Source organism: Rhodococcus sp. NPDC004095 (genome assembly GCF_053604015.1).
In genome coordinates this window covers 418,588-476,258 of record NZ_JBSGGS010000004.1, presented here as the reverse complement: position 1 = coordinate 476,258, position 57,671 = coordinate 418,588, and the positions used below count along the sequence as shown (strand labels likewise).

General features: G+C 69.6%; 31 protein-coding genes (2 of these 31 only partly in view). 15 read left to right on the top strand and 16 right to left on the bottom strand.

The genetic code is table 11. The annotated features are described in order from the left end of the window. Both ACWEPG_RS10445 and ACWEPG_RS10440 read right to left on the bottom strand, forming a co-directional pair. Window positions 1-156, bottom strand: the 5' portion of a protein-coding gene (locus tag ACWEPG_RS10445; RefSeq protein WP_450116625.1) for a response regulator. Its footprint begins 552 nt before the window's first position; only the first 156 of its 708 coding nucleotides appear in the window; its start codon is at window positions 154-156; its stop codon lies beyond the left edge, outside the window. After that, a complete protein-coding gene (locus ACWEPG_RS10440; protein ID WP_452594370.1) occupies window positions 153-1,748 on the bottom strand; it encodes a sensor histidine kinase in 1,596 nt (531 codons plus the stop codon). Before ACWEPG_RS10440 ends, ACWEPG_RS10445 begins: the two co-directional genes overlap by 4 nt. Before the next feature lie 238 nt (window positions 1,749-1,986). Between ACWEPG_RS10440 and ACWEPG_RS10435 the strand changes: the two genes are divergently transcribed. From ACWEPG_RS10435 to ACWEPG_RS10420, 4 genes are read left to right on the top strand one after another with little or no spacing between them, the layout of a single operon-like run. After that, complete coding sequence (locus tag ACWEPG_RS10435; protein WP_450116626.1) at window positions 1,987-3,423, top strand: cation:dicarboxylate symporter family transporter; 1,437 nt, start codon at window positions 1,987-1,989, stop codon at window positions 3,421-3,423. Window positions 3,424-3,481: 58 nt separating this feature from the next. Then, a complete protein-coding gene (locus ACWEPG_RS10430; RefSeq protein ID WP_450116627.1) occupies window positions 3,482-4,309 on the top strand; it encodes an alpha/beta fold hydrolase in 828 nt (275 codons plus the stop codon). A gap of 46 nt (window positions 4,310-4,355) precedes the next feature. Next, window positions 4,356-5,684, top strand: a complete 1,329-nt coding sequence (gene mshA, locus ACWEPG_RS10425) for a D-inositol-3-phosphate glycosyltransferase (protein WP_450116628.1) — start codon at window positions 4,356-4,358, stop codon at window positions 5,682-5,684. Further along, complete coding sequence (locus ACWEPG_RS10420; RefSeq protein ID WP_450116629.1) at window positions 5,681-6,196, top strand: YbjN domain-containing protein; 516 nt, start codon at window positions 5,681-5,683, stop codon at window positions 6,194-6,196. The genes mshA and ACWEPG_RS10420 overlap by 4 nt, the downstream gene beginning before the upstream one ends. 72 nt (window positions 6,197-6,268) lie before the next feature. Here ACWEPG_RS10420 and ACWEPG_RS10415 read toward each other — a convergent pair whose 3' ends face one another. Then, window positions 6,269-8,110, bottom strand: a complete 1,842-nt coding sequence (locus tag ACWEPG_RS10415) for an AMP-dependent synthetase/ligase (protein WP_450116630.1) — start codon at window positions 8,108-8,110, stop codon at window positions 6,269-6,271. A 234-nt stretch (window positions 8,111-8,344) separates the two neighbouring features. On the opposite strand from ACWEPG_RS10415, the gene ACWEPG_RS10410 reads away from it, so the two are divergent. The 5 genes from ACWEPG_RS10410 to ACWEPG_RS10390 all read left to right on the top strand — a co-directional run bounded on the left by ACWEPG_RS10410 (window position 8,345) and on the right by ACWEPG_RS10390 (window position 17,324). After that, window positions 8,345-11,632 carry a protein kinase domain-containing protein gene (locus ACWEPG_RS10410; RefSeq protein WP_452594348.1) on the top strand — a complete coding sequence of 1,096 codons (3,288 nt, stop codon included), beginning with the start codon at window positions 8,345-8,347 and terminating at the stop codon, window positions 11,630-11,632. 255 nt (window positions 11,633-11,887) lie between these two features. Further along, window positions 11,888-13,477 carry an AMP-binding protein gene (locus ACWEPG_RS10405; RefSeq protein WP_450116632.1) on the top strand — a complete coding sequence of 530 codons (1,590 nt, stop codon included), beginning with the start codon at window positions 11,888-11,890 and terminating at the stop codon, window positions 13,475-13,477. 187 nt (window positions 13,478-13,664) lie between these two features. Beyond that, the gene (locus ACWEPG_RS10400) at window positions 13,665-15,311 is read left to right on the top strand and encodes a DUF222 domain-containing protein (protein ID WP_452594347.1); all 1,647 of its coding nucleotides are present in this window, start codon (window positions 13,665-13,667) and stop codon (window positions 15,309-15,311) included. A gap of 517 nt (window positions 15,312-15,828) precedes the next feature. Next, window positions 15,829-16,467 carry a TetR/AcrR family transcriptional regulator gene (locus ACWEPG_RS10395; RefSeq protein ID WP_450117265.1) on the top strand — a complete coding sequence of 213 codons (639 nt, stop codon included), beginning with the start codon at window positions 15,829-15,831 and terminating at the stop codon, window positions 16,465-16,467. Further along, the gene (locus ACWEPG_RS10390) at window positions 16,467-17,324 is read left to right on the top strand and encodes a 3-hydroxyacyl-CoA dehydrogenase (RefSeq protein WP_452594346.1); all 858 of its coding nucleotides are present in this window, start codon (window positions 16,467-16,469) and stop codon (window positions 17,322-17,324) included. The genes ACWEPG_RS10395 and ACWEPG_RS10390 overlap by 1 nt, the downstream gene beginning before the upstream one ends. 108 nt (window positions 17,325-17,432) lie before the next feature. Here ACWEPG_RS10390 and ACWEPG_RS10385 read toward each other — a convergent pair whose 3' ends face one another. The 8 genes from ACWEPG_RS10385 to ACWEPG_RS10350 all read right to left on the bottom strand — a co-directional run bounded on the left by ACWEPG_RS10385 (window position 17,433) and on the right by ACWEPG_RS10350 (window position 27,482). Next, on the bottom strand, window positions 17,433-18,578 hold the full coding sequence (locus ACWEPG_RS10385; RefSeq protein WP_452594345.1) for an acyl-CoA dehydrogenase family protein: 1,146 nt from the start codon (window positions 18,576-18,578) through the stop codon (window positions 17,433-17,435). 52 nt (window positions 18,579-18,630) lie between these two features. Next, a complete protein-coding gene (locus ACWEPG_RS10380) occupies window positions 18,631-19,989 on the bottom strand; it encodes an MFS transporter (RefSeq protein ID WP_450117084.1) in 1,359 nt (452 codons plus the stop codon). An 86-nt stretch (window positions 19,990-20,075) separates the two neighbouring features. Beyond that, on the bottom strand, window positions 20,076-20,870 hold the full coding sequence (locus ACWEPG_RS10375; RefSeq protein ID WP_452594344.1) for a MaoC/PaaZ C-terminal domain-containing protein: 795 nt from the start codon (window positions 20,868-20,870) through the stop codon (window positions 20,076-20,078). Beyond that, a complete protein-coding gene (locus tag ACWEPG_RS10370; protein WP_450117082.1) occupies window positions 20,867-22,045 on the bottom strand; it encodes an acyl-CoA dehydrogenase family protein in 1,179 nt (392 codons plus the stop codon). Before ACWEPG_RS10370 ends, ACWEPG_RS10375 begins: the two co-directional genes overlap by 4 nt. A 9-nt stretch (window positions 22,046-22,054) precedes the next feature. Then, a complete protein-coding gene (locus ACWEPG_RS10365) occupies window positions 22,055-22,858 on the bottom strand; it encodes an enoyl-CoA hydratase/isomerase family protein (RefSeq protein WP_450117081.1) in 804 nt (267 codons plus the stop codon). Then, on the bottom strand, window positions 22,855-24,264 hold the full coding sequence (locus ACWEPG_RS10360; RefSeq protein WP_450117080.1) for an amidase: 1,410 nt from the start codon (window positions 24,262-24,264) through the stop codon (window positions 22,855-22,857). The genes ACWEPG_RS10365 and ACWEPG_RS10360 overlap by 4 nt, the downstream gene beginning before the upstream one ends. Then, on the bottom strand, window positions 24,257-25,015 hold the full coding sequence (locus tag ACWEPG_RS10355) for an SDR family NAD(P)-dependent oxidoreductase (RefSeq protein WP_450117079.1): 759 nt from the start codon (window positions 25,013-25,015) through the stop codon (window positions 24,257-24,259). Before ACWEPG_RS10355 ends, ACWEPG_RS10360 begins: the two co-directional genes overlap by 8 nt. Window positions 25,016-25,058: 43 nt before the next feature. Beyond that, complete coding sequence (locus tag ACWEPG_RS10350; RefSeq protein ID WP_452594343.1) at window positions 25,059-27,482, bottom strand: alpha/beta fold hydrolase; 2,424 nt, start codon at window positions 27,480-27,482, stop codon at window positions 25,059-25,061. A gap of 180 nt (window positions 27,483-27,662) precedes the next feature. On the opposite strand from ACWEPG_RS10350, the gene ACWEPG_RS10345 reads away from it, so the two are divergent. Next, on the top strand, window positions 27,663-28,304 hold the full coding sequence (locus tag ACWEPG_RS10345) for a TetR/AcrR family transcriptional regulator (RefSeq protein ID WP_450117077.1): 642 nt from the start codon (window positions 27,663-27,665) through the stop codon (window positions 28,302-28,304). A 71-nt stretch (window positions 28,305-28,375) separates the two neighbouring features. Here the strand turns inward: ACWEPG_RS10345 and ACWEPG_RS10340 are convergent, their stop codons facing one another. The 3 genes from ACWEPG_RS10340 to ACWEPG_RS10330 all read right to left on the bottom strand — a co-directional run bounded on the left by ACWEPG_RS10340 (window position 28,376) and on the right by ACWEPG_RS10330 (window position 30,276). Then, complete coding sequence (locus tag ACWEPG_RS10340) at window positions 28,376-28,528, bottom strand: hypothetical protein (RefSeq protein ID WP_450117076.1); 153 nt, start codon at window positions 28,526-28,528, stop codon at window positions 28,376-28,378. A 58-nt stretch (window positions 28,529-28,586) separates the two neighbouring features. Next, window positions 28,587-29,642: a DNA polymerase IV gene (locus ACWEPG_RS10335; RefSeq protein ID WP_452594342.1), complete on the bottom strand. Its 1,056-nt coding sequence runs from the start codon at window positions 29,640-29,642 to the stop codon at window positions 28,587-28,589. A 103-nt stretch (window positions 29,643-29,745) separates the two neighbouring features. After that, entirely contained in the window at window positions 29,746-30,276 is a 531-nt protein-coding gene (locus tag ACWEPG_RS10330; protein ID WP_450117075.1) for an MmpS family transport accessory protein, read from the bottom strand. Between the two features lie 531 nt (window positions 30,277-30,807). On the opposite strand from ACWEPG_RS10330, the gene ACWEPG_RS10325 reads away from it, so the two are divergent. The 4 genes from ACWEPG_RS10325 to ACWEPG_RS10310 all read left to right on the top strand — a co-directional run bounded on the left by ACWEPG_RS10325 (window position 30,808) and on the right by ACWEPG_RS10310 (window position 55,282). After that, window positions 30,808-31,554, top strand: coding sequence for a phosphoglyceromutase (locus ACWEPG_RS10325; RefSeq protein ID WP_450117074.1), 747 nt, complete (start codon window positions 30,808-30,810; stop codon window positions 31,552-31,554). A 159-nt stretch (window positions 31,555-31,713) separates the two neighbouring features. Then, window positions 31,714-32,979: a sensor histidine kinase gene (locus ACWEPG_RS10320; RefSeq protein WP_450117073.1), complete on the top strand. Its 1,266-nt coding sequence runs from the start codon at window positions 31,714-31,716 to the stop codon at window positions 32,977-32,979. Continuing rightward, window positions 32,976-33,665, top strand: a complete 690-nt coding sequence (locus ACWEPG_RS10315) for a winged helix-turn-helix domain-containing protein (protein WP_450117072.1) — start codon at window positions 32,976-32,978, stop codon at window positions 33,663-33,665. Before ACWEPG_RS10320 ends, ACWEPG_RS10315 begins: the two co-directional genes overlap by 4 nt. A gap of 308 nt (window positions 33,666-33,973) precedes the next feature. Beyond that, window positions 33,974-55,282, top strand: a complete 21,309-nt coding sequence (locus tag ACWEPG_RS10310) for a non-ribosomal peptide synthase/polyketide synthase (RefSeq protein ID WP_452594341.1) — start codon at window positions 33,974-33,976, stop codon at window positions 55,280-55,282. Between the two features lie 180 nt (window positions 55,283-55,462). Here ACWEPG_RS10310 and ACWEPG_RS10305 read toward each other — a convergent pair whose 3' ends face one another. Both ACWEPG_RS10305 and ACWEPG_RS10300 read right to left on the bottom strand, forming a co-directional pair. After that, window positions 55,463-55,804 carry a hypothetical protein gene (locus tag ACWEPG_RS10305; RefSeq protein WP_452594340.1) on the bottom strand — a complete coding sequence of 114 codons (342 nt, stop codon included), beginning with the start codon at window positions 55,802-55,804 and terminating at the stop codon, window positions 55,463-55,465. Between the two features lie 96 nt (window positions 55,805-55,900). Beyond that, entirely contained in the window at window positions 55,901-56,716 is an 816-nt protein-coding gene (locus ACWEPG_RS10300) for a hypothetical protein (RefSeq protein WP_450115481.1), read from the bottom strand. Window positions 56,717-56,782: 66 nt separating this feature from the next. Here ACWEPG_RS10300 and ACWEPG_RS10295 point away from each other — a divergent pair, with 66 nt between their 5' ends. Next, window positions 56,783-57,671, top strand: the 5' portion of a protein-coding gene (locus tag ACWEPG_RS10295; protein WP_450115471.1) for a Ppx/GppA phosphatase family protein. The gene runs 62 nt beyond the window's last position; the window shows 889 of its 951 coding nt (coding positions 1-889); the start codon lies at window positions 56,783-56,785; its stop codon lies beyond the right edge, outside the window.

The window sequence follows — 57,671 nt, the reverse complement described above, 5'->3', positions numbered from 1 at the left end:
CGGCTCGCCGCCGCGCACTGCCTCCTGCGCCACCCGGACCGCCGCATTGCCGGTGTGCACGACGTCCTGGACGGTGAATTCGGGTAGCCGGTCGAGGTATTCGCGGTGTGCCTGCGCGATCAGCGGCTCGTCCTCGACGATCAGGACCCGGATCATGTGGCGCCGCCGGGACGTTCGAGCGGGATCTCCGCGATGATCAGCGAACCCAGGGAAGGCTCCGTGCGCAGGGTGCCGCCGTACCGGGCGACGACCTGCGCGACCAGCGCCAGCCCCAGACCGTGATGTTCGGCCTTGGTCGACCAGCCGCGAGTCATCGCCCGCGCCAACGTCTCCGGTGCCATGCCGGGTCCGCTGTCGGCGACCTCGACGAAGATGGTCGAGTCCTCCTGACGCACCGTCACCTCCACCCACGGTTCGTCACCGCCGCGAGCGGTATGGGTGTCACCGCCGCGGCTCGCATCGATGGCGTTGTCGACGAGGTTGCCGACGAGCGTGACCAGGTCCCGGGACCGCAGCGGCGTCGCACCGAGGGCGGTGTCGTCGGTGACGGTCAGCTCGACCCCGCGTTCGGCGGCCGACGCGACCTTGCCGATCAGCAATGCTGACAGCGCCGGGTCGGTGACGGCGGCGGTGAGCCGGTCGACCAGGCCCTGTGACACTCGCAGTTCCTCGGTCGCGAACGCGACCGCCTCGTCATGGCGGCCGAGTTCGACCATCGTGACGATGGTGTGCAGCCGGTTCGCGGACTCGTGCGCCTGGGCGCGCAGCGATTCGGCGAGACCGCGCACCGAGTCCAGTTCGCCAAGCGCGGAACGCAGTTCGGTGCGATCACGCAGCGTCACCACCGTGCCGATGCGCCGCCCCTCCCAGTACAGCGGGTCTCGGCCGACGACCAGGACCCGGTCGGCGGTGACGTGCACCTCGTCCCGGGTGTCGCCGTCGCCCTCGTCGGTGGCGAGGGTGCGCAGCGTCTCGGGAAGGGTCTCGAAGGGCACCGGGCCGTGGGCGGGGAGCCCGAGCAGCCGGCGGGCCTCGTCGTTGACCACGTCCACGCGGGGCGGACCGGAACCGTCGGTGCCGAACACCAGCAGCCCCTCGCCGATCGCGTGCAGCACCGCGTCGTGGTGCTCGTACATCCGCCGCAGCTGGTCCGGCGCCAGCCCGAGCGTCTGCCTGCGCAGCCGCCTGGCGATCAGGTACACACCGGCCGTGGAGACCAGGAGTCCGAGCGCGACGATGCCGAGCAGTCCCGGCAGGCCGGTCCGGAACTGCTCCCAGATCTTCTGCCGGGTGACCCCGACCGAGACGAACCCGACGAGCGCACCGGCCGGGTCGTACACGGGCGCGACCGCCCGGATCGACGGGCCGAGGCTGCCGGTATAGGTCTCGCTGAACGTGTGTCCGGCCCGGGCCGGCGCGGTGTGGCCGGTGTAGGGCCTGCCGATCTGCTCGGGGAGTGGGTGGGTGAGCCGGATCTCGTCGAGGCCCATGATCACCACGAAATCGACACCGGTCGCGGTGCGGATGGCCTCGGCCCGTGGTTGCAGCGCCGCGGTCGGGTCCGGCCCGACGATGCCGGCCGCGACGCCCGGGTCGAGGGCGGTGGTCGCGGCGACATCGGTCACCGACCGGCGGGTCGCGGAGTCCGCGTCGCGCCGCTCGTCGACCGCGAACAGCACGCCCGCCACCAGCACGACCACCGCCAACGCCACCGTCTGCACGAGCAGCAGCTGCCGGGCCACGCTCATCGGTTCGCGACGTCGCCTCACCGGTCGATTGTCTCAGCCACAGCGCCGACCGCCGGCCCCGTCTTCTCGGGTGAGCGGGTTCACCGATGAACACAATTCACGCAACCTTCAGTGTGCGGTGACCGGGTACCACGATGTTCGAAGAGGTGAGGTGACCCCGGACACACGACGCGACGCCCGTGCGGCGCGCGGCCCGTGGGAGCCCACCGACCTTCCGCATCACAGTGAGGCAATCACCATGAGCAGCTCCATCGGCGCGCCGTCGAAACGTCGGGACCGCACCCACTGGCTGTACCTCGGCGTCGTGATCGCCGTCGTCGCCGGTGTCCTCGTCGGGTGGCTGGCGCCGGAGGTGGGCAAGTCCCTGGGCATCCTCGGCACCACGTTCGTGTCCCTGATCAAGATGATGATCGGGCCCGTCATCTTCTGCACCATCGTGCTCGGCATCGGCTCGGTCCGGGCCGCTGCAAGCGTCGGCCGGATCGGCGGCCTCGCTCTCGTCTACTTCCTGGGCATGTCCACGGTCGCCCTCGGCATCGGCCTGGTCGTCGGCAACGTCCTCGAACCCGGTTCCGGGCTCTCCGTCACCCCGGACATGGCGAGCAGCGGCGCCGCGCTCGCCGACAAGGCGCACGAGGCGGGCGGCACCGCCGAGTTCGTCGCGTCGATCATCCCGACGTCGCTGCTGTCCGCGTTGACCGACGGCAGCGTGCTGCAGGCTCTGTTCGTGGCGCTGCTGGTCGGCTTCGGCCTGCAGGGCATGGGCAAGGCGGGCGAACCGATCCTGCGCGGCATCGGGCACGTGCAGAAGCTGGTGTTCAAGGTCCTGTCGATGATCCTGTGGCTGGCGCCGATCGGTGCGTTCGGGGCGATCGCCAACGTCGTCGGGCAGACCGGGCTCGGCGCCGTCGTGCAGCTCGGCGCGCTGATGCTCGGCTTCTACCTGACCTGCCTGGTGTTCGTGTTCGGCGTGCTCGGCACACTGCTGCGCGCGGTGGCCGGGGTGTCGATCTTCAAGCTGGTGCGCTACCTGGCCCGCGAGTACCTGCTGATCTTCGCGACCTCCTCGTCCGAGTCCGCCCTGCCGCGTCTGATCGCGAAGATGGAACACCTCGGTGTGCAGCGCACCACCGTCGGTGTCGTCGTGCCAACCGGCTACTCCTTCAACCTCGACGGCACCGCGATCTACCTGACGATGGCCGCGATCTTCATCGCCGACGCGCTGGACCAGCCGCTCGCGCTGACCGAACAGCTCTCGCTGCTGGTGTTCATGATCGTCGCGTCGAAGGGTGCGGCCGGGGTCAGCGGCGCCGGCCTGGCCACCCTCGCGGGCGGCTTGCAGAGCCACCGCCCCGACCTCGTCGACGGGGTCGGACTGATCGTCGGCATCGACCGGTTCATGTCCGAGGCGCGGGCAGTGACGAACTTCTCCGGCAACGCCGTCGCGACACTGCTCATCGGCACCTGGACCAAGACGGTCGACGGCAAGCAGGTGCGCGAGGTGCTGGACGGCCGGAGCCCGTTCGACGAGGAGGCGTTCGCCGAGGGCGACGACCCCGCCCGGGAGCCGGTCGGCGCGGAGGTCGATCCGCTGCCCGCAGCGCCGAAGGCGCTCGACCGGTCCGCGCCGAAGGCGCTCGATCGGTCCGCGCCGAAGACCCTCGACCGGGTCTGATCGACCGGTGCGCGGACCCGGCGCCGACGGCGGTCCGGGTTCGCGCACAATGTGGCTCATGGCACTTCGCGAAGCACACGGCATCGACGGCACCTCCCTCGCCTATCGCGTCACCGGACCGGACGGGGCGCGCCCCCTGGTCCTGCTGCACGGGTGGGCGCAGTCGATGAACTGCTGGGGACCGCAGGTGCTGGACGCGCTGGCGCGGCGGTACCGGGTCATCGCCGTCGACCTGCGCGGACACGGCTACTCCGGAGTGCCCGACGCGGGCTACGACGATCCGAAGAACTGGGCCGGGGACGTCGCGGCCGTCCTCGCCGCCGAGGGGATCGAGAGCGATGCGGTTCTGCTCGGCTGGTCCTACGGCGGCCTGGTGATCGCCGACTACCTCGCGCAGCACGGCACCGACGCGGTCGCCGGCATCGTCCTGGTCGGCGCGATCACCAGCATCGGCCGGGGGCAGAAGGGCGGCCGGGTCGGCACCGCGATGCGCGAGGCGATGCCGGCGGCGCTGTCCGAGGACCCGCGCGAGGCGATCCGGGCGCTCGGCAGCTTCGGTACCGCCCTCACCGGGGCGGCCGAGGGGGTCGGCGCCGCGTCGCAGGCACTGTTCGGCACCAGCCTCTCCACTCCGCCGCGGGTACGGGCGGCGCTGTTCGGACGGGAGATCGGGCACGACGACCTGCTCGCCGCGCTCGACGTCCCCGCGTTCATCCTGCACGGCACCGCCGACTCCGTCGTGGACGTCTCCGCGGGCAGGCACGCCGCCGAACTGATCCCGAAGGCCACGGCCTCCTACTGGGAGGGCTGCGACCACGGCCCGTTCGTGGAGGATCCCGCGAGGTTCGTCACCGAGGTGCGCGACTTCGTCGACGGGCTGGCCTGATGCGCCTGTTTGGAGGGCGCCGGCGCGGGCAAGGCAAGATGGAGTCGTGACGCCTGCGCAGAATCACCGACTTCGACGGGTGGCCGTCCTGTCGGTTCACACCTCGCCCTTGGCTCAGCCGGGGACCGGTGACGCGGGCGGGATGAACGTCTACGTGCTGCAGAGTGCGCTGCAACTCGCCCGGCGCGGCATCGAGGTCGAGATCTTCACGCGCGCCACCGCCTCCGCGGACGCGCCGGTGGTCGAGGCGGCGCCCGGGGTGTTGGTGCGCAACGTGGTCGCGGGCCCGTTCGAGGGACTCGACAAGCACGACCTGCCGACCCAGCTGTGCGCCTTCACCGCGGGGGTGCTGCGCGAGGAGGCGCACCACGAGCCCGGGTACTACGACCTGATCCACTCGCACTACTGGCTGTCCGGGCAGGTGGGCTGGCTGGCCCGGGACCGATGGGGTGTCCCGCTGGTGCACACCGCGCACACCCTCGCCGCGGTCAAGAACGCCGCTCTCGCCGACGGGGACACCCCGGAACCCGCCGCCCGCCAGATCGGCGAACAACAGGTGGTCGCCGAGGCGGACCGTCTGATCACCAACACCGGCGACGAGTCCGCGCAGCTGGTCGACATCTACGGCGCCGATCCCGGTCGTATCGACGTCGTCGCTCCGGGCGCGGACCTGACGCGGTACCGGCCGGGGGACGGCGCCGCCGCCCGCACCGAACTCGGTCTCGACGCCGACGAGCTGATCGTCACGTTCGTCGGCCGTATCCAACCGCTGAAGGCGCCCGACGTGCTGCTGCGGGCCGCCGCCGCGCTGCACGAGCGCGAACCCGGGCTGCCGCTGCGCGTGCTGGTGGTGGGCGGGCCGTCCGGCACCGGCCTCGACCGCCCGGACTCGCTGATCGAACTGGCCGCGGATCTGGGCATCACAGCGCGGGTGACGTTCCTGCCGCCGCAGCCCCCGGACCGTCTGGTCCAGGTGTACCGGGCCTCCGACATCGTCGCGGTCCCCAGCTACTCCGAGTCGTTCGGTCTGGTCGCGCTCGAGGCGCAGGCCAGCGGCACCCCGGTCGTCGCGGCCGACGTCGGCGGCCTCGGCGTCGCGGTGCGGGACGGCCACAGCGGGCTGCTGGTCTCCGGGCACGACACCGACGACTGGGCGAACGCGCTGCGGACCGTCCTGGTCGATGCGGACCTGCGGGCGAAGATGACCAGGAACGCGCCCGTCCACGCGGCGAACTTCTCCTGGGAGCACACCGCGGACGGACTGCTCGACAGCTACCACCGGGCGGTCGCCGGATACCGGCGCAACCCCGACCTGGCCCCGCGGCGCGGCCGCGGCATGTGGAAACTGCGACGACTGGGAGGGGTTCGGGCATGACCGCCGTGACCGAGACGGCCACACTGATCGAGGCCGCGTTGACGGAACGTGAACTCGAATACACGCGGCCCGCCCCGCACCAGTTCGTCGTCGAACTGCCCGGTGAGCACAAGCTCAAGACCAGTTGCCTGCTCACCGTCGGCAACCACGGGGTGCGGGTCGAGGCGTTCGTGTGCCGCAAACCCGACGAGAACTTCGAGGGCGTCTACAAGTACCTGCTGCGCCGCAACCGCCGGCTGTACGGGGTGCACTACACGATCGACAAGATCGGGGACATCTATCTCGTCGGGCGGATCAGCTCGCACGCCGTCACCGGGGACGAACTCGACCGGGTGCTCGGTCAGGTCCTGGAGGCCGCCGACGGCGACTTCAACATCCTGCTCGAACTCGGCTTCGCGAGTTCCATTCGCCGGGAATGGGATTGGCGCGTCTCGCGGGGTGAGTCACTGAAGAACCTCGAACCGTTCCGGCACCTCGTCGAGGAGGACGGCGGACAGCCCGGCCTCCGCTGATCGTCCGTCGCGCGGCGGCCCCCGGCGGTGAGACGGATCGCCGCGCGGCCGAGGCGACCGCGGTGGAACTGCTCAGCCGTACAGTGCGGTGATCCGATCGGAGAAGTTGTCGACCACCTTCTTGCGCTTGAGCTTCATGCTGGGGGTGATCTCGCCGTTCTCGACGGTGAGTTCGCGCTCGAGGATCGTGAACCGTTTGATCTGCTCCCAGCGGTTGAGTCCGGCGTTGAGTTGGTCGACGTAGCCGCTCATCATCGCGATGGTCGTTCCGGAGGCGGCGATCTCGCGCAGCGGTGTGTCGCCCATCCCGTTCTGGACCGCCCATTCGGCGACGGCCTCGCCGTCGAGGCTGATGAGGGCCACACAGTACGACTTTCCCTCGCCGTGCACGATGATCTCGCCGACGTAGGGGCAGATGCCCTTGAACGTCGCGGCGATCGCGGACGGTGCGACGTACTTGCCGTTGGACGTCTTGAACATGTCCTTCTTGCGGTCGGTGATCCGCAGGTAGCCGTCGGCATCGATCGTGCCGATGTCGCCGGTGTGGAACCAGCCGTCGGCCTCGAGCGCCTCGGCGGTCGCGTCCGGGTTGTGGTGGTACCCGCTCATCACACCGGGGCTCTTGAGGAGGATCTCGCCGTCGTCGGCGATCCTCACATCGGTGCCCGGGATGGGCCACCCGACGGTCCCGAACCGGTACGCGGAAGGCCGGTTCACCAGCGACGCGGCGCTGGTCTCGGACAGGCCGTAGCCCTCGAGGACGATGATGCCGACCGCGTCGAACCATTGCGCCACATCGCGATCCAGCGGAGCGGAACCGGAGATGAAGAACTTCAGACGACCACCGAACCGGTCACGGATGGTCCTGAACACCAGTCGGTCGGCGATTGCATTCTGGGCTTTCTGCATGCGCGACAGCGGCTTTCCTGCCTGGCGTGCCTTCGACACGTCGAGTCCGACGCCGATCGCCCAGTCGAAGATCCTCTTCTTCACGCCGCCCTCGGCCTCCACCGTCCCGACGATGCGGGCGTATGCCTTCTCGAAGATGCGCGGCGCGGCACCCATGAACGTCGGCTTCACGATCGCGAGGTTGTCGACGATCCGGTCGACCCGGCCGTCGACGGCGGTCGCGAAACCGATCTGCAGCGGCAGCGTCAGCAACACCTTGCCGAACACGTGCGAGAGGGGGAGCCACAGGTACTGCAGGTCGTCGGCGTCGAGGATGCCGACAGCGTCGATCGAGGCGGCCTCGTACGTCCACGCGGAATGCGGTAGGCGCACCCCTTTGGGCCGGCCGGTGGTGCCGGAGGTGTAGATCAGGGTGGCGAGACTGTCCGGGGAGATACCGGCGATTCGCTCGTCGACGGCAGTGGGACGCTCGTCGAGCAGGACCTCCCCGATCCGTTCGAGCTGGTCGAATCCGATGACCCAGTCGTCGTCGGGCGCGGTGCCGTCGATGAGTACCACTCGGTGCACGTCGGGCAGTTCTGCGCGGTGCTCGCGGAGTTTCGCGAGCTGCGCCTCGTTCTCGGCGACGACGACACGGCTGCCCGAGTTGGAGACGATGAACGCGACATCCGACGCCGTCGTCGTGGGATACACCGTGGTGGTGGCGGCTCCTGCGCACATCACCGCGAGGTCCGCGAGCACCCATTCGTACCGGGTCGCGGAGGCGAGTGCCACCCGCTGCTCGGGTTCGACGCCGAGCGCGATCAGCCCCGCGGCGAGGGTCCGGACGCGTGTGCCGACCTCGGACCACGTCACGCTGGACCAGTCGTCGCCCGCGGGATATCGGAATGCTTCGGATGTCGGTGTCGCTGCCACCCGATCGACGAACAACTGGGCAACCGACGGCGCCCGCTCCTCGATCTTGGACCAGTCCACGACCTCGTCTGACGCGCGCGAAGCTGTCATGTTTTCGAGTCTAGGAACTCGGCCGAACCTCGACCGGGAATTCATGTCACGGTTTCGCGGCAGAACCAGTGGCACCGTGCTCCCGGCCGATGCCGGTGATGCCGCTCGCGTGACGGGGTGACGCCGGCCGAACCGCTGGCCAGGGTCGGTGCCACCCGCTCCGGCATATCCTGAATCCGGAGGTGACGCCCGATTGTCGCCGATCCCGGTGCGGCAGCCGGAGTGTGTTGTGTGATGACGGATCCGTTGCGAACCCGGCGCGACGAGGCATCCAGCGTTGTGGCGGAGCTGAGCGACGCGGGATTCGAGGATGCCCAGGTCATCGGGCGAGGCGGATTCGGCGTGGTGTACCGCTGCCGCCAGCCGTCCCTCGATCGCCTGGTTGCGGTGAAGGTCCTCGCAGGCGACCTGGACGAGGACAACACGGAGCGGTTCCTCCGCGAACAGCGGGCGATGGGGCAGCTGACCGGACATCCGAACATCGTGGCCGTCCTGCACGTCGGGGTCATCGCGGGCGGGCGGCCGTATCTCGTCATGAGGTATCACCCGCAGGGCTCCCTGGAGGACCGAATCCGGCGGCAAGGCCCGTTGTCCGTCGAGGACGTGTTGCGGCTCGGTGTGAGGATCGCAGGTGCGCTGGCGACCGCACACCGCGTCGGCATCATCCATCGTGATGTCAAGCCCGGGAACATCCTCGTCACCGACTACGGCGAGCCGGCGCTGTCGGATTTCGGCATCGCTCATCTCACCGGTGGATTCACCACCGTGACCGGAAGTGTCACCGGGTCCCCGGCCTTCACCGCGCCGGAGGTACTCGGTGGGCAACCGTCGACACCCGCATCGGATGTGTACAGCCTCGGTGCGACACTGTTCGCCGCCTTCACCGGCCATGCCGTGTTCGAGCGGCGCGAGGGCGAGGACGTGATTGCCCAGTTCATCAGGATCGCCACCGCGCCGGTTCCCGACCTACACGAGCTGGGTGTGGCGGGTGACGTCGCCGAGATCGTCGAACGTGCCATGGCGCGGAATCCGGATGAGCGCCCGTCCGCGATCGCACTCGGTGAGCAACTTCAGCGATTGCAGGAAGGGAGGGGCCTGCGCGTCGACGACCTGGCCATGCCGAGTACAGAACAGGAACCTTCGGGCGGCCATCCCGAACTGTCCGTGTCGGGTGCCGGCCGCACATCCGGCGCGGGATCCCGCTCCGGCGAGAAGTCGTCGGTCCGCAACGCGAACCTTCCCGCCGAGGTGTCCAGGTTCGTCGGGCGACGAGCAGAGGTGGCCGAGGCGCGGCGGCTGTTGGCGCGCTCGCGGCTGGTGACGTTGACCGGTCCGGGCGGTGTCGGCAAGACCCGGCTGGCACTGCGCGTCGCCCAGAAGAGCCGACGCGATTTCGCCGACGGGGTGTTCCTGGTCGAGCTGGACCAGCTGCAGGACGGCACGCTCTTGCCCGACGTGGTCGGAAACGTGCTCGGGGTCAGGTCCCAGACCGCGCGGCCACCGACCGAGGTGCTGGCCGAGTTCGTGGCGGCACGCGAGTTGCTCTTGGTCCTCGACAACTGCGAGCACCTCACGGATGCCGTGGCGGGTCTCCTGCAGGAGCTGCTTCGTGCGAGCCCGAAGACGAGAGTGCTCGCCACCAGTCGGGAAGCGCTCGGGATCGGGGGAGAAGCGTTGATGCGCGTGCCCCCGTTGAGCTTCCCTGGGTCGGACGAGCACGGTGGCATCGTCGCATCGGGTGACGCGGTCGATCTCTTCGTCGACCGGGCTCTCGCCGCTCTACCCGGCTTCGAGTTCGATCAGAGCTCTGCGTCGACCGTGGCCGAGATCTGCCGGCGCCTGGAGGGCGTCCCATTGGCGATCGAGCTTGCCGCGGCGCGGCTGCGAGTGATGTCGCTCGACCAGATCTTGCATCGACTGACCGATCGTTTCAGCTTGCTCGGTCACGGAAGTCGGGCCGTGCCGACCCGGCAGCAGACCCTGCGCGGATCCATCGACTGGAGCTACGACCTGTGCACCACCGAGGAGAGAGAGGCATGGGTGCGCCTGTCCGTGTTCGCGGGCAGTTTCGAACTCGACGCCGCCGAACAGGTCGGGAGATTCGGTGCGGAGGAGAACTCCGATGTACTCGACCTGCTGACCGCACTGATCGACAAGTCCATCCTGACGCGCGAGGACTGGGGCGGCGGCGTGCGCTACCGGATGCTGGAGTCACTTCGTGAATACGGCTGGGCGAAGGCCGATCTGGATGTCGGACATGTGGCGCTCGCGCGTCTCCACCGGAACTGGTACCGGCAGCTGGCAATGGACTCGGCAGAAGGGTGGATCGGTCCCGAACAGCTCGACTGGGTTGGCCGACTCGGCCGCGAAGAAGCCAATCTTCGGGAGGCGCTGGAGTGCGCACTGGGTGCGGACTCCGGCGATGTCCCCGCCGAGTTCGCGCTGGAGTTCGCAGTTGCGCTTCACCCGTTCTGGTTCTCGACCGGCCGGCTCGGCGAAGGGCGCTACTGGCTGGGGCGTGTCCTCGAGCCCGATGGCGAGGTGCCATCGGCCGTGCGCGTGAAAGCGTTGTGCAACAGCGCACTTCTGGCGGATCTTCAGGGCGATGGCGAGACGGCGAAGGTGTTGATTGCGAAGGCCCGGTCTCTCGGCGACCTGGTGTCGGATCCGATCGCGCGCGCCTACGTGGATCTCGCCGACGGGCACCATTCGGTGTTCGCAGGTGAGTTGTCTCGTGCGGACGAATTCTTGACGGCGGCCGTGGAGGCACTCACTGCGCGGGGAGATCTGCAGGCGCAGGTGATGGCGCTGATGACGATCGGCTGGGCGCGGGAGTCTCAGGGCGACGCCGAGGGGGCCGCGGATTGCTACGGCAGGGTTCTCGCCGTCACCGAACCCCGATCCGAGTCGGTGTGGAGGTCATACGCCCTGTGCGGCATCGCGATCTCGGCGTGGCGCATCGGAGACGTCGACCGGACGCGCGACGCAGCGCGACAGGCGCTGCAGATGGCCCGGTCGCGGAGGGACTTCCACCTGGTGTCGGTGTGCCTGGAAGTCCTCGCCTGGGTTTCCTTGGCGGACGGTGACACAGGGCGCACCGCCACGCTGCTGGGCGCGGCGCAGGCGCAGGGACACGCAGGGGGCTCGGTCGTGGTGGTCCCGAACATGCGTGCACATCACGACGACTGCGAGAACCGTGCGCGGTCCGCACTGGGCCAGAAGGTGTTCGAGGAAATGCACGACCAGGGCGCAGCGTTGAGCTTCCGCTCCGCGATCGAACTCGCTTTGGGCGAGCGGACCCGACCCGCCGCGACGAGCGCCGAATCGGCGAGGGTCCTGACCAGGCGCGAGCGTGAAGTGTCCGAGCTCGTGGCAGAGGGCCTGACGAACAAGGCGATCGCTGCTCGACTGGTGATCTCGCCTCGGACCGTGGACGGTCACGTCGAGCACGTCATGACCAAGCTGGGTTTCTCGTCTCGCGCACAGATAGCGGCGTGGGTCGTCGAGCAGAGGGACCGCTGATCCGGGTTCGCACCGGACCGACGGGTCGGCAGCGGACCGGCCCCGGCCGTAGACGGGTCGGCTGTACCCACGGGCGCACGCGGTCGTGTCGCCCCGGGAGGGCGGTGGCGGCTGCCAGGGTGTGCCCGATCGCTCGTGAGCCGCCGTGCGACCGGCGCGGACGAGCAACCCCGGCATCGACCGTGAGGACGTGTTGAAGTAGATTCGGGACACTGAGCGCGCGCTTAGTTCTGTACCCGGACGAGGAGTGGTCCCGTGAGCTTCAAGAGCCCCTACGCCGATGTCGAGATCCCGAACCTCGGTCTTTACGACTTCCTGTTCGGCTCGATCGCGGAGGCGGACCTGGACCGGGTCGCCCTGATCGACGGCCGAACCGGTGCGGAGACCGACTACCGCACGCTGATCGCGAAGATCAATGCCGTGGCCGGGGCGCTCGCGGCACGTGGGTTGCAGGTCGGGGACGTCGTCGGGCTGCACTCGCCGAACTCGCCCGAGTTCGCGATCGCCTTCCACGGCATCCTGCGCGGCGGCGGCACGGCGACCACGATCAACGCGCTCTACACCGCCGCCGACATCGCCAAGCAGCTCAAGGACTCCGGCGCGACCGCGCTGTTCACCGTCTCGCCGATGCTGGCCCAGGCGGTCTCCGCCGCCGAGCAGGTAGGCATCCCCGCCGAGCGCGTCTTCGTGCTCGACGGCGCCGAAGGGCACCTGTCGCTGGCGGACCTGATCGCCGAGAACGCCACCGCCCCCGCCGTCGACTTCGATCCGGCCACCCAGGTCGCGGTGCTGCCGTACTCGTCCGGCACCACCGGTAACCCCAAGGGCGTCAAGCTCTCTCACCGGAATCTGGTCGCGAACGTCTGCCAGATCCGGCCCCGACTCGGGGTCCACGCCGACGACCGCGTCCTCGCTCTGCTGCCGTTCTTCCACATCTACGGCCTGACCGTGCTTCTCAACGCCTCGCTGTACCAGCGCGCCAGCCTGGTCACGATGGCGAAGTTCGACCTCCCCGCGTTCCTGACGCTGGTGTCGGAAAAGAAGTGCACCTACGTCTTCGTCGCACCGCCGGTCGCGCTGGCCCTGGCCAAGCATCCGATGGTCGACGAGTACGACCTGTCCAGCGTGCACACCATCCTGTCCGGGGCGGCCTCGCTCGACGAGGAACTCGGCAAGGCCGTCGCGACCCGCCTCGGCCTGCGGGTGCTGCAGGGCTACGGCATGAGCGAGCTGAGCCCGGTCAGCCACAACCTCGCGTACGACGAGGAGGGTGTGCCGCTCAGTTCCGTCGGCAAGCCGGTCGCGAACTCCGAGAACAAGATCGTCGACCCCGGTACCGGCGAGGAGATCGCGGTGCCGGCGGAGGGTCGCAGCGAGCCCGGCGAGTTGTGGGTCAAGGGCCCGAACGTCATGCTCGGCTACCTGAACAACGACGCCGCGACCGCCGAGACCCTGGACGCGGACGGCTACCTGCACACCGGCGACATCGCCGTCGTCGATGCGGACCGCAACGTCTACATCGTCGACCGGCTCAAGGAACTCATCAAGTACAAGGGCTACCAGGTGCCGCCGGCGGAGCTCGAGGCCCTGCTGCTCACGCACCCGAAGATCGCCGACGCCGCGGTCATCGGCGTCCTCGACGACGAGGGCGAAGAGGTGCCGAAGGCGTTCGTCGTCCTGCAGCCCGGCGCGGAGCTGACCGAGGGAGAGGTCATCTCCTTTGTCGCCGGGCGGGTCTCGCCGCACAAGAAGGTGCGCCGGGTGCAGTTCATCGACACCGTTCCGAAGTCCACGGCGGGCAAGATCCTGCGCAAGGATCTGCGGGCCGCGGAGGCGCGGGGTTAGTTCTCGTCGGGTCTCGTCACAGGGCGCCGTTGTCTGATTCAACCGGACGACGGCGCCCTGGTCATTCACGGGTGGTCCGTCGCGATCGTGGGAGAGGAATGTGCCTCCCGAGCGGATTGAGGTCGGCTGACCGCGCGAAAGTACTGACATCGAGCCCATTCTTCGCTAGAATTCGAACATCAGTTCGATGACGCCGGGGGGTGGCGAGCAGATGGACGAACACCTGACAGTGCTCGCCGCCGCCGTCGACGACCTGCTCGCCGACCCGCTGACCGGGCTCACCGACGACGAGGTCATCGACGCGTTGCAGCGGATGGAAGTATCGCTGCGGAAGGCCTCCGCGGTCGGACACCGGCTGATCGTCGAAACGGTGGAGCGGTCGATCCCCGGAAATCTGCACTGCCGATCCGTGAGCGAATTCCTCACTCAGACCCTGCGGATCTCCGGCGCCGCCCGACGGGTCAAGGGCGCGAACAAGGTTGGGACCTGGCACACGATCGGCGGCGACCCGATGGATGCGGTTCTGCCGGTCACCGCGCACGCCGTGCGGGAGGGTGTCGTCGGCCCGGATCATGTCGCAGCGATCGCGAAAACCATGCGCAAGGTCCCCCACGGCACCGGCGCCGACGAGATCGCGGTGGCGGAGAAGATCCTGTCCGACGCCGCCCGCACCATGCCTCCCGAAGACGTCACAAAGGTCGGCGTGCATCTGCTCACGCACCTGAACCCGGACGGTGACGGCCCGGACGAGAAGGACCGCAGACGCCGCCGCGGCCTGCGCATCGGGAAGCAGGGAACTGACTTGATGACACCAATCTCGGGATTACTGAATCCGGAAACGAAGGCGTTGTTGGATCCGGTCCTCGCGAAACTCGCCCGCCCCGGGATGAACAATCCCGACGATCCCGAATCGCCCTGCGGCGACATCGAATCCGACACCCTCGACCGAACGGCGCTGGCGAAAGCCGCCGCCCGCGACACCCGCACCGCCGTGCAACGCAACCACGACGCACTGAAAGTCGCCCTACGGCACCTGCTCTCGTGCGGGGTGTTGGGTAGTCATCGGGGACTGCCCGTCACCGCGATCCTGACCATGTCCGTGCGGCAGGTCGAAGAAGCATCCGGGGTGGCCACCACCGCCACCGGCGGACTCGTCCCGATCCGTGATGCGCTCCGAATGGCCGAGAAGGCACATCCGGTGCTCGCGCTCTTCGATCACAACGGCCGGCCGCTGCACCTCGGTCGGTCGAAGCGTTTGGCATCGGCTGATCAGCGACTCGCACTCATCGCCGCCTCGCGTGGCTGCACGAGACCGGACTGCGACGCACCAGCCTCGATGACCGCCGTGCATCACCTGACCGAATGGAACAAGGGCGGACGCACCGACATCGACGCTCTCGATCTCGCGTGCGATCACTGCCACGCCCTCGTCCACGACGGCCCCGGCGGCTGGCAGACCCGCAACGCAGCGGCAACCCTCGACCGCACCGGCCGGGCCGGAGCAGCATGCACCTGCCGGACCGTGAAAGAAGCCACCGGCCACGCAGGCAGCTCTGGCCGTACCGAAGCAGAAACAACGGGCAATGCAGGCCGCACCAGCCGTACCGCGGCGACGACCCCCGACCGCAGCGGCGACGCCGGCCGCACCGAATGGATCCCACCGCCGCACATCGACCCCACCCGCACACCGCGGGTCAATCAACGCCACCACCTCGGCGACATCCTCGCCGCAGCGCTGGCGCACCACCGCGCCCGCCGCGACGCAGAACTGCGCGAGCATCGGCGGCTCTGGGAGCGCGACGTGGATGGGGCCGGCGACGGCGACGCACCGTAGCCACGGACGCACACGCCCCCCGCACACGCCCACGCCGGGTGAATCCAGGTCGAGACGCGGGGCGGCCACTCTGGCATCGGTCATGCCGTGGCCACCTCGAAGACATCCTCGCCGCAGCGCTGGCGCACCACCGTGCCCGCCGCGACGCAGAACTGCGCGAGCATCGGCGGCAGTGGGGGCGCGACCGGAAAGAGAAAGACGACGGTGACGCGCCCTGACGAAGCCGATGTATCCGCTGTCCCACATGCCCGGATGTCGACCCGCGAATCGGAGCGCGTACCCACACATGGCCGCAAGCGTGCGCCCGGATCATCGGAGTTGGCCGAGGTGCTCAGGCATTCGGTTCACCCGGACGACCTAGCCCTTCTGTGTCAGGGTGGTGGTATTGGTCGACGTGGCCCGGGTCGGCTTGGGGGTGCCGCGTGAAACCCACCACTACCTGGGGTCAGAAGCAGAAAACTGAGTAGACTCATTAATGAGTCAAATTCGATCAGGTGGCTGCGGGAGGTGAGATCCGATGCAACGAACCGCAGGGGGCCGCCGTGAACGCGGCAAGGCCGAGAAGCAGACCCGGATCTGCCGCGCCGCGCGGGACCTGTTCGCCGAGAACGGTTACGAGGCCGTGACGACCCAGCAGGTCGCCGACCGCGCGGACGTCGCGATCGGGACGCTGTTCCGATACGCGTCGTCGAAGGCCGAACTGCTTCTCATGGTCTACAACGAGGCTTTCGCCGCGGCGGTCGCCCAGGGCGAGGTCGAGTCGGCGGGAGTCGCCGACCCCGTGCAGCGGGTGCTCGCGCTGATCGGCCCGGTGATCCACTCGGGCCGCGATCACGACGAGAACCTCGTCGCCTACCAACGCGACCTGCTGTTCGGTCCGCCCGACGCCCCGTTCCGGGTGGCCGGACTGCAGATCGTCACCCGCCTCGAGGAGCTGATCGCCGCGTGCCTCACCGGCGGCGATCCCGCGGACGAGGACGCGACCGCCGCCGGGCGGGCGGTCTTCGCCGTCCTCCACCTGGAGATCGCAGGGCCAGTCGTCCGGGCGTCCGAGCCCGGCGTCGCCTCCGGCGCGCTGCGCCGTCAGGTCGAACTGATCGTGGCGGGCTACCAGGCCCGCCGTCCACAACAGCAGTCAACGAAGGGAAGAGCTTGATGACCGCCATCACCAAGATCACCGTGCTGGGGACGGGTGTCCTCGGCTCCCAGATCGCTTACCAGAGCGCCTATCACGGCGTCGACGTCGTCGCCTACGACATCAGCGACGAGATCCTCGAGAAGGCGAAGGCGCGGTTCGCGGGCCTCGCCGAGACCTACAAGGCCGAGGTTCCCGGCGCCAGTGACGAATTGGTGCAGAACGCGCTCGGCAAGATCTCGTACTCCGCGGATCTCGCAGATGCCGTCAAGGATGCCGACCTCGTGATCGAGGCCATCCCCGAGATCCTCGACCTCAAGCGCGACACCTACACCAGGCTCGGCGAGGTGGCGCCGGCGAAGACGATCTTCGCGACCAACTCCTCGACACTGCTGCCGAGCGACCTGAAGGAGTTCACCGGCCGCCCCGAGAAGTTCCTGGCCCTGCACTTCGCGAACCACGTCTGGCGGCAGAACACCGCCGAGGTGATGGGCACCGACAGCACCGATCCCGAGGTCTACCGCCGCGTCGTCGACTTCGCCACCGCGATCGGCATGGTTCCGATCGAGCTCAAGAAGGAGAAGGCAGGCTACGTCCTCAACTCGCTGCTCGTGCCGTTCCTCCGTGCGGGCGCCGAGCTGCTCGTCGACGGGATCGCCGACCCCGAGACCGTGGACAAGACGTGGCGGATCGGTACCGGAGCCCCGCTCGGACCGTTCCAGATCTACGACATCGTCGGTCTGACCACCGCCTACAACATCTCCGCCGCCGGCGACGAGCCGCAGCAGCGGTTCGCGAAGTACATCAAGGAGAACTACATCGACAAGGGCAAACTCGGGGTCGCGACGGGCGAGGGCTTCTACAAGTACACCTCCTAGGCGCGGCAGCCGCCGACGGAAAGTGGGCGTCGGGCACGGGAATCGCTTCCCGTGCCCGACGCCCACTTCTGTGACGGTCTCCGGCCACCCGGGGAGGCGGCGGGCGGCTCAGAGACCGTACGACTTTCCGATGATCTCCCGCTGGATCTCGTTGGTGCCGCCGTAGATGGTGGCACCGAGGGCGGTGCGGACGTGCTGCACCATGTCGAACTCGGTGGAGTAGCCGTAGCCGCCCATCATCTGCATGCCCTCGAGGGACATCGCCTTGGCGACCTCGGTGGCCTTGAGCTTGGCCATCGACGACGCCCGCGCGAGATTTCCGGTGCTCGCCGGGTCGTCGGCCTGTGCCGCAACGGAATACACCAGCAGCCGGGCGCACTCGATCTCCGTCGCCAGGTCCGCCAGCCGGTGCTTGACCGCCTGGAACGAGCCGACCCGCTGACCGAACTGGGTGCGGTCGGTGACGAAGGTCAGGCAGTCGTCGAAGGCCCGTTCGGCGGTGCCGAGCAGCTGCGCGGCCAGGATCAGCCGCTCGGTGGCCAGCCCGGCCATCAGCTGGGCCCAGCCCTGCCCGACCTCACCCACCACCGCGTCGGCGGGCAGCACGCAGTCGGTGAAGTAGAGGTCGTTGACCTCGGTGCCGTTCATCGTGTCGATGCCCTTGACCGCCATGCCCGGCGTGCCTGCAGGCACGTGGAACATGGTGAGCCCGTGGTGCTTGCGCTCGCCGCGCTCGGTGCGGGCCACCAGCAGGATGCTGTCGGCGAGGTGCGCATTGGTGCACCACGTCTTCTGGCCGTTGACCACCCAGCCGTCGTCGGTACGTTCGGCGCGGCAGGTCAGGGCCGCGACATCCGATCCGGCGCCCGGCTCCGACATCGAGATCGCCAGCGCTGCACCCTCGGCGAGCCGGCCGAGGACCTGTGTCTTGAGCTCCTCGGAGGCGAACTTGGAGTAGATGCCGCCGGTGATCAGCGTGGTGCCGTGCCAGGGCACCGGCGCCATCCCGCGGGCCAACTCTTCGAGCAGCACGCACAGGTCGACGTGGTTGCCACCGGCGCCGCCGTACTCCTCGGCGACGTTGATGGCGGCCCAACCGAATTCGGCGATCCGCCGGTTCAGTTCGAGGCTGTGTCCCTCGCGGCCGCAGTCGGTGAGCTTGTCGCGCTGCTCGCGGGTACCGACCTCGCGGCGGCAGAAGTCGCGGACTGCGGCAGCGAATTCGCGCTGCTCCTCGGTGAGCGTGACGGTCATGGTTACTCCTGGCTGGATGGGCGAGATGGGCCTACGGCCGCAGAGGGGTGGGTCACACCGGGTCTGCGACGGGAACCGGTCGGGCGACGGTGTCGCGTTCGCCGTCGGCGTCTTCGGTCTCGGTGACGAACGAGCGGCGGGTGCTGTACGCGGACACGAACGAGATGATCGCGCACAGGACCAGGCCCGCAGCCAGCGGCCACCAGTGCTTCGAGCCGTCGGTGGGTACCAGTGCGGCAGCGACCAGCGGGGTCGGGGCGGCCCAGGCGACACCCGCGAACGCGCTGCACAGCGCGACACCGCTGTAGCGGACCTCGGTCGGGAACAGCTGCGCGGTCATCGAGGAGACGACGGCGTAGGTGGTGGCGTGGCCGAGGACGAGGGCGCAGGTGAACGCGACCGTCATCAGCGCCATGTTGCCGGTGTTGAACAGGGCGAAAAGCGGGAAGGCGAAGGCGCCGGTGAACACCACGCCGCCGATGAAGACGGTCCACGCGGGCACCTTGTCGCAGAGGATGCCGACCCCGATCATCGCGAACAGGTCGACCGTCGCGGCGATCAGCAGGATCATCAGGGTGTCGCTCCGGGTGAAGCCGTGGATGTTCGTGGCCATCGTGAGCATGTAGGTGGTGATCAGGTAGAACAGCACGATCACGCTGGCCTGCAGACCGATTCCGGCGAGCACCTTGCCGGGCATGGTGCGGATGACCTCGAGGATCGGATGCTCGACGACCGCGGCGGTCTCCTTCACCTCGGTGAACTCGCTGGATTCCTCGACACCGAGGCGGATGATCATGCCGATCACGACGAGCACGAAGCCGGCCAGGAACGGGATCCGCCAACCCCAGGACATCAGCTGGTCCTCGGGCATCCGGGCGACGAAGTACATGACGATCGTGGCGAGCACGAGGGCGAGCGGGCTGGCGATCTGCGGCGCCGAGCCGTAGAAGCGCATCCGGGACTTCGGAGCGTTCTCGACGCTCATCAGCACCGCACCACCCCACTCGCCGCCGACCGCGACGCCCTGGAGGAACCGCAGGGCGGTCAGCATGATCGGCGCCCAGATGCCGACCTGATCCCAGGTGGGAAGCAGACCGATCAGACCGGTGGCGGCACCCATCACGGTGAGGGTGGTGATCAGGGTGGTGCGTCGGCCGAGCCGGTCACCGAGGTGACCGAAGATGAACGCGCCGACCGGGCGGGCGAGGAACGCGACGCCGAGGGTGGCGAAGGATGCCAGGGTGCCGACGTTGCCCCCCAACGCCGGGAAGAAGATCGTCTTGAAGACCAGGGTGGCCGCGGTGGCGTAGATGAAGAAGTCGAACCACTCGACGGTGGTGCCGACGAGGCTGGCGAGGAAGGCGCGCTTCTGCTGCTTGGTGCCGAAGCTGGAGGCTGCGGGTGTGGTCATGGGAGGTGCCCTTTCAGCGGGGACTTCTCGAGGTACTTGGGGGTCCTTCGGTAGAGCTGAAAATCCGGTTCGAACTGGGGGAGCGGTCAGAAGCGGGCGTGCCCGCCGGTGAGCACGCCGGTGGTGTCGATGCGGGCGTCGAAGTCCACGCCGCCATCGCCGGCCTGCGCGCGGATGGTGAGGGTGTTGTCGGGCAGGACCGGTGCGGCGAACCGGGCCCGCAGTTCGGTCAGTTCCCAGGGCTGGGCGCCGGCCGCCTCGGCGACGGTGCGGGCGGCGATGCCGAGGGTGGCCAGGCCGTGCAGGATCGGGCGGTCGAAGCCGTAGCCGGTGGAAACCTCGGGGTCGATGTGCACCGGGTGCAGGTCGCCGGTGAGCCGGTACAGCGCAGGCAGATTCGGCTCGACCCGGAACTGCCGCTCGAAGGCGGCGCCGTCGAGATCGACGCGTGGGCTCGACGGGGCGCGCTCGCCGCCCCAGCCGCCGGAGCCGGGCAGGTGGATGGCGTAGGTGGCGGTGAACTGCTCGCACTCGACGGCGATGTCGATGGTGGCGGCGTTGCCCTTGTCCCACACCTGCGCGACGGCGGCGCGCATCTCGAGCTTCCCGGCCTCCGGCAGCGGAGCGTGCACGACCAACTGCTGCGCCGCGTGCAGCGACTCGAGCCGGTCGTAGGCGCCGAGCCCGCCCGCGTCCTCGACGGCCCACAGGCCCAGGCCGAGCCCGAACGTGGGCAGCACGCGCAGGTCCCGCTCGTAGACCAGCGGCAGCTGGTCCGGCTTCGCTCCGACGCACAACGCGTAGAGGATCGCGTCGGTCTCGGTGTAGGAGACGACCCGGGTGCCGAGGTCGTGGCCCTCGAGGGCGGCGACGGCGCTCACCGGAAGGCTCCGATGTTGGTGACGGCCTGGCCGAGGACCAGGGTGTGCACCTCGTTGGTGCCCTCGTAGGTGTACACGGACTCGAGGTTGTTCATGTGCCGGATCACGGGGTACTCCAACGTGATTCCGCTGGCACCGAGCATGCCGCGAGCCTCGCGGGCGACGTGCAGGGCCTGGGCGACGTTGTCCTTCTTGCCGAAGCTGATCTGCGCCGGAGCCAGTTGGCCTGCGTCCTTGAGCTTGCCGAGGTGGATCGCCAGCAGGTGCGCCCGGTTGACCCGGATCAGCATGTCGGCGAGCTTGCCCTGGGTGAGCTGGAAGCCGGCGATCGGCTTGCCGAACTGGGTGCGCTGCAGTGTGTACTCGAGCGCGGTCTCGTAGCAGTCGCGGGCGGCGCCGACCGCGCCGAACAGGATGCCGAAGCGGGCCTCGTTCAGGCAGGACAGCGGGCCCTTCATCCCGACGACGTTCGGCAGCACCGCTGAGCCGGGCAGGCGCACGTTGTCGAGGACGATCTCGGCGGTCACCGACGCGCGCAGCGAGAGCTTCTTCTCGATCTTGCGGGCCTGGTAGCCGGGGGTCTTGGTGTCGACGACGAAGCCGCGGATGCCCTCCTCGGTCATCGCCCAGATCACCGCGACGTCGGCGAGGGAACCGTTGGTGATCCACATCTTGGTGCCGCCCAGGATCCAGTCGTCCCCGTCGCGCTTGGCGGTGGTGCGCATGCTCGACGGGTCTGATCCGGAGTCGGGTTCGGTCAGGCCGAAGCAGCCGATGGCCTCGCCGGCGGCCATCCGCGGCAGCCACTCCTGCTTCTGCTCCTCGGATCCGAACTTCCAGATCGGGAACATCGCCAGCGAGCCCTGCACCGAGACGAAGCTGCGGGCGCCGCTGTCGCCTGCCTCGAGCTCGAGGCAGGCCGTGCCGTAGGCGACGGCGCTCATGCCTGCGCAGCCGTAGCCGTCGAGGTGCATGCCGAGCATGCCGAGCTTCCCGAACTCGAGCGCCATCTCCTTCGGGAACTCGTGGTTCTCGAACCATTCGCCGACGTTCGGCTTGATCTGCTCGCCCACGAGCTGACGGACGGTGTGCGCGACCATCCGCTCCTCCTCGCTGAGCAGCTGCTCGAGCGCGAGGAAGTCGCGGGGATCGGGGGTGAGGGAGGTGTTCGTCATGGAATGTCCTCAGCGCTTGGGGGCGGCGGTGCCGCCGGTGGTGGGTTCGGGGACGGTGGTGACAGCGGCACTGCCGCCGTGTCTTTCGGAGGCGGCCGCGACGGCGGCGTGCCGGGCCGGGCTGTCGAGCAGGCCGATGCGGGTGGCATGCCATTCGGTGTCGTCGTAGCGGCCGTCGTCGAGACTGCGCAGCAGCGCGCGGGTCGCGGCGAGCGCGTCCGGCGGGATCGACGCGAGCCGGGTGGCCAGCGCCAGGGCCTGCTCGCGCGGCTCACCGTCGGCGCGGTGGGTCGCCAGGCCGCCGGCGACGGCGTCGTCCGCGTCGAAGCGGTCGGCGAGCACCAGCAGCCGGGTGACGGTGGCCCGCGGCAGGGTGGCGTGGATCCTGCGGATCGACTTCGGGTTGTACAACAGCCCGAGTTCGACGGCGGGGACCCGGAACCAGGCCCCGGCGCCGACGATGCGGGCGTCGCAGGAGGTGACCAGCTCGACCCCGGCGCCGACGCACGGTCCGTCGATCGCGGCGACCACCGGGACCGCGGCCCCGCGGATCGCGGCGGCTGCGGCGTCGAGGTCGACGTCGTAGTCCAGGTCAGCGGAGGTGCCGGTCAGGTCCGCGAAGTCGGCGCCGGCGCAGAACACCCGGCCGCTGCCGGTGAGCAGCACCGCCCGCACGTCCGCCGGCAGGCCGGTGAACGTCTCCCGCAGTTCCCGCAGCAGGCTGCGGGACAACGCGTTCCGGCGGTCCGCCCGGTCGAGGACGACCTCGAGGACGTCCCCGTTCCGACGCAGGGTGAGCTGGGCGCCGGTCACGACACCGGCTCCGGCTGTGGCATGACCTCGACGCCGTCGAGGCGCGGGACGGCCCACCGCTCACGCAGTGGGCTGTAGTCGAATGCCAGTGCGGATTCGAGGGATTCGGCCAGGTTCAGCAGGTCCGCGTCCCGGTCCTGCGCCGCGACGAGCTGGGCGCCGATCGGCAGTCCGTCGGACAGGCCGACGGGCAGCGTGATCGCGGGGGTGCCGGCCACGTTGAATGGGGAGGTGAACGGGAACGCTCCCCACAGCCAGTCCACCTCGACGCCGTCGATTGCCTCGGGCCGGTCGCCGTGCGGAAACGCCACCGTCGCAACGGTCGGGGTGAGCACCGCGTCGAAACGACCCAGGAACAGGTCGATTCGGCGGCGGAACTCCGGCAGCGCCTCCCTGGCCCGGGCGACGTCGGAACTGGCCAGCTTGTTCGCCGCCCGCAGACTGGCGTGCTCGTATGCGGTGAGCAGGTCCGGGTTTTCGAGCAGGTGCCCACGCTCGCGCAGTTCGTCGTCGAGGACGAGTGGACCGAAGATGTCGCTCCATCCGTCGATCGGGATGTCCCGCTGCACCACCTCGTGGCCGAGATCGGACAGCACGCCCGCGACCACGTCGAGCCGGGCGGCGATCGGCGGATCCACCGGACGGCCCTCGGGCCGTGGGCAATACGCGATCCGCAGCTTCGGCCCGGTGCGCCGCACCAGTGTGGTGTCGGCGAGGACCTCGACCATCAGCCGGGCGTCGTCGACGGTCCACGCCAGGGGGCCAGCGGTGACGAAGTCGGTCATCGCCCGGAACCCGCGCTCGTCGGGGCACATGCCGGTGGTCGGCTTGTACCCGACGAGGCCGCTGAACGCGGCGGGGATGCGGATGGAGCCGCCGCCGTCGGAGCCCAGTGCCAGGGAGGCCAGGCCGGCGCCGAGGGAGGCCGCGGCGCCACCGCTGGACCCGCCGGGGGTGCGGGTGACGTCCCAGGGGTTGCCGGTGTCGGGGCCGAGCCGGTTGTCGCTGGTGGCGGACTGGCAGAACTCGGGAACGTTCGTCTTGCCGGGCATGACGGCGCCGGCGGCACGCAGCCGGGCGACGACCCCGGAGTCGGAGCGGGCGACGCGGCCGCGCTGGGTGAGGGAGCCGAGGCCGGTTTCGGTGTCGGCGAGGTGGAAGGCGTCCTTGATGGACACCGGCACGCCGAGCAGCTGTCCGGTCTCGCCGGCCCGGTAGCGGGCGGCGGCGTCGGCGGCCTGCGCGCGGGCCAGCGCGGGGGTGAGCGTGACGTAGGCGTGGAGTCGGCCGTCGAGGCGCTCGATCCGGTCCAGGACCTCCTCGGTGACGTCGACCGGGTCCAGGTCGCCGCGGGCGTAGGCGCTGGTGAGTTCACGCACCGGCAGGTGCAGGGGAGACTCAGCCATGCGGATGCACCCCACCCGAGATGCCGTACACCTCGCCGGTGACGTAGCCGGCGTCGGGGCCGACGAGGAACGACACCAGGCCGGCGACGTCCTCGGGGCGGCCGACGCGGCCGACGAGGGACCGGTTCTCGGCGTAGCCGGAGAAGAACTCGTCGGGGTAGATCTTGCGGAGGAAGTCGTTGTAGATCAGGCCGGGGGTGACCGCGTTGACGCGGATGCCGAACTTGCCGTTCTCGGCGGCGGCGACGCGGGTGAGCGCGAGGACACCGGCCTTGGCGGCGGAGTAGGCGGCTCCGTGCTCGGTGCTGGTCTCGTAGGCGGAGATCGAGGAGATGTTGACGATTGCGCCGGAGTTGGCCTGCTGCATCAGGGGCAGGGCGTGGCGCATCGTGTGGAAGGTGCCGGTGAGGTCGACGTCCAGGCAGCGTTTCCAGGTCTCGGAGGACATCTCGGCGACCGGCTCGATCTTCGACCAGCCGGCGTTGTTGACCAGCACGTCGAGGCGGCCCTTGGTCTCGGCGATCTTCGCGACGACGGCCTCGACCTGCGCCTCGTCGGTGACGTCGAGCAGGTGGTGGGAGAACTCGCGGCCGTGCTCGGCGGACAGTTTGGCGGCCAGCTCGCCGCACCGGCGTTCGTGGATGTCGGTGACGATCACGTCGAAGCCGTCGGCGGCGAGGCGTGAGGCGATCGCGGCGCCGATGCCGGCGCCGGCGGCGGCGGTGACGAGGGCAGTGGGACGTTCTTGCATGGCAAGGCCTTTCGAGGGGGGAAGGGGTGCGCGGTGCGCGGGGTCAGCCGGCGAGGGTGCGGCGGAGGAGGGCGATCGTCTGCTGGGGCTGGTCGACCACCATCAGGTGCCCGGCTTCGGTGATCTCGGTGTAGCTCGCGTGCCCGATCGCGCCGAGGATGATGTCGGCGGCCTTCCTGGGACAGAAGCTGTCGTGGTCGGCGCCGATGATCGTGACCGGGGTGTCGGTGCCGATCTCGGCGAGGGCCGGGGTGAGCGGTGCGTCGACGAGCGCGGCCATCGCGGTGGAAGCGTTGAGGTAGCCCGCGGCGTCTCCAACGGCGGCCAGCCGCGCGGTGGTGACGGCGTCCACGTCGGAGGACGGATTGTGCAGGGCGGCAGCGGTGTCCGCGTGCAGGGCCTCGCGCTGTGCGGCCTCGTCGTTGCCGCGGAACAGTTCGATCCGGCCGGCGTAGAAGCCGGCGGCGCCGCGGCCGACGACGCTGGAGGTGCCGAGCGCGACGACCGCGGTGACCAGGTCGGGGCGCTGCGCGGCGGCGGACAGGACGACGGTGCCGCCGAGGGAGAAACCGATGCAGACGGCCGGTCCGGTGACCTGCTCGAGGAAGACGATCAGATCGTCGCGCAGTTGCGTGAGGGTGCCGTCGCCGGAGCCGGCGGTGCTCCGGCCGTGCCCGCGCAGGTCGTAGGCGTAGGTGGTGTACTCGCCGATTCCGGCCTGCTGCACCGTGCGCCAGCTCAGGCGGTCCTCGGCGAGGCCGTGGATCAGCACGACGGCGGGCCCGGAGCCGGCGCGGGTGTAGGTGACGTCGATGTCGCGCAGTGTGACGGTCTCGGTGACGAGATCGGTGGTGCCGCTGGTCATGTCTGCTCCTGTCGAGATCATGTCTCTGAGAACGTTCTTGCGGATCTTTCCGGCGGGGGTCTCGGGCATTTCGGTGACCACTTCGATGGACTCGGGCCACAGTCGGCGCGGGACGCCGCGCTCGGCGAGCCAGTCGACGAACTCGTCGAAGCCGGGGGCGGTGCCGAGCGGCTGGAGGACGGCGCAGATCCGTTCTCCGAGGCGGTCGTCGGGGCGTCCGATGACGGCGACGCGGGCCACCTGCGGGTGTCCGGCGACGGCATTCTCGATCTCCACCGGCGAGATGTTGACGCCGCCACGGATGATCAGGTCCTTGATCCGGCCGGTCAGCCTCAGGTAGCCGTCGGAGTCGACGATGCCGGTGTCGCCGGTGCGGAACCAGCCGTCGGAGGTGAACGAGGTGCGGTACAGCTCATCCTGGCCGATGTAGCCGAGAAACAATGAGGGCGTGCGCATCACGATCTCGCCGTCGGTCCCGCGCGGGGCGATGGCGCCGTCCTTCGTGATCGTTTCGAGTGCCACCCCGGGCATCACCTTCCCGCAGGTTCGCGCGACGAGTTCGGTGGTGTCGCCTGGGAGGCTGGAGGTGGCGCCGCCCTCGCTCATCGCCCAGATCGCGGCGATGCGGGTGCCGGGCATCTGGGTCTGGGCGAGCTCGATCAGGCTGGGTGCGACCGGCGCGCCGCCGCAGAGGAAGACGCGCAATCCGTTCAGTTTCGGTGTGTCCGAGTCCCATTCGGCGTCCACCACGTCCTTGAGGAACGGGGTGGCGGCGACCGTGATCTCGCATCCGTATCGGTCGACCAGATCGAGTGCCCGGCGCGGGTCCCAGGCGTCCTGCAGGATCAGCGTCGCTCCGGTCATCATCGACATCCGGGCGCCGTGCCAGAAGCCGGTGCTGTGGCCGAGTGGGGAGGGCATGAAGATCGGGTGCTCGCCGGTGACCTGATAGCGGTCGATGACCATCCGGTTGTAGGCACTGAGGCCGGCCTCGGAGTGCGCGATCGCCTTCGACTTGCCGGTGGTGGACGAGGAGAACAGGATGTGCGCGAGTCCGGCCGGGTACTCGGGGACGGCGGTGTCCGGTCCGTCGAAGGTGCGCCAGGTGCGGGTGCGGTGGTCGCCGTCGATCAGCAGGGCATGGACCAATCGGCCGAGTTCGGCTGCAAGAACATCGGATTCGGCAGTGAAGTCGCGTCCACGATGGGATCGCGGCAGGATCACGGCCTTCGCCCCGACCAGGTTCGCGGTGTAGGCGACGGATTTCGGGTCGGTGGTCACCGGGAGGGTGCCCGCGACCAGTCCGGCGCGGACGACGGCCAGGTAGGCGGCCATCCACTCGGTCCAGTTCGGCAGGCAGACCACGACGACGTCGCCGGCGACGAGGCCGCGTTCGATCAGTTCGGCCTCGATCTCCGAGGACAGGTCCCACAGTTCGCGGCGGGTCAGAACGTGGTCGCGGTCGTCGCGGACGGCGACGGCCTGCGGATCCCGCGCCAGGTGGCCGCGGAAGAGGGCCAGGGGAGTCTCGGTGGTGGGGGACTCGCCGGCCGGGCACCCGTCGAGGGCGATGGTGGCGAGAGTGGCTACGCGGGAATTCACAGCGACTCCGTTTCGGTGAAAAGCCGGGTGGGGGAAGCGCAACGCGGGGAGATCGCGGCGTCGATGGAATGATTCTGTGGGGTAACCCGACTCACAGTCAAGAGAGTGACGTCGCTTTTTTGTAAACTCTGATCATCAGTCTGTTAACCAGCTACGATTCGCGCAACGAAAAGGAGAGGTATGCCGCACGTACCGAACACCACCAAGGGGCGTCAGACTCGCACCCGCCTCCTCGACGCGGCCCGGGCCGTGTTCGCGCGTGATGGTTACGTCGGTACGACGATGAGCGGGGTGGCCACGGAGGCCGGCATGTCGCTCGGGGGGCTGTACCGGTACTTCAAGGACAAGGACGACCTGTTCTCGGCGCTGATCGCCGACACCCACGACGACCTGTTCCGGGCGAGCGGAAACCTGAAGCACCGGCTCGAGGACGAACCGTACGAAGCCCTGCTCGAATCGAACACCGGCTACCTGGCGCACTACTACGACAACCGCGACATCATGCGCACCCTGGTCGAGGCCGCCAGCGTGGATCCGCAGTTCCGGGAGTTCTGGTGGAAGATGCGCAACCGGCACATCGACCGGTTCACCACCGCGTTGAAGTCCAAGTGCGGCATCGTCGAGGTCGCCGGCCAGCCCTCCTCGGTGATGGTGGAGGCGATGGCCTGCATGGTCGAGCAGTCCGCGTACGTCTGGTACGCGCAGGATGCCCTCCAGGACCGGACGATGCCGGTGGAGCAGGCTGCGGAGGTCGTCACCAGGATCTGGTTCGCGACCTTCTTCGGCGGGCAAGCGGACGGTCACTCCAGCGCGGCCTCGTGACAGACCGATCGACGAGTCGGGGTGCTCGCCGGGCGCTCAGGTGCCGGATGGATCGTCAGGCCCATCGCTCCTCAGTCTGCGCGGCCGGCGGCTCGTCGTCCTCGTAGTCGAGCGGCGGCGAGGTCTCGTGCCGGTCGCGTGCCCGGGATGACGCGGCCGAACACGACGGCGGTCACCATCGACACCGCCAGCCACGCGCGCAGTGCCCACACGATCCACTGCATACCGCGAGGATGCGTCGGTCGTTCGGCTGACAGTGCCGAATGTCCGCCGGGCCCCGGGTCAGGTGCCCGGCGGGGTCATGTCCAGGCGCACGCCGAGCAGGCGCACCGCGCGCGACGGGTCGAGGCGGTCGGTCAACGCGACCGCGGCCTCGGCGATCACCGCTTCGTCGAGCGTCGGCTCGGGCAGGGCGCTGCCGGTGGTATGGGTCTCGAACGGGGCGTAGCGCACCTTGAGGGTGACGCGGACCGCCGGCCGGCCCTCCGCCCGCACATCCGCCGCGACCCGCCCGGCCAGGGTGCGCACCTCGTCGGTGATCGCGGTGCGGTCGGTGATGTTGTGCTGGAACGTGGTTTCGCGGCCGTGCCCGCGGGCCACATACGGTTCGGCGTCGACTTCGGTGCGGCCCCAACCGAGGGCGAGGCGCCGCAGCCAGGGCCCGGTGGTCGGGCCGAGGGTCGCCGCGAGCGTCGCCTCATCGGTGTCGGCCAGTTCGCGGACGGTGTGGACTCCCAGCGCGGCAAGCTTTTTCGCGGTCTTGGCGCCGATGCCCCAGAGGGCGGACGTGTCGCGGTCGCCCATCACGGCGAACCAGTTGTCGGCGGTCAGCCGGAATGTGCCCTGGGGCTTGCCGAATTCGGTGGCGATCTTCGCGCGGAGGGTGTTGTCACCGATGCCGACCGAGCAGTGCAGTCCTGTCGCGTCGAGGACGGCGGCCTGCACCGTGCGGGCGAAGGCGTCGGGATCGGTGGTCTGCACGCCGAGGAACGCCTCGTCCCAGCCGAGCACCTGGACGACGGCATCGAGCCCGCGGAGGGTGTCCATGACGACCTTCGAGGCGGCCGTGTAGACGTCGGCGTCGACGGGCAGGAACACCGCGTCGGACACGTCCCGCAGCTTGCGGGCCGCAACGCGCAGCGGCATCCCGGACCCGACGCCGAACTCGCGGGCCTCGTAGGAGGCGGTGGAGACGACACCCCGCTCGGTGGGGTCGCCCCGGCCGCCGACCACGACGGGGCGGCCCCGGAGCTCCGGCCGGCGCAGCACCTCGACCGCGGCGATGAACTGGTCGAGGTCGACGTGCAACATCCAGCGCTCACGCGGATCTCGGTCCATCACGTCAGTGTGCGCCCGCGGCGACGGCCCGGCCCGCCGGCCCGGCGCCGACCGAACCGGAGCGCGCCGAGCGCTTCGGACGCCACGCCGGTGTCGTCGAGTCCTACTCCGCGGTGCCGGAGCAGGACACGACAGCGAACTGACCAGTGGAGGTCTGTTCGCTGATCACCGCGCCGTTCTGCCGAATGGTGCAGGTGATCGTGGTGGCCGTGTCGTCGGCCTGCGCGGTCAGGGACACGATCTTCAGGCCGGAGACCGTCACGTCGCGGCTCCACGGGAGGGCGGCACCATTGTCCTGTGCGGTGTTCGCGGAATCGCCGCTCGTGTAGGTGATGTTGCTGGCGGTCGGACCGTCACTGGTCACTTCGTAGGTGACGTTGACGACTTCGTTGAGATTCTTGTCGATTTCGTTCGCGGCGCCGCCGAACAGTGCGGCGCAGCCCCCGAATACCAGGACGCACAGCAGCACGACGCCGCCGAGTATCCAGGGCCATTTCTTCCGCTTGGATGGCGGCTGCTGGTAGTAGCCGGGCTGTGGGTACTGCCCGGGCTGTGGGTACTGAGCGGGTTGGCCGACGTGCCCACCGGGCGGGTACTGGCCGGACTGTTGAGGATCTTGCGGGGGAACCGACATGGCAGCACTCCTCGAGTCTCAGGAAGCCCGGCTTCGGACACGCGCCGGTGCGGTCCGACAATCGTCACACGTACGAAATCGAACAGACCGAAGAGTTTGTATTCTGCTGCGCTGCTGAGCTCGAAGCGTTACCTCCGAATGCACTCACCCACCGGCGACACGAATCGGGATGCTTGTGGACGTCTTTCGGTGTGCAGCGGATGCGACAGCGTCCCTCCGGCCCGGCGTCAGAGTTGTGTCAGGTGTCGAACGGGCCCAGATCGGCGCCGTTCGCGATTTCCGGGGAAGGGGACGTGGTGGCGATTCCGGTCAGCACCGACCGCCTCGTCACGCCGTGGTTACCCTGATCGTGTTGTTTCTTTCCCGCATGTCAGGGTCCCGTTCGACCGTGCGCCACGGTGACAACGGTCGTTGTCGCCGTGACATGTATCTCACGCGGCGGGGTATCGAGGAGGGGGACTCGCAGAATGGCCTGGTCCGACGGGGTGGTGGCCCGCCCGGGGCGGAGCGGGCGCGTGCCAGGATGGGCGCATGACTATCGGAACCCTTGTGCTGCTCCGCCACGGCGAGAGCGAATGGAACGCGATGAACCTGTTCACCGGATGGGTGGACGTCCCGCTCACGGACAAGGGTGTCGCGGAGGGCAAGCGCGCCGGGCAGCTGCTCAAGGAGCACGACCTGCTGCCCGACGTGCTGTACACCTCGCTGCTGCGCCGCGCGATCAGCACCGCGAACATCGCGCTCGACGCCGCCGACCGGCACTGGATCCCGGTTGTCCGCGACTGGCGCCTGAACGAGCGGCACTACGGCGCGCTGCAGGGCAAGAACAAGGCGCAGACCAAGGCCGAGTACGGCGACGAGCAGTTCATGCTGTGGCGGCGTAGCTACGACACCCCGCCGCCGCCGATCGAGGCCGGCAGCGAGTACAGCCAGGACGCCGACCCGCGGTACGCGAACCTCGAGCAGGTCCCGCTGACCGAGTGCCTGCTCGACGTCGTCAAGCGCCTGATCCCGTACTGGGAGGACACCATCTCCCAGGAGCTGCTCGCCGGGAAGAACGTGCTGGTCGCGGCGCACGGCAACTCGCTGCGCGCCCTGGTCAAGCACCTCGACGGCATCTCCGACGAGGACATCGCGGGCCTGAACATCCCGACCGGCATCCCGCTGCGCTACGACCTCGACGAGAACCTCAAGCCGCTCAACCCGGGCGGCACCTACCTCGATCCCGAGGCCGCTGCGGCCGGTGCCGCGGCCGTCGCCAACCAGGGCGCGAAGTAGCAACACCATGACGACGACCCGGGCCCCGCACGCGGATCCGCGGACCCGGGTCGAACGCCAGGTGAACAGCAGGAAAACAGTGCCGTTCGGCGCCGTGACGTGCAGCGAAACGCCTGCACCCGGCGCCGATCGGTGTTTTCGCGGTCGTACGATTCACTCGTGACTGTTGTTCAGGTCGTCGTTCTGGTCGCCGCCGCCGCGGTGATCGGCTACCTGGTCGGCGGGGTGCTCGTCCCGCGACTGAAGGCGCGCTACAACCGGCGCGAAGCCGAGCAGGCCGGCCTGACGATGTCCCAGGTACTCGACCTGATCGTGCTCGCCAGCCAGAGCGGCATCGCCGTCGTCGACCGATTCCACGACGTGGTCCTGTTCAACCCGCGGGCCGAGGAACTCGGCCTGGTGCACAACCGGACCATCGAACCGCGCGCCTGGGCCGCGGCGAACAAGGTCCTCGACACCGGCGAACCCGTCGAGGTCGACCTCAGCGTCAAGAACCCCGGGCGCGGCCGCGGCCGGATCGCGGTCCGTGGACTCGCCCAGCTGCTCAGCGAGGAGGACCGCCGATTCGTCGTCCTGTTCGCCGACGACGACTCCGAGGTGGCGCGGATGGAAGCCACCCGCCGGGACTTCGTCGCCAACGTCAGCCACGAGCTCAAGACCCCGGTCGGCGCGATGGGACTGCTGGCCGAGGCCCTGCTCGAATCCGCCGACGATCCCGCGTCGGTCCGGCACTTCGGTGAGCGGGTGCTGTCCGAGTCGCGGCGGCTCGGCAACATGGTCGGCGAACTGATCGCGCTGTCCCGGCTGCAGGGCGCCGAGAAGCTGCCCGACCTCGAGCCGGTCGCGGTGGACGAGGTGATCGACGAGGCCATTCGGCGCAGCACGCTGACCGCGGAGAACGCGGGCATCACCGTCACCGCGGACAAGCCGAGCGGCCTCGAGGTGCTCGGCGACCGCACCCTGCTCGTGACCGCGCTGTCGAACCTGGTGGAGAACGCGATCGCGTACTCGCCGCAGGGGTCGGCGGTGTCGGTGAGCCGATCGCTGCGCGGCGACGACGTCGCGATCGCCGTCACGGACCGCGGGATCGGCATCGCGAAGGAGGACCAGGAGCGGGTCTTCGAGCGGTTCTTCCGCGTCGACAAGGCCCGGTCCCGCTCCACCGGCGGCACCGGGTTGGGTCTGGCGATCGCGAAACACGTCGCCGCCAACCACAACGGTTCCATCACCCTGTGGAGCAAGCCCGGGACCGGCTCCACCTTCACCCTGGTCGTGCCCGCGCACACCGAGGAAGCCGATTCACCCGACGACCAACCGGCGCCCGACGCGCTCGGGCGCCCCGCCGCAACCTCAGGCAAGTCCATTACGACCATTCACCCAGAGCGACCCGGTCAGGGCGCAACGAACATGGAGGCCAACCGGTGACGAACGTGCTGATCGTGGAAGACGAGGAGTCGCTGGCCGACCCGCTCGCGTTCCTTCTCCGCCGGGAAGGATTCGAGGCGACGGTCGTCGGTGACGGTCCGTCCGCGCTCGCCGAGTTCGACCGCGCCGGGGCCGACATCGTGCTCCTCGACCTCATGCTGCCGGGTATGAGCGGCACCGACGTGTGCAAGCAACTGCGTGCCCGCTCCGGGGTGCCGGTGATCATGGTGACCGCCCGCGACAGCGAGATCGACAAGGTGGTCGGTCTCGAACTCGGCGCGGACGACTACGTGACGAAGCCGTACTCGGCGCGAGAACTGATCGCCCGGATCCGCGCGGTGCTGCGCCGCGGCGCCGACAACGACACCGACAGCGGGATTGCCGACGGTGTGCTCGAGGCCGGGCCGGTCCGGATGGACGTCGAACGCCACACCGTTCAGGTGAACGGTGAACCGGTGACGTTGCCGCTCAAGGAGTTCGATCTGCTCGAGTACCTGCTGCGCAACTCCGGCCGGGTGCTCACCCGCGGCCAGTTGATCGATCGCGTGTGGGGCGCCGACTACGTCGGCGACACCAAGACCCTCGACGTGCACGTCAAGCGGTTGCGCTCGAAGATCGAGGCGAACCCGGCCAAGCCGGAGCACCTGGTCACCGTCCGCGGGCTGGGTTACAAGCTCGAGGGGTAGGAGGAGGGTGCCGCGTCATCGCGGTACCACCGTTTCGCAGTCGCCAGAGGGATGGCGTTATACCCTGAGTTGCCCGGTTTCGCGGCGGAATCGACAGCAAATCCCTAGCATGTGTTGGTCACGAACACCAGCGCAAAGTGGTTTCGATTCGTGAACAAGACCACGTATGCCGTTGTATTCTCGGCGCTCAAGGAATTCTCAGGATCATCGATCGCACCGTTTCGGTGGCGGCCGCTTGACCTGCGCCAACTCCGCTTCGTGAACGCGTCACAGCTCCGCGTCGGAGCGCGTCGTACGAAGGGATTTTTGTGTTCAATCCTCCGGAGTCCCTTACCGCCCGCGTCCCGGCATCCGGCTCGGTCCCCGATGGCGTCGCCGCGTCGGCTGCCGCTCCCGCAGTCGGCCGGTGCAGCGAGCCGTTCCCGCTCTCCGCCGCTCAGCGCGGCATGTGGTTCGCCCAGCACTTGGTGCCGGACGTCCCGGTCACCATCGCGCAGTACATCGAGATCGAGGGCGACTTCGACATCGACGTGCTTCGGCGCGTCGGCCCCGCCGTCGCGCGAGAGTTCGGCACCCCCCTGCTGCGGATCGTCGAGATCGACTCCGAGCCGTACCAGGTGGTCGACGACACCCTCGACGACGAGATGCCCTACCGGGACCTGAGGGGCGAGATCGATCCGCACGCCGCGGCCATGGAGTGGATGCTCCAGGACTACTCCGCCACGATGGATCTGCTCACGGAGCGGCTGATCCGGGGCGCGGTGCTGCAGCTGGGGGACCGGCACTACTACTGGTATTTCGCCATCCACCACATCGCCCTCGACGGGTTCGGTGCGGTCACGTTCATGGCCCGCATGGCCGAGGTCTACACCGCGGCGGTCCTCGGTCGGGATCCGGCGCCGTCGGTGGCCAGTGACCTGATCGCCGTCAACGAGGCCGAGGACAAGTACCGCGAGTCCACCCGGTTCCAGTCCGACCGCGAGTACTGGATGTCGCGCGCCACCGATCTGCCCGCGCCGCTGACGCTGTCCAACCGGACCGGACGACTGGAGGTGCGCTCCCGTTTGGTCGGCGGCGCACTGCCGGACCAGATCCTCACCGCACTCGACGACGCGGTCACCCGGCACAACTCCGCGGACACCGCAATCACCGTGGCCGCGATGGCCGTGTACCTCGCGGACATGACAGGCGCGACCGCCATCGTGCTGAGCCTGCCCGTCTCCGCGCGCACCACCGCGGTGCTCCGCCGCTCCGGCGGCATGGTCTCCAATGTCGTTCCGCTGCGCATCTCCGTCACCCCGGAGACCACCGTCGGCGAGCTCGTCGCCCAGGTCGGGCTGGAGATGACCGGCGCGCTGCGGCATCAGCGCTACCGGCACGAGGACATTCGCCGCGACATCGGCGACCTCGACGGCGGGCGCGGGTTCTTCGGGCCGGCGATCAACATCATGAACTTCCACACCGAGATCACCCTCGGCAGGGAAACGGGCAAGTTCCACGTGCTCTCGACCGGCCCGGTCGAGGACCTGTCGATCAACATCTACCCGAGCGTCGTCGGGCGCAGCACCCGGGTCGATTTCGAGGCGAACCCGCACTGCTACACCGAGGACGAACTCCAGGCCCATCACGGCCGGTTCCTTCGGGTCCTCGACCAGTTCGTCCATGCAGACGCCACCACCCCGGTCGCCGACATCGAACTGCTCGGAGCGGATGAGCGTGAGCGCCTCCTCGAATGGTCGCGCGGACCCCGCGTCCCCGCACCCGCGATGTCGCTGCTCGGGCGGTTCGCTGCTCGGGTTGGTGCGGTTCCGGATGCGCCGGCGGTGGTGTGTGGTGGCGAGTCGGTCACTTACTCGGAGTTGGATCGGCGGTCGTCGGAGCTGGCCGGTGAGTTGATCGAGCGTGGTGTCGGCGCTGACGATGTCGTCGGTGTGATGCTGCCGAGGTCGGTGGCGTGGGTCGTGGCGATGGTCGCGGTGTGGAAGGCGGGGGCGGCGTATGCGCCGATCGACCCGTCGTACCCGGCCGAGCGGGTGGAGTCGATTCTGATCGATACCGAGGCGCGGTGCGTGATCGGCGAGAGCGGTCATGAGCTGACGGTTCCGGTCATCGCACCCGATGCGGGTGCCGGGCGTGCGGTGACGGGCGTTGTCGACCGGTGGCGTGAGGAGCTGGCGGGTCGTCGTCTGGGTTACGTCATCTCGACGTCGGGTTCGACGGGTAAGCCGAAGCCGACGCTGGTTCCGATGGCGGGCATCGAGAACACGTTGGCCTGGTACGAGAGCGAGCTGCCCGCCGAGGGCGGCCTGCTGATCGCCTCGTCGCCGAGCTTCGACCTGACCCAGAAGAACGTGTGGGCGGCGCTGGCGGGCGGCCGGTCGATTCATCTCGCCGCCGACGGTTTCGATCCCGAGGAGATCCTGGCGATCGTCGCGGGTGGCGGTGTCCGGGTGGCGAACATGTCGCCCAGCGCCTTCGGCGCGGTCGTCGACGGCGACGCCGACGGCGTGCTCGGCGCGCTCGACGTGGTCTTCCTCGGCGGTGAGCCGATCAACGTCGGACGGTTGGCCGGACTCATGGAATCCGGTGTGCGCGTGGTCAACAGCTACGGACCCACCGAAGCGTCGGACGTGGTGTCCTGCCAGGCAGCGACAGCCGCCGATGTGGCTGGTGTGCCGATCGGGCATCCGCTGCCCAATGTCGATCTGTTCGTTCTCGATCGACGACTCGATACGGTGCCGATCGGTGTCGAGGGTGAGCTGTACATCGGCGGCGTCGGCGTCGGCCGTGGCTACGGCGGCAGGTTCGACCTGACGTCCCAGCGGTTCGTCGCCAATCCCTTCGGTGAGCCCGGCGACCGGCTGTACCGCACCGGTGACCTGGTCCGCTGGAACCGCGAAGGGGCCCTGGAGTACGTCGGCCGCACCGACTTCCAGGTGAAGCTGCGTGGCCTGCGCATCGAGCTCGGCGAGATCGACACTGTGCTGTCCGACCATGATTCCGTCGACTTCGCGGTCACCGTCGCGCATGAGCGCGGCAATTCCACGGTGCTCGTGTCCTACGTGTACCTCGGTAACGGGCACACCTTCGACGCGGGCGCCCTGACGGCGTTCGCCGGCAAGTTCCTGCCCGGCCACATGGTGCCGTCGGACATCGTGGAGCTGACCGAGATTCCGCTGACCGCCTCGGGCAAGGTGGATCGCAAGGCGCTGGTCGATCCGGGTGTTCGCGCGACCGCCTACCGGGCGCCGTCCAATCCGGTCGAGGCGATCATCGCCTCTGCCGTCGCCAAAGTTCTCGGACTGGAACAGGTCGGCGTCGACGACTCGTTCTTCGCGCTCGGTGGTGACAGCATCATCGCCATTCAGCTGGTCGCCCGCGCGAAGGCGGAGGGTGTTCGGTTCACCCCGCGAGACGTGTTCGAGCGCAAGACAGTTGCCGCGCTCGCCGAAGTCGCCACCGAGGAAGCGGAGGAGGCGACCCTTCTCGAGCTGCCCGGCGGAGGAGTCGGCTCGATGCCGCTGACTCCGCACGCCACCGAGGTGCTCGATGGGGGCGGCAACATCGATCGCTTCTACCAGGCGCTGGTGGTCACCGCGCCGGACGGCCTCGATGACGAGATTCTCGCGCGCACCGTGACCGCCGTCGTCGACCACCACGACGCGCTGCGTTCGGTGCTCGAATCGGGTGCCGGCGAACTGATCGTTCGTCCGGTGGGTTCTGTTGCGCCACAAGACGTCATCACACATGTGCAGGTCTCTGCCCAGCCGGGCAGTGACGATTTCGATGCCGCGCTCACCGCGAGCTGCGCCGCCGCCCTGGGCCGGCTCGACGCCGACGCCGGCGTGATGCTCCAGATCGTGTGGCTCGATTCCGCCGGTGCGCCCGGGCGCCTGCTCATCGTCGCGCATCACCTCGTGATCGACGGTGTCTCGTGGCGAATCCTCCTGCCGGACTTCGCCTCTGCCTGGGCGCAGGTCATCTCCGGCGCCGAGCCCACGCTCGACCCGATCGGCACCTCGTTCCGGCGATGGACGCACGGCCTCGTCGAAACTGCATCTGCTGAAACAACTCTCGACGATCTGGACAAGTGGCGCTCGATCCTCGACGGCCCGGATCCGACGATCGGCCGCCGCCGCCTCGATCCGGTACTCGACATGGGTGCGACCTCGCAGCGCGTGAGCATCGAGCTGCCGGCCCACGTCACCGACGCGCTGCTCACGACACTGCCCGCCTCCTATCGCGGTGGCGTCGCGGACGGACTGCTCGCCGCCCTCGCGCTCGCCGTCGCCGCCTGGCGTGAACGCCACGGCGTCGACGAGCGTTCGGTGCTGCTGACCCTCGAGGGTCACGGCCGCGACGAGGAACTCATCCCGGGCGCCGACCTCTCGCGCACCGTCGGCTGGTTCACCACCTCGTATCCCGCGCGCCTCGACGTGAGCGGCATCGACTTCGACGACGCTTTCGCGGGCGGGCCCTCCGCCGGTTCGGCGATCAAGGCCGTCAAGGAACAGCTGCGCGCCCTGCCCGGCAACGGCACCGGCTACGGACTGCTGCGCCACCTGCGCGCGGATACCGCCGCCGAGCTGGCCGCCGCGCCGCAGCCGCAGATCAGCTTCAACTACCTCGGCCGGATGACCACGGGCGAGGTCGGCAAGGACCTGCCCTGGGTGCCCGAGTCCGGTGCCCTCGACCTCAACGCGGGCAGCGGCGCCGGGATGCCCGCGCGCGTCGCGATCGACATCAACGCCATGGTCGAGCCCGCCGCGGGCTCCGAGACCGGCGGCAAGCTGACGGCGACCTTCGATTTCCCGTCCGGTGTGCTCGCCGTGGCCGAGGTCGCCGAGTTCGCCGACCTGTGGCGCGATGCGCTCGTCGCGCTCGCCACGCACGCGCGCCGCCCCGACGCCGGTGGTCTCACCCCCAGCGACACCCCGCTCGTGTCCGTCGGCCAGTCCACCATCGAGTCCTGGGAGGCCCGGTTCCCGGGCGTGCAGGACATCTGGTCGCTCTCGCCGCTGCAGGCGGGCCTGCTCTTTCACGCCGGCCTGACCTCGGCATCCATGGACGTGTACACCGGACAGCTGGTGCTGCAGCTGGGTGGGTCGATCGACAGCGCCCGGATGCACCGCGCCGCGCAGCGATTCCTCGAACGCCACGAGAACCTGCGTTCGGCCTTCGTGTACGATGCGGACGGTGTGCCGGCGCAGCTGGTGATGACGGGCTTGACCGCGCCGTGGCGTGAGGTGCGGGTCGCCGACGACGCCGAGCTCGCCGAGCTCGCGCTCACCGAGCGGACGACGCCGTTCGACATGACCGCGCCGCCGCTGATGCGCTGGCTGCTCGCCCGGAAGCCGGACGGCACCGCGACCCTGATGGTCACGAACCATCACATCCTTCTCGACGGCTGGTCGATGCCGCTGCACGTCAAGGATCTGCTGCTGCTGTACGCGATGGACACCCCGATCGCGGCCCCCGCCCGGGCCTACCGCAGCTACCTGAACTGGCTCGCGGCGCAGGACCGTGCGGGTGCGTTCGAGAGCTGGACGAACGCGCTGGAGGGCCTGGACGAGCCGACCCTCATCGCCCCCGAGTACGCGGGCCGCACGCTGTCCTCGATGCCCGCGGCGGTGGACGCCCCGATCACGCCGCAGCTCGCCGATTCCATCGCCGATCTGGCCCGCCATCACGGCGTGACGGTCAACACCGTCATCCAGGCAGCGTGGGGAATCATGCTGTCACGATTGCTTTCCCGTGATGATGTGGTCTTCGGTGCGACCGTCTCGGGACGTCCGGGTGAACTCGCCGGGGTCGAGGAGATGCTCGGCCTGTTCATCAACACCGTGCCGGTCCGGGTCCGGCTCGACCCGTCCGAAAGTGGCGCTGCGCTGCTCTCGCGCCTGCAGGGCGAGCAGGTGCGCCTGTTCGATCACCACCACGTCGGACTCGGTGAGCTGCAGGCCACCCTCGGTGCCGGTTCCGTGTTCGACACCCTCACCGTTTTCGAGTCCTATCCCATCGATCGCGCTGGTCTCGACGAGAACACCGACATCGCCGGGATGCGGGTGCAGGGCATCGATCTCATCGACGCCACGCACTACCCGCTGGCGCTGCTCACTCTGCTCGAGCCGGAGCTGCGCCTCACGCTGAAGTACTCGCCGGAGGTGTTCTCCGCCGCCGACGTCGAGCTCCTGGCCGCGCGGCTGGCCCGCGTCCTGGCGGTGCTGAGCACCGATCCCGGCGCCCCCGTCGAGGACCTCGACGTGCTCTCCGAGGCCGAGCGGGACGCGATCCTGGTGCGGGCGAACGACACCGGCCACGACGTCGAGGACGTCACGCTGGCGGACCTGCTCGACCGGCAGGCCACGCGGACACCGTCGGTGACCGCGCTCACCGACGGTGGTGCGGGCGCACTCGCCGACGGCGCCGCGCTCTCGCTCACCTTCGCGGAGTTCGACGCACGCGTGAACAGGCTTGCGCGACATCTGGTCTCGAACGGAGTCGGGCCCGAGTCGCTGGTGTGCGTCGCGATGCGACGGTCCCCGCAGCAGGTGATTGCCCTGCACGCGGTCGTGCGGGCGGGCGGCGCCTACGTCCCGCTCGATCCGGACCACCCGGCCGAGCGGAACCGGCACGTGCTCGACACCGCGGCGCCCGTCCTGGTGCTGACCGCCACGGAGGACGCGGACGCGCTGCCCGCGGGCGTCGACGTGGTGGCGCTCGATCGGCTCGACGTGTCCGGTTACGCCGACAGTCCGGTCACCGACGCGGACCGCACCGCACCGCTGCGCCCGCACAACACCGCGTACGTGATCTTCACCTCGGGTTCGACGGGCCGGCCGAAGGGTGTCGCCGTCTCGCACGCCGCGATCGTCAACAGGCTGCTGTGGATGCAGGACGCCTATCCGATCGACGGGCGTGACGTGGTGTTGCAGAAGACTCCGGCGACGTTCGACGTGTCGGTGTGGGAACTGTTCTGGCCGCTGATGACCGGGGCTCGGTTGGTGGTGGCGGCGCCGGAGGGGCACAAGGACCCGCATCATCTGGCTGCGCTGATTCGCGACCACGGGGTCACGACCGCGCACTTCGTGCCGTCGATGCTGGACGTGTTCCTCGAGCACGCCGACGTCGCCGCGTGCACCTCGTTGCGTCAGGTGTTCGCCAGTGGTGAGGCGTTGCCTCGCGCCAGTGTCGAGCGGTGGCATGCGAGTTCGGTTGCGGCGCTGCACAACCTGTACGGTCCCACCGAGGCCGCGGTGGACGTGACGTTCCATCGGACGGGTGCGGGTGATGTGGGTTCGGTGCCGATCGGTGCGCCGGTGTGGAACACCCGGGTGTACGTGCTCGACGCGCGGTTGCGTCCGGTGCCGGCCGGGGTGCCCGGTGAGTTGTATCTCGCCGGTGTCCAGTTGGCTCGTGGGTACGTGGGCCGTCCGGACCTGACTGCGGACCGTTTCGTTGCGGATCCGTTCGGTGCCGGTGGTCGGTTGTATCGCACGGGCGACCTGGTGCGTTGGAACGCAGGGGCGAGCGCAGCGACGGGGGATGTGACGGTCGGCGAGATCGAGTACCTGGGTCGTACCGACTTCCAGGTCAAGCTGCGTGGTCTGCGCATCGAGCTGGGGGAGATCGAGTCGGCGATGCTGCGTCACCCGGACGTGGCACAGGCGGCGGTCGTGGTGCGCGGTGGCGCCGGCGGCGAGAACCTCGTCGGCTACGTCACCGCGACCGGCGACGTGGCACCGGACCCGGCCGCCCTCGCGGCGTTCGCCGCGGCGGAACTGCCGTCGTACATGGTGCCGTCGGTGTTCGTGGTCCTGGACGCGATGCCGCTGAGTGCCAACGGCAAGCTGGACCGCCGGGCGCTGCCCGAGCCCGAGCGCGCCGCCACCGAGTACGTCGCCCCCGCGACGGCCGCCGAGGCCGCCGTCGCCCGGGTGTTCGCGGAGCTGCTCGACGTGCCGCAGGTCGGCGCCACCGACAGCTACTTCGACCTCGGTGGCAACTCGCTGACCGCCACCCGCGCGGTGGCGCGAATCAACGCCGAGCTGGACGCCGGCATCGGCGTGCGCGAGCTGTTCGAGGCGCCGACCGTGCGGGCACTGGCCGCGGCGGTGTCGGCCTCGACCGGCTCGGCGCCGGCGATCCCGGTGGCCGGTCCCCGGCCGGACCGGCTGCCGCTCTCACCCGCGCAGTCCCGGATGTGGCTGCTCAACCGCATCGACACGACTTCCGGCGCCTACAACATCGCGGCCGCGCTGCGGCTGTCCGGCACCCTCGACGTCGACGCGCTGCACGCCGCGATGGCCGACCTGATCGCGCGGCACGAGGTGCTGCGTACCGTGTACCCGGACTCCGCGGACGGCCCGCAGCAGTTGATCCTCCCGATCGACTACGCGGGTCCCGATCTCGCACCCGTCGACGTCGACCCCGCCGACCTGTACGGCGCGGTCGCCCGGCTCGTCGCCGAGGGCTTCGACGTCACCTCCGACGTGCCGCTGCGGGCGGCTGTGCTGCGGGTCGCCCCCGACGAGTACGTCCTCGTCCTCGTCGTGCACCACATCGCGGCCGACGGCTGGTCCATGCAGCCGCTCGCCCGCGACCTGATGGTGGCCTACACCGCCCGGCGTGGCGGTGTCGCGCCGGACTGGACTCCGCTCGCCGTGCAGTACGCCGACTACGTGCTGTGGAAGCTGGCCACCCTCGGCGCCGAACAGGACGCCGATTCGGTTGCAGCCCAGCAGATCACCTACTGGACCCGGGCGCTGGCAGGCATCCCGGAGCGGCTGGAGCTGCCGACGGACCGCCCCCATCCGCCGATGCCGTCGTACCGCGGCGGAACGGTGCACGCCGAGGTCGGCGAGACCACCCTCGCCGCGCTGCGCGAGCTCGCGCGGGAGACCCGGTCGACGCCGTTCATGGTGCTGCACTCCGCTCTCGCGGTGTTGCTGGCCCGGCTGAGCGCGAGCACCGACATCGCCATCGGCACCCCGGTCGGTGGCCGCGGTGCCGCGGCACTCGACGACGTCGTCGGCATGTTCGTCAACACCCTCGTGCTCCGCACGCAGGTCGAGGCAGGCATGTCCTTCCGTCAGGTGCTGGATGCGGCCCGGCAGGCGGATCTCGACGCCTTCGCGAACGCCGACGTGCCGTTCGAGCGCATCGTCGACACCGTGCCCGGTGCACGATCCACGGCCCACCATCCCCTGTTCCAGGTGATGCTCGCAGTCGAGGACGGTCCCGCACCGGGAATCGAGCTGCCGGATCTGACCGTCTCGCTGGAACCGATGGACTTCGAGGTCGCGAAGTTCGACCTCGCTGTCGCGTTCGCCCCCGACTCCGAGTCCGGTGCCCGGCTCACCTGGTCCTATGCCCGCGACCTGTTCGACGACGAGTCGGTGGAGGCGATCGCAGACCGGTTCACCCGACTGCTCGACGCCGTGCTCGCGGACCCGTCCGCCGTGGTCGGTGACGTCGACCTGTTCGCGGCCGGCGAGCGGGACGCGGTCGCGGTGCACTCCGGCGGTCCGGCCCTGCCCGCCGCCACGATCGCCGACCTCCTCGCCGCCGGCGCCACCGCCGGCGCGGGTTCGGTCGCGGTGGAGTTCGAGGGCGGACGGCTCACCTACACAGAACTCGACGAGCGCTCGAACCGGCTGGCGCGCATGCTGATCGGACGAGGCGTCGGTCCCGAGTCGACGGTGGCGCTGTCGTTCCCGCGCACCGTGGACTCGGTCGTCGCGATGTGGGCGGTGACCCGGTCCGGGGCCGCGTTCGTGCCCGTCGACCCGGGCTACCCGGTCGAGCGGATCGAGCACATGATCACCGACTCGGGGGTGGTGTTCGGTCTCACCGACCGCGCGAACCTCGACCGGCTGCCGGGCGGGGTCGAGTGGCTCGCGATCGACGGCGACGACGTCGCCGCCGCGATCGCCGCGCTGCCCGCCGCTCCCGTCACCGACGACGAGCGCACCACGCCGCTGTGCCCCGAGCACGTCGCGTACATGATCTACACCTCCGGCTCGACCGGTTTGCCGAAGGGCGTCGTCGTCACGCACACCGGCCTGTCGGCGTTCACCGCGTCCGCCCGCGCCGACATGCTCGCGGGACCGGACTCGCGGATCCTGCGGCTGGCCTCGTCCAGCTTCGACGCCTCCGTGTTCGAACAGCTGCTGACCTTCAGTGCAGGCGCAACCCTGGTGATCGCCCCGCCGGAGGTCATCGCCGGTGAGGAACTGGCCGCGTTCGTCGCGGACCGGTCCGTCACCCACGTGCTCAGCGCCCCGGCCGCTCTCGGCACCGTGGACCCGGCGCGCTGGCCGAACGTCGAGCTGGTCGCGGTCGGCGGCGAGGCGTGCCCGCCGGACCTGGTGGAGAAGTTCGCACCCGGTCGCCGCTTCCTCAACGCCTACGGTCCGACCGAGACCACCATCGTGGTCACCTTCACCGGTCACCTCGCCACCCCCGCCGACATCACCATCGGTGCCCCGATCCAGGGCGCCGAGGCGATGGTCCTCGACACCCGGCTGCGGCCGGTGCCGCTCGGGGTGACCGGTGAGCTGTACATCGCAGGCCCCGGACTGGCGCGCGGCTACCGCGGCCGCCCGGGACAGACCTCGGATCGCTTCGTGGCCAACCCCTTCGGCACTCCGGGCGACCGCATGTACCGCACCGGCGACCTCGTGCGCCGGGACCCGGCCGGCAACTACGACTACCTCGGTCGCGCCGACGCGCAGGTCAAGGTCCGCGGCCTGCGTGTCGAGCTCGGTGAGATCGAGGCGGCCTTGGCCCGCCACGACGACGTCGCCACCGCCGCCGCGTCCGTGCACCGCGACGGTGTGCGCGGCGACCAGATCGTCGGCTACGTCGTCCCCGTGGCCGGCGCCACCGTCGACGTCGCCGAGGTGCTCGCCACCGCCGCGGAGCACCTGCCGCGGGCGCTGGTCCCCACGACGGCGATGATCCTCGACTCCATCCCCACCACGCCCGCGGGCAAGGTGGACCGCGCCGCGCTGCCGGAACCGGTATACGCCCCGCGCGAGTACGTCGCGCCGCGCACGGTGACGGAAACGATGATCGCCGACATCTACGCGGAGGTGCTCGGTGCCGAGCGGGTTGGCGCCGACGACAACTTCTTCGACATCGGCGGCAACTCGCTGACCGCCACTCGCGTCGTCGCGCACGTCAACGCCGCCTTCGCGACGGCGGTCGCGGTGCGGGAGGTGTTCGACGCGCCGACCGTCGCGGCCCTGGCCCAGGTGGTCGAGTCGGCGGGGTCCTCGGACCGGCCCGCCCTGGTGGCGGGCCCACGGCCGGAACACATTCCGCTCTCGCCCGCGCAGGCCCGGATGTGGATCCTCAACCGCTACGACCCCGAGTCGGTGGCCTACAACATCCCGCTGGTGTTGCGGCTGTCGGGCGACCTCGACGTCGCCGCGCTGCAGGCCGCGGTCTCCGACCTGGTGGAGCGGCACGAGGTGTTGCGCACCGTGTACCCGGACACCGAGTCCGGTCCGTACCAGCTGATCCTGCCCGCGTCCGGGGCGAGCGCAGCGACGGGGCATGTCTTCGAGGGCGTGGTGCTGCCGGATCCGGTCGTCGTCGAGGACGAGCAGGCGCTGCGCGCCGCGATCTTCGCCGAGCTCTCCCGCGGATTCGACGTGACCACGTCGGTTCCGTTGCGTGGCAGCATCTTCCGGTGCGGCGACGACCACGTGCTTGTGCTCGTGGTGCACCACATCGCCGCCGACGGTGCCTCGGTGCCGCCGCTCGCCCGGGATCTGGTGACGTCCTACACGGCCCGCACCGCAGGCGCAGCGCCCGGCTGGTCGCCGCTACCCGTGCAGTACGCCGACTTCAGCCTCTGGCAGCACACGGTGCTCGGTGCCGACGACGATCCGGAGAGCCGGGCGTCGCAGCAGGCCGAGTACTGGCGCGAACAGTTGCGCGGGGCGCCGGAACTGCTCGAACTGCCCCAGGACCGGCCACGCCCGGACGTCGCGTCCCTGCGCGGTGACGTCGTCGAGGTCGACTGCCCGGAGGAACTGCTGGGCCGGATCGACGACCTCGCCCGCGACCGCGGCACGACCCGGTTCATGGTGCTGCACGCCGCGCTGGCGGTGCTGCTGGCGCGGCTGAGCGCGAGCACCGACATCGTGCTCGGTACCCCGATCGCGGGACGTGTCGAGCGGGATCTCGGTGATCTCGCCGGGATGTTCGTCAACACCCTCGCGCTGCGCACCGAGGTGGATCCGGGGGCGAGTTTCACGGACCTGTTGGCCGCGGTCCGGGAGACGGACCTCGCGGCCTTCGGCAACGCGGATCTTCCGTTCGAGCGGCTGATCGACGTGCTGCGGCCGGCCCGGTCGCAGGCGTACGCGCCGATCACGCAGGTCAGCCTGTCCACCGAGCACCAGGACGTCAGCAGTCTCGACCTGCCCGGCCTGCACATCGAGGTCGTCGACCTCGAGATCGTCCCGGCGAAGAACGACCTGCAGGTGACGGTCTACGAGCGGACCGGCCGGAGCGGTGCGACGGTGTCGTGGACCTATGCGACGGACCTGTTCGACCGGTCGTCGGTGACGGTGTTCGGCGAACGGTTCCTGCGGGTGCTCGAGTCCGTCGTCGCGGACCCGGCCGTGGTGGTCGGCGACATCGACCTCCTCGACGACGCCGAGCGCGAGCTCGTGGCCCCGGAGGCGATTCCGGCGCTGCCACAGGCGCTGCTGCCGGACCTGCTGACCGCCGGCCTCCGGACGTCCGCGGACGGAGTCGCCGTGGTGTTCGACGGCGGCGAGCTGACCTACCGCGAACTGGACGAGCGCTCGAACCGGTTGGCACGCCTGCTGATCGACCGCGGCGCCGCGCCCGAACATGCGGTCGCGGTGTCGCTGCCGCGGTCGGTGGGCGCGATCATCGCGCTGTGGGCGGTTGCGAAGTCGGGTGCGATCTTCGTGCCCGTCGACCCGACCTACCCGGCGGATCGGATCGCGCACATGCTGTCCGATTCCGGTGTCGCGCTGGGCCTCACGGACCTCGCCCATCGCGAGGAACTGCCCGCCGAGGTGCAGTGGCTGGCGCTGGACGACACCGAGCTCGACTCCGCGTGCGCCGCGATGTCCCCGGAGCCGGTGACCGACGCCGACCGGCGCACTCCGCTGCTGCCGGATCACGCCGCGTACATCATCTACACCTCCGGATCGACCGGCCTGCCGAAGGGCGTGGTCGTCTCGCACACCGGCCTGGCGATGTTCGGAGTGGACGCCCGCCCGGAGTTCGGGGCGACCGCGGCGTCCCGGGTCCTGCGGTTGTCGTCGTCGAGCTTCGACGCCTCGCTCTTCGAGCAGATCCTCTCGTTCAGTACGGGCGCGACCATGGTGGTGGCGCCGCCCACGGTGATCGGCGGCGACGAGCTGACCGAGCTGCTGTGCCGCGAGAAGGTCACCCACGTGATGGCGGCACCTGCCGCCCTCGGCACCGTCGACCCGGCGGTGCTGCCGGACCTGGAGTTCGTCGGCGTCGGCGGCGACGTCTGCCCGCCGCACCTCGTCGACCAGTTCGCACCCGGTCGCACGTTCCTCAACGGGTACGGGCCGACCGAGACCACCATCGTGGTCACCCTCACCGAGCCCCTGACGAGCCGGGACGAGATCACCATCGGCGTGCCCATCCAGGGTGTGCAGGCGATGGTGCTCGACGCCCGCCTCCGGCCGGTTCCGCTTGGCGTCGTGGGTGAGCTGTACCTGGCGGGGCCCGGCCTCGCCCGCGGCTACCACCGCCGCACCGGGTTCACCGCGGAACGCTTCGTGGCCAACCCGCACGGCGACGCCGGTTCGCGGATGTACCGCTCCGGTGACCTCGTGCGGCGTGACGAGCAGGGCCGCCTCGACTACGTCGGCCGCGCCGACGCCCAGGTCAAGATCAGGGGCCTGCGCGTCGAACTCGGCGAAGTCGAATCCGCTCTGACGCAACACGGGTCGGTGGCGGACGCGGTGGCGTCCGTGCACCGCCACCCGACCGCGGGCGACCAGCTCGTCGGCTACGTCGTCCCGGTCGACGGGGCCGTGATCGACACCGCGGAGGTGCTGGCCGTCGCGGCCCAGCACCTGCCCCGCAACCTGGTGCCCGCGGCGCTGGTGGTGCTCGCCGAGATTCCGACCACGCCCGCGGGCAAGGTGGACCGGCGCAGCCTCCCGGCCCCCGAGTTCTCCTCCCTCACCGCGGAATACCGCGAACCGACGACGGAGGCGGAACGTCTGGTCGCCGCGGTGTACGCCGAGGTGCTCGGCGTCGAACGCGTCGGTGCCGACGACGACTTCTTCACGCTGGGCGGCAACTCGCTGTCCGCGACGCGGGTCGTCGCCCGACTGGGCGAGGCGCGGGGAACGTCCGTGGGTGTGCGGTTGCTGTTCGACGCACCCGTCGTGCACGCGCTCGCGGCGGCGCTCGCCGCACAGGTTCCCGGCGAGGGCCGGCCCGCGCTCGTGGCGGGGCCGCGACCGGAGCGGATCCCGCTGTCGACGGCGCAGTCGCGGATGTGGTTCCTGAACCGCTTCGACACCGCCTCGGCTGCCTACAACATTCCGCTGGCACTGCGCCTGACCGGCGACCTGGACGTCGACGCGTTGCAGGCCGCGGTGCGCGAGGTGGTCCGGCGTCACGAGACGCTGCGGACGGTCTACCCCGACTCGGCGGACGGGCCGCATCAGGTGGTGCTGCCCGCCGAACAGGTCGAACTCGACCTGACCCCGGTGCCCGCGTCCGGCGACGCGGTCGCAGCCGAGGCACTCGCCGTTATCGGGACCGGATTCGACGTCACCGCAGGTGTCCCCATCCGGGGCCGGCTGCTGCGCGTAGAGGACGGTGAACACGTCCTGCTGATGGCGGTGCACCACATCGCCGCAGACGGTTTCTCCGTCGGACCGCTGGCCCGCGACGTCGTCATCGCCTACGAGTCCCACCGGCACGGCGCCGAACCGATGTGGTCGCCACTCGCGGTGCAGTACGCCGACTACACGCTGTGGCAGCGGGACCTGCTCGGTGCCGAGGACGATCCGCAGTCCCGGGCCGCGCAGGAGATCGAGTTCTGGCGCGGAGCCCTCGCCGGGCTGCCCGACGTGCACCAGCTGCCGACCGACCGACCGAGGCCGGCGGTCTGGTCGGGCCGCGGCGGCCGCGTCGAGTTCCCGATCGACGCCGACCTCGCGGCGCGGATGCGCGAGTTCGCCGCCGCACGCGGCGTGACCGCCTTCATGGTCGTGCACACGGCCCTCGCGGTCCTGCTGAGCCGTCTCGGCGGCTCGGGTGACATCGCCGTCGGAACCCCGGTCGCCGGTCGCGGCGAGCGGGCGCTCGACGACCTGATCGGCATGTTCGTGAACACCCTTGTGCTGCGGACGCAGGTGGACGCCGGGGCGACCGTCGAGGAGACACTCGCCGACGTCCGCGACTCCGACCTGGCCGCGCTCGGGCACGCCGACCTGCCGTTCGAGCGGCTCGTCGAGGTTCTCGCTCCGACCCGGTCGACGGCGTTCGCCCCGCTGTTCCAGGTGATGCTCTCGTTCGAGAACTTCGGGTCCGCGCCGGTTGAACTTCCCGGATTGACCCTCACGCCACTCGAATCCGAGATGACCGTCGCCAAGTTCGACCTGTCGGTGACCGTCTCCGAGGACGCGAGCGCCGACGGCACTCTGCCCGCGGCGATCACCTACGCCACGGACCTGTTCGACCCCGAGACGGTCGAGACCCTCGCGGCCCGGTTCGTGCAGGTCCTCGATGCGGTTGTCACGGCACCGGGAACCCCGGTCGGTGACATCGACCTGCTGAGCGAGGGTGAGCGGGGGCGGGTCCTCGATTGGTCGCGTGGTGCTCGTGTGCCCGCGCCGGAGGTGTCGCTGCTCGGGCGGTTCGCTGCTCGGGTTGGTGCGGTTCCGGATGCGCCGGCGGTGGTGTGTGGTGGCGAGTCGGTCACTTACTCGGAGTTGGATCGGCGGTCGTCGGAGCTGGCCGGTGAGTTGATCGAGCGTGGTGTCGGCGCTGACGATGTCGTCGGGGTGATGTTGCCGAGGTCGGTGGCGTGGGTCGTGGCGATGGTCGCGGTGTGGAAGGCGGGGGCGGCGTATGCGCCGATCGATCCGTCGCATCCGGCCGAGCGGGTGGAGTCGATTCTGATCGATACCGAGGCGCGGTGCGTGATCGGCGAGGTCGATCGTGAGCTGACGGTCCCGGTTGTCGCACCCGATGCGGGTGCCGGGCGTGCGGTGACGGGACTTGTCGACCGGTGGCGTGAGGAGCTGGCGGGTCGTCGTCTGGGTTACGTCATCTCGACGTCGGGTTCGACGGGTAAGCCGAAGCCGACGCTGGTTCCGATGGCGGGTATCGAGAACACGGTGGCGTGGTACGAGGGTGAGCTGCCCGCCGAGGGTGGGTTGTTGATCGCGTCGTCGCCGAGTTTCGACCTCACGCAGAAGAATGTGTGGGCGGCGTTGGCGGGTGGCCGGTCGATTCATCTCGCCTCGGACGGTTTCGATCCTGAGGAGATCCTGGCGATCGTCGCGGGTGGCGGTGTGCGGGTGGCGAACATGTCGCCGAGTGCCTTCGGTGCGGTCGTCGACGGGGACGTCGATGGCGCGCTCGCCGGGCTGGATGTGGTGTTCCTGGGTGGTGAGCCGATCAACGTCGGCGCGCTCGCGGCGTTGATGGAATCCGGTGTGCGGGTGGTCAACAGCTACGGGCCGACCGAGGCGTCGGATGTGGTGTCCTTCCAGGCGGCGACGGTTGCGGACGTGGCGGGTGTGCCGATCGGTCGTCCGGTGCCGAACCTCGACCTGTTCGTCCTCGATGGTCGGTTGAACACCGTTCCGGTTGGTGTGGAGGGTGAGCTGTACGTCGGTGGTGTCGGTGTCGGGCGTGGTTATGGTGGGCGGTTCGATCTGACGTCGGATCGTTTCGTGGCCAATCCGTTCGGTGAGTCCGGTGATCGGATGTACCGGACCGGTGATCTGGTGCGGTGGAATCGGGAGGGATCTCTCGAGTACATCGGGCGTACCGATTTCCAGGTGAAGTTGCGGGGGCTGCGGATCGAGCTCGGCGAGATCGAGTCGGCACTGCAGTCGAACCCGGACATCGACCGCGCCGTCGCGGTTGTGACCGAATCCGTCGCTGGTGGCCAGCTGGTCGCGTACGTCGTTCTCGAGCCGGGTAAGGCGCCCAGTGTCCGGGACATCAAGGCGTCCGCGGCGCGACTCCTGCCCTCGTACATGGTGCCTGCATCGATCGTCGTCCTCGACGACTTCCCTCTGAGTCCCAACGGAAAGCTCGATCGGCGCGCCCTGCCCGCACCCGACGCATTCGGCGGCGCTGTCGAATACGTCGCGCCCAGAACACCGTTCGAAACTGCGGTGGCCGACGTGTACGCCGAGTTGCTCGGTGTGGAGCGGGTCGGCGCCGACGACGACTTCTTCGCGCTCGGTGGCAACTCGCTGGTCGCGACCCGAGTGATCGCACGCGTGAATGCGGCACTGGGAGTGACGGTCGGGGTGCGCGAACTGTTCGAGGCGCCGACGGTGGCCGGGCTGGCGCTTCGCGCCGAGCTCGCGCCCCGGTCGGCGTCACTGCCCCCGCTCGTCGCGGGGGAGCGCCCGACGCGGATCCCGTTGTCCCTCGCCCAGTCTCGAATGTGGCTCCTGAACCGATTCGACACGGCGTCGGCCGCCTACAACATTCCGCTCGCGGTCCGTATGAGCGGCGACCTGGACGTCGCGGCGCTGCAGGCCGCGGTGCGGGACGTGCTGGCGCGGCACGAGTCGCTGCGGACGGTGTTCCCGGATTCGGCGGACGGCCCGCATCAGGTGGTGCTGCCGGTCGATCAGGTGGATCTCGACCTCGAACCCGTCTCCGTGGCGGCGGAGGCGGTTGCCGCCGAGGCGCTGTCGGTGGTGGGTGCCGGGTTCGACGTCACGGCGGCGATCCCGATTCGTGGCCGTCTGCTGCGCGTCGCGGCCGACGAACACGTCCTGGTCCTGTCGGTCCACCACATCTCCGCCGACGGTTTCTCGTCGCAACCGTTGGCACGGGACATCGTCGTCGCCTACGAGTCGAGGCGGAACGGACTCGCCCCGGCGTGGACGCCGCTGCAGGTGCAGTACGCCGACTTCACGCTGTGGCAGCGCGAGGTACTTGGATCGGAGGACGACCCGCAGTCGCTGGCCGCGAAGCAGATCGAATTCTGGCGCACCACCCTGCGTGGGATCCCCGACGTGATCGACCTGCCCACCGACCGGCCGCGACCGGCGGTTCGTTCCGGCCACGGCGACCGCGTGGCCTTCACGCTCGACGCGGACGTCACGACCCGGCTCCGGGACTACGCCGCGGAGCAGGGCGTGACGGTGTTCATGGTCGTGCACGCCGCGTTGGCGCTGCTGCTCAGCCGGCTCTCGGCAGGCCGGGACGTCGTGGTGGGCACGCCCGTCGCCGGACGCGGTGAGCAGGCCCTCGACGACCTCGTCGGCATGTTCGTCGGCACCCTGGTCCTGCGAACCGACGTCGATCCGGCCGGTTCCTTCCAGGACCTCCTCGCCGGCGTCCGGGATGGTGACCTGGCAGCCTTCTCGAACGCGGACCTGCCGTTCGAACGGCTGGTCGAGGTGATGGCGCCGCCGCGATCGACCTCGTTCACGCCGCTGTTCCAGGTGATGCTGGCGTTCGAGAACTTCGCCTCGGGCCCGGTGGAACTGCCGGGGCTGACGCTGACGCCGCTCGAATCCGATGCGGTCGTCGCCAAGTTCGACCTGGGGCTGTCGGTGTCGGAGACAGCCGACGCCGACGGCTCGCTCCCCGCGGCGATCACCTACGCGACCGACCTGTTCGATCGCGGCACCGCGGAGAGGGTCGCGGAGCGGTTCGTCCGGATCCTCGACTCCGTCCTCACCGCACCGCAGATGCCCGTCGGTGATGTCGAGATGCTCGGTGTCGACGAGCACGCCGCGGTGCCGTTGCGGGTGCCGGCGTTGCCGTCGGCGCTGTTGCCGGACCTGCTGACTGCCGGGGTCGACGCCGGTGACGTCGCGGTGGTGTTCGAGGGCGGTGAGCTGTCGTACGCGGAGTTGGATGCGCGGTCGAATCGGTTGGCGCGTGCGTTGATCGGTCGTGGTGCGGGTCCGGAGCGTGCGGTCGCTGTCGTCCTGCCGCGGTCGGTGGAGTCTCTCGTGGCGTTGTGGGCAGTGGCGAAGGCGGGTGCGGTGTACGTGCCCGTCGATCCGTCCTACCCGGAGGACCGGATCGCGCACATGATCGCCGATTCGGAGGTCGCGCTCGGGTTCACGGACGAGGCCGGGTTGGCCGCGATGCCCGCCGGTGTGGAGTGGCTGACCGTCGACATGGCGGATGAGGGTGATCAGTCGTCGGCGACGGTGACGGATGCGGATCGTCTGAGTCCGTTGCGTCCGGATCATGCGGCCTACGTGATCTACACGTCGGGTTCGACGGGTATGCCGAAGGGTGTCGTGGTCACCCATTCCGGGTTGTCGTCGTTCGCCGCGCAGGCGCGTCCGGAGATCGGGGTGACGGCGTCGTCCCGGGTGCTGCGGTTGTCGTCGGCGAGCTTCGACGCGTCGCTGAGCGAGATGATCCAGTCGTTCAACGCGGGCGCGACGATGGTGGTGGCGCCGCCATCGGTGATCGGCGGCGACGAGCTGACCGACCTGATGGCGCGGGAGCGGGTCACGCACGTGATGACGGCGCCTGCGGCGTTGGGCACGGTGGATGCGGCACGGTTGCCGGATCTGGAGATGGTCGGCGTCGGTGGTGACGTCTGCCCGCCCGCTTTGGTGGAGCAGTTCGCGCCGGGTCGCCGTTTCCTCAACGGCTACGGCCCGACGGAGACGACGATCATCGTCACCTTGACGCAGCCGCTGTCGGTGGGTGACCGGATCACGATCGGTCCGCCGATCCAGGGCGTGGAGGTGATGGTTCTCGACAGCCGCCTGCATCCGGTTCCGCTGGGAGTGGTGGGTGAACTGTACGTGGCGGGTCCGTCGCTGGCGCGTGGCTACCACCGGCGCAGTGCCCTGACGGCTGATCGGTTCGTCGCGAACCCGTTCGGGGACAGTGGTTCCCGGATGTACCGGACAGGTGATCTGGTGCGGCTCGATGCCGACGGCCTGTTGGACTACGTGGGTCGTGCGGATGCCCAGGTGAAGCTGCGCGGCCTGCGTGTCGAGCTGGGTGAGGTCGAGGCGGCGCTGTCGCGGCATGCGGATGTGGCGGTGGCGGCGGCGACGGTGCATCGTGCCGGGTCGGCGGGTGACCTACTCGTCGGGTACGTCGTGCCGGTCGCGGGTGCGACGGTGGATGTGGCCGAGGTGCTCGCGGAGGCGGGTCGGCATCTGCCGCGGTCGTTGGTGCCGGCCTCGGTGACGGTGCTTGATGCGATTCCGATGACACCTGCAGGCAAGATCGACCGACGTGCCCTTCCCGAGCCTGTCCTGGTGGCACGTGAGTTCCGTGCCCCCACAACGGAATCGGAGGCCCTTGTTGCAGACGTCTTCGCGGAGGTTCTCGGTGCGGAACGAGTCGGGGTCGACGACAACTTCTTCGACCTCGGCGGCAACTCGCTTTCCGCGGTCCGGGTCGCGAGCCGGCTCCGGGAGGAAACCGGACGGGACGTGCCGCTGCAGTGGATGATGACCGACCCGACGCCCGCGGCCATCGCGGACCGGATCGACGACGACGCCAGTGACGAGGACTCGGCACTGCAGGTGGTGTACCCGATTCGCGCAGCGGGTGCCGAGGCGCCCCTGTTCTGTGTCCACCCGATCGTCGGTTTGTCCTGGTGCTACACCGGTCTCGCGCAGCACCTCGGCACCGATCGGCCGGTCCTCGGTCTCCAGTCGCCGACGATCGCCGAGGACGGCCCGCTGCCGGAGTCGATCGACGAACTCGCCGAGCGGTACGTGAGCGAGATTCGGCGGATCCAGCCGCACGGTCCGTACCACCTGCTCGGGTGGTCGCTCGGTGGCGCGATCGCGCACGCGATGGCGGTGCGGTTGCAGCAGGCAGGCGAGGGTGTGTCCAGCCTCGTCATGCTGGACAGCTTCGCCGAACTTGCAGAGGCGGCGGACGGCGCACCGGCAACGGCAGGAGTGTCGACGATTGCCGAGGATCTGCTCGCCGGCCTGGGGATGGATCCCGACACAGTCGGCGATCAGTTCGACTTCGCCGGAACGGAGTCTCTCGACGGAATCGACACGAGCGCCATCGCGCAGGTGCTTCCGCTGCTCGGGGGCCCGCTGTCGGCGCTCACCGAGGAGCGCGTCGAGCGGATGCTCGCGAGCGCACGGCACAACTCCGAGCTCATGGACCGCCATCGGCCGGGGGTGTACGAGGGTGACGTGCTCTACTTCACCGCGGCACGCGACGACTCGACGGGCACCCGGGGCGCGCAGACGTGGCGTCCGTACGTTCTGGGCGAGATCGAGAACCGCGCGGTCGACAGCACACACTGGCAGATGACGTCGCCCGATGCGCTCGAGACGGTCGGTCCGGTCACACGCGAGCACCTGTCGGCGCGTCGGCAGAGCCTGGACGCCGCCGCCGTCGACGGCATGGTCCGACAGTGAGGATCCGACAGTGAGGATGTAGGTGGGTCGGTCGCCCGACCCGATCGCGTCAGTCGACCGGGTCAGGGCGCCGAGCGCGCGACGTGGCCGCCCATCCGGGCGGCCACCCGCTTTCAGAGGCGACCCGCGTGGGGACGATCCCGAAGCCGGGCCGCCGCCGGGCGGGAACCCATTCCGGACTCAGATGTACAGGTAGAGCGGGCGGATCGGGTTGGCGAGAAGGCGGAGTTCGTGCGGGACGCCGTTCGCGTCGTACTGCCTGCACTCGTGGATCTGGACGTAGTGGCCGTCGCCTCGACACTCGATCTTGCGCGTGGCGCCGTACGGGCTCAGGATGAGCGGCTTGTAGGTGTTGGCGCCGAACAATGCGCCCGGATCGAGTGGGGCGACGAAGTAGTCGGTTCGGTCGCGAACCGAGTTGAAGCCGTACGGGTCGTCGGCCGGCGCCGCCGCCGCGCCCGTCGCCGCCGACAGCGCGGTGCCCGCGACCACCGCGGCCGCGGTCAGGATTCGAGTGAGCATGAGCATCCTCCTCCGTCGGGGCGGGATGAAGCACCCTTGTGACGGATAATCGCGGACGCAGACCGACCGTTACGTTCCGGTTCGGTGCTCGACGGCTCAGTCCACGGAGGACTGGAGCGTCGATCGGGCGGCCGCCTTGGTCGCACGTGCGGCCGTGGTGGCCGGATGAACGGCGATCAGGCCCAGGCCGGCGCGCCGACGGCAGTGCTTGACCAGCTCCTCGTAGGCGGGGGCACCGAGCAGTTCCGTCAGCTCCGGGCCGTAGGACTGCCACACGGGCTTGGTCCCGACGTGGGCATCCGGCGACCCCGAGCAGTACCAGTGCAGGTCCGCGCCGCCCTCGCCCCAACCACGGCGGTCGTATTCGGTGATCGTGGTCTTGAGGACCTGCTCGCCGTCGGGACGGTCCACCCACTCCTGGGTGCGGCGAATCGGCAGCTGCCAGCACACGTCCGGCTTGACCTCCAACGGCTCGATGCCGTTGCGCATCGCCATCAGGTGGAACGCGCATCCGATGCCGCCGTCGAATCCCGGCCGGTTCAGGAAGATGCATGCACCCTTGTACCGCCGCGTCCGGACCGCGGGCTCGTCGTCGAGGTCGTCCTCCTCGACATATCCCTTCTTGCCGAGTCCCTTGTCCATGAACTGCCAGTCCGCGGGAGTGAGCATGCTCACGCAGCGGTCGAGTTTCTCGCGGTCCTCCTCGTCGGACAGGAACGCGCCGTGCGAGCAGCAGCCGTCGTCGGGGCGGCCCTCGACGGTGCCCTGGCATGCGGGGGTGCCGAACACGCACGTCCAGCGGGAAAGCAGCCAGGTCAGGTCGGCGACGATCACGTGTTCGGGGTTCGCCGGGTCGAGGAACTCGATCCATTCGCGCGGGAAGTCGAGGTCCACCTCGGGGGTGGGCGTCATCTTGAAGGAGTACGGGGCGGCGCCTGCTGTCACAGTGCCAGACGGTAGACCCAGTACCGTGGTCACGTGCGGTTAGGGGTACTCGACGTCGGAAGCAACACCGTCCACCTTCTGGTGGTCGATGCGCACAGGGGTGCGCATCCGACCCCGATGAGTTCGACGAAGGCGACGCTGCGGCTCGCCGAGAACACCGACGACGCAGGCGACATCACCGTCGTCGGCGCGGATCGGCTGGTCGCGGCGGTCGCTGATTTCGCGTCCATCGCGGCGACATCCGGATGCGGCGAGCTGATGGCGTTCGCGACGTCCGCGGTCCGGGACGCCAACAATTCGGAAGCGGTGCTCGCGCGTGTCCGCGCCGAGACCGGCGTGAACCTGGAGGTGCTCTCCGGTGTCGACGAGGCGCGGTTGACCTTCCTGGCGGTGCGCCGCTGGTTCGGCTGGAGCGCCGGTCACATCCTGAACTTCGACATCGGTGGCGGCTCGCTGGAGTTGACCGCAGGTGGCGACGAGGACCCGGACGTCGCGTTCTCGCTGCAACTCGGCGCGGGACGACTGACCCGGGACTGGCTGCAGTCCGACCCGCCCGGCAAACGGCGGATCGCGGTGCTGAGGGACTGGCTCGACGCCGAACTCGTGGAACCGGCCAAGGAACTGCGAGCGTCGGGCGTCCCCGACCGGGTGGTCGGAACCTCGAAGACGTTCCGGTCTCTCGCGCGACTCACCGGGGCCGCGCCTTCCGCTGCAGGACCGCGGGTTCGGAGGACACTGACCGCGAGCGGTTTGCGTCAGCTGATTGCGTTCATCTCCCGGATGACGGCGTCGGACCGCGCTGAGTTGGAGGGTGTGAGCTCGGACCGGTCGCAGCAGATCGTGGCCGGTGCACTGATTGCGGAGGCGAGCATGCGGGCACTGTCGGTGGACGAGTTGGAGATCTGCCCCTGGGCGCTGCGCG

Excerpts from the sequence above, each read along its gene's own strand:
- ACWEPG_RS10435 (WP_450116626.1), top strand. The coding sequence starts at position 1,987 with ATGAGCAGCTCCATCGGCGCGCCGTCGAAACGTCGGGACCGCACCCAC.
- ACWEPG_RS10440 (WP_452594370.1), bottom strand. The coding sequence starts at position 1,748 with ATGAGCGTGGCCCGGCAGCTGCTGCTCGTGCAGACGGTGGCGTTGGCG.
- ACWEPG_RS10385 (WP_452594345.1), bottom strand. The coding sequence starts at position 18,578 with ATGACCGTCACGCTCACCGAGGAGCAGCGCGAATTCGCTGCCGCAGTC.
- ACWEPG_RS10330 (WP_450117075.1), bottom strand. The coding sequence starts at position 30,276 with ATGTCGGTTCCCCCGCAAGATCCTCAACAGTCCGGCCAGTACCCGCCC.
- ACWEPG_RS10355 (WP_450117079.1), bottom strand. The coding sequence starts at position 25,015 with ATGCAAGAACGTCCCACTGCCCTCGTCACCGCCGCCGCCGGCGCCGGC.
- ACWEPG_RS10395 (WP_450117265.1), top strand. The coding sequence starts at position 15,829 with ATGCAACGAACCGCAGGGGGCCGCCGTGAACGCGGCAAGGCCGAGAAG.
- ACWEPG_RS10340 (WP_450117076.1), bottom strand. The coding sequence starts at position 28,528 with ATGCAGTGGATCGTGTGGGCACTGCGCGCGTGGCTGGCGGTGTCGATG.
- ACWEPG_RS10360 (WP_450117080.1), bottom strand. The coding sequence starts at position 24,264 with ATGGCTGAGTCTCCCCTGCACCTGCCGGTGCGTGAACTCACCAGCGCC.
- ACWEPG_RS10300 (WP_450115481.1), bottom strand. The coding sequence starts at position 56,716 with ATGACGCCCACCCCCGAGGTGGACCTCGACTTCCCGCGCGAATGGATC.
- ACWEPG_RS10345 (WP_450117077.1), top strand. The coding sequence starts at position 27,663 with ATGCCGCACGTACCGAACACCACCAAGGGGCGTCAGACTCGCACCCGC.
- ACWEPG_RS10420 (WP_450116629.1), top strand. The coding sequence starts at position 5,681 with ATGACCGCCGTGACCGAGACGGCCACACTGATCGAGGCCGCGTTGACG.
- ACWEPG_RS10380 (WP_450117084.1), bottom strand. The coding sequence starts at position 19,989 with ATGACCACACCCGCAGCCTCCAGCTTCGGCACCAAGCAGCAGAAGCGC.
- ACWEPG_RS10430 (WP_450116627.1), top strand. The coding sequence starts at position 3,482 with ATGGCACTTCGCGAAGCACACGGCATCGACGGCACCTCCCTCGCCTAT.
- ACWEPG_RS10325 (WP_450117074.1), top strand. The coding sequence starts at position 30,808 with ATGACTATCGGAACCCTTGTGCTGCTCCGCCACGGCGAGAGCGAATGG.
- ACWEPG_RS10410 (WP_452594348.1), top strand. The coding sequence starts at position 8,345 with ATGACGGATCCGTTGCGAACCCGGCGCGACGAGGCATCCAGCGTTGTG.
- ACWEPG_RS10305 (WP_452594340.1), bottom strand. The coding sequence starts at position 55,804 with ATGCTCACTCGAATCCTGACCGCGGCCGCGGTGGTCGCGGGCACCGCG.
- ACWEPG_RS10415 (WP_450116630.1), bottom strand. The coding sequence starts at position 8,110 with ATGACAGCTTCGCGCGCGTCAGACGAGGTCGTGGACTGGTCCAAGATC.
- ACWEPG_RS10370 (WP_450117082.1), bottom strand. The coding sequence starts at position 22,045 with ATGACGAACACCTCCCTCACCCCCGATCCCCGCGACTTCCTCGCGCTC.
- ACWEPG_RS10390 (WP_452594346.1), top strand. The coding sequence starts at position 16,467 with ATGACCGCCATCACCAAGATCACCGTGCTGGGGACGGGTGTCCTCGGC.
- ACWEPG_RS10335 (WP_452594342.1), bottom strand. The coding sequence starts at position 29,642 with ATGGACCGAGATCCGCGTGAGCGCTGGATGTTGCACGTCGACCTCGAC.
- ACWEPG_RS10400 (WP_452594347.1), top strand. The coding sequence starts at position 13,665 with ATGACGCCGGGGGGTGGCGAGCAGATGGACGAACACCTGACAGTGCTC.